Below are 57,671 nucleotides of genomic sequence, written 5' to 3' on the forward strand. Positions count from 1 at the left end.
AATTGCACGACGCTTAACGAAAAGAGGTCTTTATATTTATAAGTTGAAATGTCTTGTACTGCCATTACTAAATTATAGAGTTGTAGGCTTAGTCGTAAAAGTTTTAATATTTAACACTAAAAACACAATTAATGCTGGTAACACCCAACCTAAACTGTGTTTAGCAAAAGGAATTATATTAATGAGGTTGATTAGTCCTTCCGAAGGCATTAAAAACCCTAAAACATCTGGAATGCTAAATATAAAGGTCACCAAAACAACTAGTCTAAAAACTGTTTTTGACGCGAACTTTTGGGGTATCGCATTTAACAGAATAAGTATAATTGTTATTGGATAGATAAATAATAATATTGGCAATGCAATGACAATAATCGAGTTAAAGTTTAATTGACCCACTACTACTCCAAACACACATGCTATTATTGCAGTAATAATATAAACGGTTTGAGAATTATTAATTAAGCCTTTAAAATAATCTGCTGTTCCTGTTACAATACCTACTGCTGTTGTAAAACAGGCTAATGCTATTAACACACTTAATGCTGTGTTACCAAAAGTACCCAATGCCTTTGTACTAATACCTCTTAGTAAATTTGCGCGTTGCATATCGCTACTTAATGCGCTATTAACATCGATCTCTGAACCATAAAATGCACCAACCGCAATAAGTCCAGCATAAATAATAAATAAACCTAATCCTGCTATGAGTCCAGACTTTTTAATGAGTTCTTTTTTAGCTTCAAAGGACGCATTCCCTTTTAAATTAATAGATATAATAATGACTGCACCAACAACTACCGCTCCAATAGCATCAAAAGTTTGGTAGCCTTCTAAAATCCCTTTTACAATTGGTGTTTCAAACTGAGATGTATTTGTAATCATTTGTGTAGAAAACAAACCAATACCAATTACCAAAAGCAACATAATAACTATAAAAGGAGTTAGGTATTTTCCAATAAAATTTAATATTTTAGATCGGTTTAAAGCAAAAAGTAGTACCAAAATAAAATAAACACTACTGGTTAATAATGGTGAAGTCCCAAAGTTTGGGTGTATTGCAATTTCGTGGGTTGCTGCTGCTGTTCTTGGAGACGGGATTGCAACTGCAATTATATAAATAAGCACACAATAGACTAAGCTAAAAACTGGTGACACTTTTTTACCAAAATCGTATAAAGTTCCTTGTAATTTTGCATGTGCATAAATACCAATTATAGGTATTGCAACAGCAGTAATTATGAATCCTAAGGTTACCCAAAACCAATCTTCTCCTGAATTATAACCCAAAAGTGGTGGCAACAATAAATTTCCTGCTCCAAAAAACAGGGAGAATAAGGCGAAACTAGTAATTAATAAATCTTTGGTTTTATTCATTTTTGATAAAAGACAGAGCTTACCTTTATTTTAGTATAGCTCTTAATTATATTTGTCTAATATACTTTAAATTGATTTCATACCATTCTTCTTTTCGTTTTTGAGCAAAAGAAAAGGGCGTTTTTTTATTTTGAACTAGAAAAGGCAAAAGAACATTTTAAAGGTTAAAAATTAAGAGGAGGATGGTATTCAAATACAAAGGCATAGAAAAATTTTACACAGATCAAGGCAAAGGTTCTGCTTTGGTTTTACTTCATGGTTTTCTGGAAGACAGCTCAATGTGGCAAGAATTAATTCCAGAACTCACTAAAAAAAACAGAGTTATTACTATAGATTTGTTAGGTCATGGTAAAACGGGATGTTTAGGGTATGTCCATACCATGGAAGATATGGCAGCCGCTGTTTATGCTATTTTAAAACACTTAAAACTTAGAAAATACATTTTTATTGGCCATTCTATGGGTGGTTATGTTGCTTTGGCCTTTACAAGGCTATATCCTGAAAGCATTAAAGGTTTATGTTTATTGAATTCTACTTACGAAGAAGATGACAATGAAAGAAAACAATTAAGAGCACGAGCCAACAAAATGGTTCAAAGCAATTATGTAAATATGGTTCGCATGAGTTTTGCTAATCTTTTTAGTGCTGAAAGCAAATTGAAACATGCTAAAGCTTTCAACTTAGCTTTAGAAATTGCACTAAAAACACCTATTCAAGGTTATATGGCTGCTAATGAGGGCATGAGACAGCGCGAGGACACTTCGGTTTTCTTTGCAGAAGCTTCCTTTAAAAAAGTTGTTTTATTAGGAAAAAAAGACACAATTTTAAACGTTAACGACATGCTTAAGTTTACTAATAAACATACTATTGAAACCCATGTCTTTTCTGAAGGACATATGAGTCATATTGAAAACAAGGAAGAAGTAACACAACAAATATTGCATTTCATCGAAAAAATATAGTGTTTTGTCGGGTATTTAGAATTTTAAATTATATTTAAACTCTTAAAAATCAGCATTAAGAGTAAAATTAAGATAAAACCTGAACTAATTCATGTCTATGTTTTGTAATCTATTTGGCCATAAATACGAAGTTTCCAAAAAAATTACGTATCACTTAAAAGAATACAAATGCTGTAATTGTAAAAAACAACTGACTACAAATAGCAATGGAAAGTTAGTTGAACTTACGCCAAAACACAAAGAAATAAACTCAATTTTATCTAAAATTTATACTAATAAACAAGCAAGACTTCACAAAGGTGGATTAAAAATAACGTCTTAGTTATCGAAATTTTTCCAACCTTGCGCTTGTAATGGTATTTTTGTTTCTCCTCTAGTCACTAAATTAGCTCCAATATTTTTTTCTGTAATATATCCAATAACTGTTAAATTAGGGTTGGCTTTTATTTTTGGAAAATCTTCTTGAGAAATCGTCATTAACAACTCATAATCTTCACCTCCATTTAGTACAACTGTGGTACTATCCATCTTAAATTCTTCGCAAGTTGAAATAACTTGTGGATCTAAAGGCAGTTTATCTTCATATAAATCGCAACCTACCTCACTAGCTTTACATATATGTAAAATTTCTGAAGACAAACCATCGCTAATATCAATCATAGCTGTAGGCTTAACCTCTAAATCTTTCAGCAATTTAATTATGTCTTTTCTCGCTTCAGGTTTTAACTGGCGCTCCATAACGTATGTGTAAGCATCCAAATCTGGTTGATTATTTGGGTTTACTTTAAACACTTCCTTTTCACGCTCTAAAATTTGAAGTCCCATATAAGCTCCTCCTAAATCACCTGTTACAACTAACAAATCGTTTGGTTTTGCACCATTTCTATAGACTACATCTTCGGTTTTAACTTGTCCTATTGCGGTTACAGAAATTAATAATCCAGAAGTAGAAGATGTTGTGTCCCCTCCAACAACATCAACATTATATATTTTTGCTGCTAATGCAATACCTTCGTATAAAGCTTCCAAAGCCTCTAAAGGAAACCGGTTAGATACAGCTATAGATACTGTAACTTGGGTCGCTTCGGCATTCATAGCATAAACATCAGATAAGTTTACGACAACAGCTTTATAACCTAAATGTTTTAAAGGCACATAGCTTAAATCGAAATGTACGCCTTCTACCAACATATCTGTAGTGACTACAATTTGCTTCTTTTTAAAATCTAAAACCGCTGCATCATCTCCAATACTCTTAATGGTAGATTTCTGTTTAATCTCAAACTGCTCTGTTAAGTGTTCTATTAATCCGAATTCTCCCAATTCGCTTAAAGGTGTACTTGCTTGATTTTTATCTTCTATCATAGTGCAAAAATAAGAAGTTGAATTAATAATCAGGGTAAATTTGTATATAATGTGTTTTCATAATAAAAAGACACTATAAACGCCCTAAATCAAAAATTGAAATACAAGTATTTTAACACTAAAATCAGCGTTTTACCATTTTATTTCTTAATTTCGTGCTACTTATTTCAAAAAATTAAATTCATGTTTAAAAACTACATTTTTGTTCTAATTGTTTGTTTTTGTTTTCAAAGCGGATTAAACGCTCAAACACCTTGCGTTTCTGGCATGGCTGGTGTTTATGAATGTAACGATTACGATTTAATGTCAAGAATCCCAGTCTCTGAATTAGGGATGCCCTTAGCACCTGCTAGGGCGAACGATATATGGGGATGGACAGATCCTTTAGATGGAAAAGAGTATGCAATTGTTGGCACAAGAAATAGTACGGCCTTTGTAGATGTTTCAAACCCACTAAACCCAATTCTTTTAGGACGTATTGAATCTGCAAACAGTAATGCTTCTGCTTGGAGAGATATAAAGGTATATAATAATCATGCGTTTATTGTTGCAGATATAATTGGAGATCATGGCATGCAAGTATTCGATTTAACACTACTTAGAGATGGCGTTGATGCCGATTTAACGTATGACGGAACTCAAGTCTTAAGATATCAAGGCGATGGTGGTACGGGAGACTTAGTTATTGGTAGTTGCCATAATATTGTTATTAATGAATCTGAAGGTGTTGCGTATTTAGTAGGATGCAGTTCTGCTAATGGTGGAGGGCCAATTTTTGTAGATATTACAAATCCTACTAGCCCAACAGTTATAGGAGACTACACGGCTGGAGGTTATTCACACGATGCACAAGTAGTAACATATACTGGACCAGATACAGACTATTACGATCCTGCAAATGGAATTTCTGGGACACAATTATATATTGGAAGCAATGGTGCTGCTGATCAAGTTGTGATTTTAAATGTAACAGATAAAAATAACATTACATTAATTAGTTCATTTACATATCCTCAAATAGCTTATGCTCACCAAGGTTGGTTTACAGACGATCAACGTTATTTTATATTAGGTGATGAGATTGATGAATTAGATTTTGGAAATAATTCACGTACGTTAGTGTTCGACTTTCTAGATTTAGATTTAAATACTAATATGGCTAGCATACCTGCAAACCTGATGAATACCTATTTAGGACCAACTGCTGCTATAGATCACAATGGCTACGTAAAAGGGAACACCTTTTACCTCGCGAACTACAGAGCTGGCTTACGTGTTTTAGATGTTTCTATATTAACATCTAGCAACAACACAAATGCAGAAATTGGTTTTTTTGACACCCATCCAGGAAGTAACAGTGACGACTTTAATGGTACATGGAGTGTGTATCCTTATTTTGCAAGTGGTAACATTATTATTAGTGATATAGAACGTGGTTTATTTGTTGTTAGAAAAAGTGGAACGACACTAAGCACGCCAAGCATTGATCTATCAGTAAGCTTTTCTTTATTTCCAAATCCAACAACATCTATTTCAACTTTAAAAAGCGATAACGATATTCCAATTGAAACCGTTGAAATATATAGTATTCTTGGACAAGAAGTATTTAAAAAAGATAATATTAATGCTCTAGAATACGTTCTTCCTACAACAGGTTACTCCGCTGGGATTTACATTATTAAAATTAATAATGTTAAAACAAAAAAACTGGTTATAAAATAAAATTGAAAAAATGAAAAAAATGAAAAAAATCACTTCTGCTGTTTTAATTTTAATAACCATTGGAATTACAATGTATAGCTGTCAAGACGAACCTGTAGATTTTGTTCCTATTGTTGATACAGACGGTGATGGCATTTTGGATACAGTAGATAATTGTTTACAAATTGCAAATCCAGACCAAGCCGATTTAAATGGTAATGGCATTGGTGATGCTTGTGAACCAAATGCAGATAGTGATAATGATGGTATTCCAGATACTGAAGACAATTGTATAAACACGCCTAACCCAGATCAAGCCGATACAGACAATGATGGTATTGGAGATGCTTGTGAAACTGGCACTAATCCCATAACTCCATTATCGCCTTGCGAAAATGGTATGGCAGGAATTTACCCTTGTAATGGAATAGACTTATTAGCTGAAATTAATACCGAAACTCTTGGTGGAGATGCTAGTATTGAAGGTAGCGATATTTGGGGATGGACAGATCCAACCACCAATAATGAATACGCAATAATAGCTTTAACAAATAGCACAGCATTTATTGATATTACAGACCCTGTAAACCCAGTGTATTTAGGACGATTAAACTCTAGCGCAGGAACAAATTTTTGGAGAGATGTAAAAGTATATAATAATCATGCTTTTATAGTTGCAGATGGAGCTGGACCTCATGGTATGCAGGTTTTCGATTTAACAAGACTAAGAAACGTTGTAAATATACCAGAAGTTTTTACTGTAGATGCAATTTATACAGGTGTGGGAAGCTGTCATAACATTGTAATAAACGAAAGCGAAGGCGTTGCTTATTTAGTTGGCTGTTCTTCAACTAATGGTGGAGGACCAATTTTTGTGGATATTTCTAACCCAATGAACCCAACCTTTTTAGGCGATTATACTGCAGCTGGCTACACTCACGATGCACAAGTTGTTACATACAATGGTCCAGATTCAGATTATACTGGTAAACAAATATATGTAGGTAGTAATGGTAATACCGATAAAGTTGTAATTCTAGACGTTACAGATAAAAGCAATGTAATTCAAATTAGCGACTTTACGTATCCTCAAACAGATTACGCACATCAAGGTTGGTTTACAGACGACCATGCTTATTTTATTCTGGGCGATGAGTTAGACGAGCAAGGTTTTGGCTTTAATACTAAGACTTTAATATTCGATTTTACAGATTTAGATAATCCAACGTTATCATCTACTTACACTGGACCAACTGAAGCAATAGACCATAACGGTTATGTAAAAGGCAATGAATATTATCTTGCAAATTATAGAGCAGGATTGAGAATATTAGACATTACTAATATCTCTGCAGCTTCTAATTCAATGACAGAAACTGCTTTTTTCGACACATTCCCATCTAGTAACAGTGCTAATTTTAATGGTGTATGGAGTGTTTACCCGTATTTCGCTAGTGGCAATATAATTATTAGCGACATCGAAGGCGGCCTATTTATAGTTAGAAAAAGCAATTAATAATTTATTAAATGAACTCTAAAACATCTTTATTACTCTATTTTTTCGGTTTAATAACCATACTAAGTTGTAAAAACGATGATGATGGTGTAATAAATAGCAATACAACTTCGACAGGATCAGTTTCCTCTGTTAAAACAGTTGGAGGCTCTAAAAACGACAGTGCACAAGAAATTGTTAGCACTAGCGATGGAGGTTACGCTATACTAGGTTTTACACAAAGTATAGATGGAGATATTATAGACAAACAAAACGAAAATTTCGATTTCTGGGTATTAAAATTCAATGAAGAAAACGACATACAATGGAATAAAACCTATGGTGGAACAGGAGATGATAAAGGGCAAGATATTATTCAAACTTCCGATGGTGGATATGCCATTATAGGTTCAAGTTTTAGTAACGATGAAGATGTTTCGGGAAATCATGGTCAAAATGATTATTGGTTAGCAAAACTAGATGCTTCAGGTAATATTTCATGGCAAAAATCTTATGGCTACCAAGGAGCAGATTATGGTATTTCTGTCATTCAAACTAACGATTCTGGATACCTTATAACTGGTGTTTTAGACGTTACAGCTTCAGGAGGCGCAGGTAACACCTCTAAACAAAGAAGTAATCATGCAGGTGGAGATTATTGGGCTCTAAAACTAGATGCATCTGGCACTATAGAATGGAGTAAATATTATGGTGGATTATTTACAGATTCTCCAGAAAGTATTGTGCAAACAGAAGATAATGGATTCATAATTGTTGGAGGATCCGATAGTATGGACACTGATATTTCTAACAATATTGGATCTTACGACTTTTGGGTACTTAAAATTTCGGCAACAGGTGCAATAGTATGGGAGAAATCTTATGGTGGAGAAGAGATTGATGAAGCTTGGTCGATTGTAAAATCTGGCGATGGTAATTATATAATTGCTGGAGACACTAGAAGTAACACTGTAAACGTCTCTAATAATATTGGCGCTGCAGATGTATGGTTAATTAAAATTTCGCCTACAGGCGAATTACTTTGGGAAAAAACCATTGGAGGAACTGGTTTTGATGTTGCTAGAGACATTTCAGCAACTCAAGATGGTGGGTTTTTACTAGCAGGAAGCTCACGAAGTAACGATGTAGATGTTTCAGAAAATAAAGGACAAAACGATGCTTGGGCTGTAAAGGTTGACAGCAACGGAAACATAGAATGGGAAACCAGTATTGGCGGAACAAACATAGATTTCGCTTATGGAATTACAGAATTAAATAATAAAAAAGTAGTTGTAATTGGCGACACAACAAGTGACGACGAGGATATTATTGAAAACAAAGGGTTTACAGATTTACTCATAGTCCATATCGACTAAAAACAGAATACAATGAAAAGAATTTTTGCCTTATTATTATGTGCAACTGTAGCGTTTACTTCATGTGGAGAAGATAACGATGACAATATAAAAGCAAATGCAAACGTTAATTTTAAATTTTCACATACTTGGGATAATACCACAATAAACAGTAACAACTTAACAACCGAAACGGTAACGAATGCTAATGGTGAAGTTATAAATATGACACGCATTAGATACCTGATTTCAAAATTACAATTAGTAAATAGTGCTGGAATTATTTACAGTTTTGACGGTTACAAGTTTACAGATTTAGAAGATATTAACACCTACGATTTTACACCAGAAAACAATGCCATTCCAGCAGGAACTTATACACTTAAATTTGTTTGGGGATTTAACGAAGAAGACAATATTGATGGCAATTATACAGATTTAAACAGTGCCTCATGGAATTGGCCAAGCATGCTAGGTGGTGGTTATCATTTTCTTCAATTTGATGGTATGTACAATGTAGATACAACGCCAAGCCCTTTTAACTTTCACAATGGAACAGCTCGTGTAAGCATGGGTGTTTTTGAACAAAATTTTGCAACTATTGAATTAGAAACACCACTAATTATAAATAATAACGCAACAATTAATATATCTATGGATATTTCAGAATTATTTAAAAACCCTAATACTTGGGATTTAAATGTTCTTGACACTCCACTAATGCCCAATTACGATGCACAAAAATTGATGCAGCAAAATGTTATGAGTTTATTTAGTATTGAAGGTATTACACAATAAAAAATAATGACAAAAGGGTCCATATATCTATTACTAATTATTACGTTTCTAGCATGCTCAAAAAATGACACTCCAGAAACGGAAACTTATGAACCCACTCCTCTACCTTTAAGTATTCCTCAACTATTTTCAGATAAAATAATTCCGCCTGTAATACCAAACAACAATCCGCAAACGGTTGAAGGTGTTGCTTTAGGTAAAAAACTGTTTTTCGATACTAAACTTTCTGGAGACCAAACAATGGCTTGCGCATCTTGCCATTCTCCACAACATGCATTCACAGCCAATACTCCAACAAGCGTTGGTATAGATGGTGTTTCTGGTAATAGAAATTCTATGCCTTTATTCAATTTAGCATGGAATTATGGAGAACGTTTTACTTGGGACGGTAAAGAACTAAGTTTAGAACGTCAGGCTATGGAACCGGTTCAAAATCCAATAGAAATGCATAGCGATTGGCAAGATGTAGTCGATAGGTTACAGTCTGATGCTGAGTATCCAGAACTGTTTCGTTTAGCGTTTAAAACTTCCACAATTACAAAAGAATTAACAACAAAAGCAATTGCTCAATTTGAACGCACACTAATTTCGGCAAACTCAAAATTTGATAAATTTTCGTTAGGCGAAACATCCCTTACTCCGCAGGAACAAAATGGTTTAAATGTGTTTATGGACGAAGAAAGAGGCGATTGTTTTCATTGTCATGGCAACCCAAATAATCCATTGTGGACAGATAATATTTTTCATAACAATGGTTTAGATACCACATTTTCAGACCTAGGCTTGGGAGGCGTAACTGGAGATCCAAACGATAATGGCAAATTTAAAACGCCGTCACTAAGAAACTTAGCTTATACTGCCCCATACATGCATGATGGCAGATTTAGTTCTTTAGACGAGGTTATAGCGTTTTATAGTGCGGGACTTCAACCATCTCCAACAATAGACCCACTAATGAAAAACTTAGATAATGGCGGTGTACAAATATCTGACGCCGATAAAGCAGACTTAAAAACCTTCTTACTATCACTATCAGATCCAACATTTCTTACCAATCCAAACTTTCAAGAATAATTTTACCCAAAGACAACTTACATCAATAAACTCTATTAAACCATATGCTAATATAATGTTAGGGTATAAGGTAAGAAGAGACTTATATTGTATATTTGCTTACTATTTAGATAAATTCTACATAAGGACATGATAAAAGTTTCTAATATCGCTAAAAAGAAAGTCGTTGAACTAATGACAGACGACGGTTATAATCCAATTGAAGACTACGTTCGTGTTGGTGTTAAAAGTGGAGGTTGCTCCGGTTTATCCTACGATTTAAAGTTTGACAAAAACCACGAAGAGGAAGATAAAATTTTTGAAGATAATGGTGTGAAAATCATAATTGATAAAAAAAGCTTCTTATATTTAATTGGCACAACTTTAGAATATTCTGGAGGATTAAACGGAACAGGTTTCGTTTTTAATAATCCGAATGCAAACCGAACTTGCGGTTGCGGAGAATCATTTTCATTATAATTAAACTTAAAGACAAACTATGTCAAAGTATACAGAGGACGACCTTAGAGAAGAATTAAAAACCAAAGAATATGAGTATGGTTTTTTTACAGATATAGAATCTGAAACATTTCCTATTGGTTTAAATGAAGATATTGTACGTGCTATTTCCAAGAAAAAGAATGAACCAGAATGGATGACAGAATGGAGACTGGAAGCTTTTAAAGTTTGGAAGGCAATGGAAGAACCAGATTGGGCAAATGTAAATTATACAAAGCCCGATTTTCAGGCTATAGCGTATTATTCTGCGCCAGTAGCTGTAGATCCTAATAAAACATTAGACGATGTAGATCCAGATTTACTAGCGATGTACAAAAAATTAGGAATCTCTGTAGATGAACAGAAAAAAATGAACAATGTCGCAATGGACATTGTTGTAGATTCTGTTTCTGTAGCGACTACCTTCAAAAAAACATTAGCAGAAAAAGGCATTATTTTTATGCCAATTTCTGAAGCTATTCAAGAACATCCAGAATTAGTAAAAAAATATATTGGTACAATAGTACCAACAAAAGACAACTTTTATGCTGCTTTAAATTCAGCAGTATTTAGTGATGGTTCTTTTTGTTACATTCCAAAAGGCGTAAAATGCCCAATGGAATTGTCTACATATTTCAGAATTAATCAAGGCGGAACAGGACAGTTTGAACGTACATTATTAATAGCAGACGAAGGTAGTTATGTTTCGTACCTAGAAGGTTGTACAGCACCAAGTCGCGACGAAAACCAATTACACGCAGCAGTTGTAGAACTTATTGCTTTAGACGACGCAGAAATAAAATACTCCACAGTACAAAACTGGTACCCTGGAAATGCTGAAGGACTAGGTGGTGTTTACAATTTTGTAACCAAAAGAGGCTTATGTGAGAAAAACGCTAAAATCTCATGGACGCAAGTTGAAACTGGAAGTGCAGTAACCTGGAAATATCCAAGTTGTATTTTAAAAGGTGATAACTCTGTAGGAGAATTTTACTCTATTGCAGTAACAAATAATTACCAACAAGCAGATACTGGTACAAAAATGATTCATTTGGGAAAAAACACCAAATCAACAATCATTTCTAAAGGTATTTCGGCAGGGAAATCTCAAAACTCATATCGTGGATTAGTACAAGTAAGTGCTCGTGCAGATAATGCTCGTAATTTTTCGCAATGTGATAGCTTATTAATGGGTAACGAATGTGGCGCACACACCTTCCCATATATTGAAGCAAAAAATAAAACAGCGATGATTGAGCACGAAGCTACAACAAGTAAAATTGGTGAAGACCAAATTTTCTATTGTAACCAACGTGGTATAGATACAGAAAAAGCAATAGCTCTAATTGTTAATGGTTTTAGTAAAGATGTACTAAATAAGTTACCAATGGAATTTGCTGTAGAAGCACAAAAATTATTAGAAATTAGCCTTGAAGGTTCAGTAGGATAACTGTTACTCTTGCGAAAGCAAGCATCTCATTATATATACACAAAATTTAATATTTAATTATAGTTTAAAAAAACGTTTTACGGCATTTAGAAAATGAAAAAAATCCTAATCTTATTATTAACGCTTACAGTATTTACAAACTGTAAAAACGACACAAAACCAGAAACTCCAGCAGTTACATCGGAAGGTTCAGAAAAGACAATTAAACAAAACGACGGATTAACGTTACTAAGTGGTGAGTTTTCATATTATGCAGATGCAGCAGTTCTACAAGTTGGAAATAGCTCAATCTATGGCGTTGTTTTAAACGATAAAATGCACGAGTTACACAACTTAGGAAAAGAATATAGAACAGAATCTACCGATGGAATTTTAGTTCAAGTTCGTGGAAAAATAACACCTAAAAAAGAAGGCGAAGAAGGTTGGCCTTACACTATTGATATTCAAGAAATCATTAGCGTAAAAGAACAAGCTACAAAAAACGAGGTGATTAAAATTGGAAAATAAAACTATGTTACAAATAAAAGATTTGCACGCAAGTGTTGAAGACAAAACGATTTTAAGAGGTATTAACCTTGAAGTAAAAGCTGGAGAAGTACATGCAATCATGGGACCAAATGGTTCAGGTAAAAGTACTTTAGCATCAGTTATTGCTGGAAAAGAAGAATATGAAGTAGATAAGGGAGAAATTCTTTTAAATGAAGAAGATTTAGAAGAGTTAGCTGCCGAAGAACGTGCTCATAAAGGGATTTTCTTATCGTTTCAATATCCTGTAGAAATTCCTGGAGTTTCAGTAACCAACTTCATAAAAACAGCAATTAACGCAACGCGTAAAGCAAAAGGTCTTGCAGATATGCCTGCAAAAGATATGCTTAAAATGATTCGTGAGAAGTCTGAAATGCTAGAAATAGACCGTAAATTCTTATCACGTTCCTTAAACGTAGGTTTCTCTGGAGGAGAGAAAAAACGTAATGAGATTTTTCAAATGGCAATGCTAGAACCAAAATTAGCCATCTTAGATGAAACAGATTCTGGTCTAGATATCGATGCCCTGCGTATAGTTGCAAATGGCGTAAATAAATTAAAATCTAAAGACAATGCTGTTGTTGTAATTACGCACTACCAACGTTTATTAGATTATATAGTGCCAGACTTTGTACATGTTTTATTAGATGGTCGTATTGTAAAATCTGGTGGTCCAGAACTAGCACACGAATTAGAAGAAAAAGGTTACGACTGGATTAAAGAAGAAGTAGACGCGTAATAGTTAACAGTTTTCAGTAGCAGTTTGCACTTGCTTACTCAATTCTGATTACACTTAACTCAATCGTTTATAAAAAGAATAAATTGTATCCAGGTTTTACTCGCTATTTCAATTTACTGAAAACTGCAACTGAAAACTGAAAACTGAATTAAATGAGTTTAAAAGAAAAATTAGTATCATCCTTTTTAGCATTCGAAAATAATATCGATATAGATTCGCCCGTACACGATATTCGTAGTGAAGCGATTAAAACATTCGAAACTAATGGCTTTCCTTCTAAAAAGGAAGAAGCCTGGAAATACACTTCATTAAATAGTGTTTTAAAACACGATTATAGCGTATTCCCAAAACAAGAGAACGCGTTAGAATATAAAGATATCAAGAAGTATTTTATTCACGATATAGATACTTATAAAATTATTTTTATAGACGGAAAATACTCGTCTCATTTATCTCAAACCACTCACGATGGTATTGATGTATGTTTAATGTCTTCGGCCTTAAACAAACCAAAATACAGGTTAATAATTGAGAATTATTTCAATAAAATAGCTGCTAAAGATAGTTTAGCATCCTTAAATACAGCCTTTTCAAGTGAAGGCGCTTATATTCATATTCCAAAAAACAAATTGGTAGAAAAGCCAATTCAAATTATACATTTTTCTACAGGTAATGAAGCTGCTTTAATGCTTCAGCCTAGAAATTTAATTGTTGTAGACGAAAATTCTCATGTTCAAATTATTGAACGTCACCAAAGTTTAACAGACAATCCTGTGTTAACGAATAGTGTAACAGAGATTTTTGCAAACAAACGCGCTATTGTTGATTATTATAAAGTTCAAAATGATAACAAAAATGCTTCTTTAATAGATAGTACTTACGTTAATCAGAAAGATCAGAGCCATTGTTTAGTGCATACTTTTTCTTTTGGAGGAAAGCTTACACGTAACAATCTTAATTTTTACCAAAATGGTGAACGTATGGATTCTACAATGAAAGGTATTACCATTATTGGAGATAAACAACACGTAGATCATAACACATTAGTACACCACATCGAACCAAATTGCGAAAGTCACCAAGATTACAAAGGTATTTTTGCAGACAGCTCTACAGGTGTTTTTAATGGTAAAGTAGTGGTAGATAAACTAGCACAAAAAACAAATGCTTTTCAATCGAACAATAATATTTTATTAAGCGATAAAGCCTCTATAAATACTAAACCACAACTTGAAATTTTTGCAGATGATGTAAAATGTTCTCATGGTTGTACTATTGGACAATTAGATGAAAGCGCATTGTTTTACATGAAACAACGTGGTATTCCTGAAAAAGAAGCCAGAGCATTATTAATGTATGCTTTTAGTAATAACGTTTTAGGTTCGGTAAAAATTCCAGAATTAAAACAACGTATTACTAAGATAATTGCAGATAAATTGGGTGTAAATATTGGGTTTGATTTGTAAATTTTATCCAGACAAATAGAATAAAAAGGATTGCTAATTAGCAATCCTTTTCTTTTTAAAAATAATCTCTTTCACTGTTCCGTCACAAGACAATAACATTCCTGTAGTTCTATTTTTTTCATTTTTAATAAATTGATAAAGTGTTCTATCGTTATTTCCAAATTCATTTAACTGAACTGGGTTTAAGTTTATACTTTCCCTTCCTTTATAAGATAATTTTAGTGTGTTGTTTTCAACAAAAAAACGATAAGTAACATCCAATTCATCAGAATAAAAATCACCTACAAATTGTGAGGTATACACAGCATCCGATTCAATAAATTTTGCATGTTTAAAATAGAATGGTGTTCCACCAAATGAAATAACCATATCGTGAGTTTCCGAAGGCGTAAAATCGTGTTTAACATTTTGACTGTTAAACCTATGAAACTTGTTTTTGTCGTATTGCATTAGGGTAGCAGATGTTTTCCCTATAGAACCCATAGATTTTAAAGAATCATTCTCTACAAATATTTTCATAGTCATATCACTATTGATTTCTTTATACTGGCCAATAAATTCTTCAATACCCTGTTTTTTAAATAATACTTCATCTTTATCTTCGTCTTGAATCTTTTCTTCATTTAATAATAGAATATCTAAAATCTGATAGGCAATTCTTGGCGCATCAATAGCTTGCGAGTTTGTTAAAACTAGTATTCCTATTTGCTTTTCTAGAACTGTAATTAATTGTGAACGTCCACCAAAACCAAATCCGCTATGATTTAAAGTTTCATAACCTTTATAATCGTCTATCATTAATCCGCGAGCATATTTTGCTCTTTCGCCAGAAGTTAATATTTCTGTGGTTTTTAAGAATTGAGCCAATGGCCTAAATGTTAATATTTGTTCGTTTAGCATTTTCATCCATATTGCCATATCATTAACGGAGGAACCCATGCTTCCTGCACCATAACTTAATTGATTACTCGAAGAAAACTTATAACTATCCTTTTGTTTCTGATAACCAACTGCCTTATTTTTAATTGATTTTCCATGTTCTACTCTAACAAACGTAGAATGCATTTTTAATGGATTTAGAATTTTATCCTTTAAATAATCATTTAAATTTTGCCCAGAAACATGTTCAATAATAATTGCTAATAAGTTATAGTTGGTATTGGAATAACTTACTTTTTCGCCGGGTAAATTATTCAATCCTTTTTGCTTGCAAGCTAATTCTAGTACTATATTATTATCGTAATAAGAATTAGCATAATCAAAACCAGACAAATACATCAATGTGTGATAATTTCGAATTCCGCTAGTGTGATTTAATAAGTGTTTCACCTTAATGACTTTGTCATAGATTGGAAACTCTCGCAAATAGATTCTTATATCATCTTCTAAACTAATTTTGCCATCATTTACCAATGCCCAAACTGCGGATGCTGTAAATTGTTTTGCAATAGACGCCAAACTAAAAACCGTTGAATCTGAATTCTTTATATTATAATCTAAATTTGAAAGTCCAAATCCTTTAGAATAAACACTTTCGTTTTGATTAATAACTTTCACACTCAATCCTGGCGAATCATTAGAAACGTAAGAGGCTAACAATTCATCAATTTTTTGATTTACATTAGTTTGAGCAGCAGTACTTATAAATACAAACGCAAAAACCATGATGCAACTATTCTTAAAGTTTAACATTGCTGATATTTTTGGTAGAAATAAGTTGGAATTAGTCCAAAATTAAGAAACAGAAGACCTATAAAAACTATAATTCCTCTGTATGGCCAAGTTAAAAACTCGAACATAGCGCCAATTCCAAGTATAAAAAAAGTTATAAATCCGAAAATGTAAAATGATTTTTTCATTATTAATGATTTAAGAAAATTGGTGAATAGATTTTTTATACCTAGAATAAATAAGAGTTGGAACTAATAACAATGCAAATACTAAAATTGCTCCTATTAACAAAGAGCTAGCATAAGGCCAGTGCATGATTTTAAATAGCATACCAAGAACTAATAGTAAAATCATAGAAAAACCTAGAGTTACTTTTAGCTTATTTATTACTACTCGTTCTTTATTAAATTTTTGTAAATTAGTTTCTAGTTGTAGGTTTTGAAAACTAGCATAACCGCCAAATTTCTGCAAAGCTTCTTGATATAAAGCATTAAAATCTCTAGAATCATTTGTTGCATCTTGATTTTCAATATAGGTGCAAATATGATCTACTAAATCTTCTCTTAACTCATTAGATTTTACTCCATAAAGCTTTAAACTGTTTTCAATAAAATCGATGTGTTTTTCTTCTAAATGCATTTTATAACAGGTTTTGGGTTAAAAATTAAATCTAATGTGTCAATAAAATTATTGATTTCTTGGGTTACTTCTTCTACAGCTTTTTTGCCTTGTTTTGTAACTTTATAATATTTTCGCACGCGTTTGCCTATATACACTTTTTCTGTTTCTAATATTCCTTTAGCCTCTAACTTATGTAGAATAGGATATAATGCGCCTTCAGAAATATCAATTTTCCCTAAAGTTAACTTCCTAACGTCTTGTGTTATTTCATAACCATACATTTTATCACTTTGGCTTATCAATTTTAAAATGATTGGTTGTAAGGTTCCTTTTGTTAATTGTTTATCATACATAGCACAAATATACATTTTATATAAATGCATTGGTATAAAATTAAAGAAAATATATTTTTTATATTTTCTTTATACTTGTTTTATGAAACAACGTGGTATTCATGAAAAAGAAGACAAAGCCTTATTAATGTATGCCTTTAGTAATAGCGTTTTAAGTTCCGTAAAAATTACAGAATTAAAACAACGTATTACTAAGATAATTGCTAATAAATAAGGCGTAGATATTGGATTTGCACTGTAATTAATTTGAAAAAATAAATCTTATTATGATTACTAAATAAAAACAAAAAACCTCAAACTTAATGCGTTTGAGGTTCTTTAGTAACTAAACTTTTTATTGGTTACAATTACCGTTGTGCATATCCTCTAAAGTTGGATTGTATTCACAACCATTCGTACTAAAATTATTAAATTCAATAGTACCATTGAGCACTAAGTTATTCAAACCACAATAATCGTTTAAGCTTATATTGTTTTCTATTACTAATAAATCTGAATAAACCAAATTATCTAATCCAGAGAAAGAAATTAAATTGGGATTAAATTTCACATCTAACCCTATTTGATTTACTCCTGTGATGTTAGTAAGATTCTCTAACCCTTCAAAATTAATTAAAGAAGTGTTTTCATAAACAAATAAAGCAGAACAATTTGTTAAACTATCTAGCCCTACAAAATTGATTAAACCACTATTAAATTGCAAAACAAGATTACCTATATGCTCTACATTATTAAACCCACTAAAGTTAATAAGTGTATTATTTTGAAAAATACTTAACTCCCCTACGTTTGTTGGTATATTAATATTTCCTACAGTAATTAAGTTTTCATTTTCACTTATAAAAAGCCTATTTAAAAAGGTTTGGTTTGTTAGATTTATTCCTTCTAGACATGAAAGGCTTGTATCTTCTATTGATAAGTTATTAACTTTTTTAATACAAGACGATGGTAACAGGCTATTTATATCATTATTTAAAGAATTGCCAATTATCAAATCTCCATTAATTCCTTCATAACATAATGCTCCAAAAAAATCTACATCTGCCTGAGTCTCTAAAATAACGTCACCTTGGTATAGGGAATCACTATTTTCAATACATGGATTGGTATTTATTTCAGGTGTAGAATCATTATTATCTGAAGAACAAGAAAAAACAAGAGCAAAAGTTATAATCAGTAGAAATTTATTTTTCATAAATTTTGTTTATTTGTGATTATACCACAATATATATGTATCAATTTTACACAAAAAATTATAAGATTTTTTTAACCCAATCCATATTCATTTTTAAAACTACAAACACTAAATTTGTATTATGTTAGATTCGAATAAAATAAGAGCTGATTTCCCCATACTTTCTCGCAAAGTAAACGGTAAACCATTAGTCTATTTTGACAATGCAGCAACCTCACAAACACCTCAACAAGTAATAGATGTTATTGTAGATTATTACAGTAATTACAATGCAAACATTCACAGAGGTGTCCACACATTAAGTCAAGAGGCTACAGATAAATACGAAAATGCTCGTAATACAATACAAACCCATTTTAATGCAAAACACGCTTACGAGATTATATTAACTTCTGGAACAACAGAAAGTATTAATCTTGTTGCTCACGGTTTTGCTTCAATTTTAGATAAAGGTGACGAAATTATAGTTTCAGCTTTAGAGCACCATAGTAATATTGTGCCTTGGCAAATACTTTGCGAAAAAACTGGTGCTATTTTAAAAGTCATCCCAATGAACCTAGAGGGCGAATTGGAAATGGATAGCTATTCTGAATTACTATCGGATAAAACAAAATTGGTTTTTGTAAATCATATCTCTAATGCTTTAGGCACTATAAACCCTATTGAAAGTATTATAGAACAAGCACATAAAGTTGGTGCTGCTGTTTTAATAGATGGCGCCCAAGCTTGTCCACATGTAAAACCAGATGTTCAAGCATTAGATGTCGATTTTTACGTGACCTCAGCACATAAAGTATGTGGTCCTACAGGCATTGGAATGTTATATGGAAAAGAAGAATGGCTTACTAAATTACCGCCTTACCAAGGAGGTGGAGAAATGATAGACGAAGTAAGTTTCGAAAAAACTACTTATGCCGGATTACCTCATAAATTTGAAGCAGGAACGCCAAATATTTGCGGTGGTATAGCCTTTGGTGCAGCCTTAGATTATATGAACGCTATTGGTTTTGATACTATTGCAGAATACGAAAATGAACTTTTAGCCTACGGAACTAAGAGATTACTCGAGATTGAAGGTTTAAAAATTTACGGTACATCAAAGAATAAAACATCTGTAATTAGCTTTAACTTAAAAGGCATTCATCCATATGATGTTGGTACGTTACTTGACAAAATGGGAATTGCTGTGCGAACAGGACACCATTGTGCACAACCAATAATGACTTTTTACAATATTCCGGGAACCGTAAGGGCTTCCTTTGCTTTTTACAACACCAAAGAAGAAATTGATGCCTTAGTTGAAGGTGTTAAAAAGTCAAAAATGATGCTCTCTTAAGACTTTGGCCTCTTTTTTGTAATATTATATTCTGTAAACAAACAACTATTACAAAATGAAAACAACTACTATATTACTATTTGCTATTATTTTAAATGCCTGTGGAGCTTCTAATAAAGCATCAAATTCATCAGTTGATAATAAAAATAGCGTTCAAAATACATTAAATGGCACTTTTATAGTGTCAGCAATGGAAACAGAAAACCAATCTAAAAATCTTACACTTAACTTTGATAACAAGACAAATAAAGTCTCTGGTTTTTCTGGATGCAATCGTTTCTTTGGAACCTATACCGTTAAAAGAAATACTATTGACTTTAAAGCCTTAGCTTCGACTAGAAAAATGTGTGAAGAAAACTCTAATGTAGTTGAAACACAAATGTTAGCTGCTTTAGAAAAGACAACACACTTTGAAATAAAAGACAACACGCTAACATTGCTTAATGCTAAAAAGGAATTACTATCTGCTACTAAAACTACAGAAGCTAAAACAGCTCAAAACAATTTAAAAATAGAATACAGAGCACACACAAGAGGTAGTTATAAAAACATTATTTTAGAAAATAACACAGTAAGTGTTCAAGAGTCTTTTGACGTTAAACCGGTAGCAAAAGCATGTGCTAGTGAAGATTGGAGTACATTAATGGAAATGGTTTCAGAGCTTAATTTAAAAAGCATGAGCGCACTAGAAGCGCCTTCAAAAGCACACCAATACGATGGTGCAGCAATAGCAAATTTTACTGTTATTAAAGACGGTGAAACTTATACTGTTCCGTCTTATGATGCTGGAAACCCAAACACAGAAATTAAGGCATTGGTTGAAATGGTTTTAAAAATTGGCGAAAAAAGCAAAGAATAGGTTTAAGATTTTCGTAATTTTGTAAAAGAAAATTTTTTATATAAATGCAAAGCATTCAAGAGATACAAGCAGAAATTATTGAAGAATTCGCAATGTTTGAAGATTGGGAAGAACGTTATCAATACATGATAGATTTAGGTAAAGATTTACCTCTAATTGAAACCCAATTTAAAACCGATGATAATATTATTAAAGGTTGCCAAAGTAAAGTTTGGGTTCATGCAGAATTAAATGATGATAAAATTGCTTTTACAGCAGATAGCGATGCTATTATTACAAAAGGCATTATAGCCATCTTAATTAGAACATTCTCAAACCAACATCCAAAAGCAATTTTAGAAGCCAATACCGTTTTTATTGATGACATTGGTTTAAAAGAACATTTATCTCCAACACGAGCTAACGGTTTGGTAAGTATGATAAAACAACTTAAAATGTATGCGATTGCATACCAAACACAACTTAAATAGTTTATTCATTTGTTGTAGAGTTATTTATAAACTCACGACTAAACAACAAACAACTTAACGCATAAACAAAAACAAATGAGCGAAACAACAATAGATACAACAGAATTAGGAGAGAAAATAGTAGCGGTAATAAAAACAATATACGATCCAGAAATACCAGTTGATATTTACGAATTAGGACTAATTTACGATGTTTTTGTAAATGAAGATTACGATGTGAAAATATTAATGACTTTAACAACACCCAACTGTCCAGTAGCAGAAACGCTTCCTCTAGAAGTAGAAGAAAAAGTAAAATCGCTTAAAGACGTAAAAGGTGCAGAGGTTGAAATTACTTTTGATCCACCATGGACGCAAGAATTAATGAGTGAAGAAGCGAAACTGGAACTTGGAATGCTTTAAATTCTATTGGTGGTACACAGGCTTCGTACGAAGCGCTTACTCCAATTCTTTAAATCAGTATTCAATGCTATCAATTTAAAAACAAACAAGTAAACAACTCACATTGGAAGACGAAATAATAAATCGAGTAGCAAGTAGCAAGCTTGTTGTTTTTGACCTTGAGGACTTTTATCCAAAAGGCAAACGTATATTGTTTGATATTAAAGATTGGCTTTACGAAGGTTTTGTATTGCGCGAAAAAGATTTTAGAATTCTAGTTAAAGAACACAATTGGTCTCAATACCAAGACGCGTTTATTGCACTTACTTGTACAACAGATGCTATTGTGCCAGATTGGGCTTATATGCTTTTAACACTTCAATTAGAGCCATATACAAAAAAGACTGTTTTAGGAAACTTGGAAAGCTTAGAAGCATCACTTTACCAAAATATTATTGCCAACTTAGATGTTACTGCATATATAGACAATCCAATAATTATAAAAGGTTGCTCTAAAAAACCTGTACCTTCGAGTGCATATATAATGATTACCAATAAATTAAAGCCTGTTGCAAAATCTATTATGTTTGGGGAAGCATGCTCTGCAGTTCCATTATATAAACGCCGATAATCGTTAAAAACAAGCACTTAATCGCAAGTGTTAGCAAATAGCGATTTAGCAGTCAACTTATTATATCAAAATAATATACTTTTGCAATTCTAAATTTAAAAAAATGAAAAAACTATTATTATTGTTAGCTTTTAGTATTGGTATAGTATCAATACAAGCACAAACTAAAGAAGAATTAAAAACTCAAAAAGCTGAAAAGCAAGCTATCGCAGATACTGCTCAAGGAGAAGTGGACGCATTACAAGCACAAATAGATGCACTTCCAGGTTGGAGAAAAGGTGTATTTGGCACAATAGGAGGCATGCTTTCTAACTCTAGTAACTGGTATTCTCAAGATACACCTAATAATTCTTCTGGAAATATTGGTGTTTCTCTTAACGCTTATGCTAATTTAATTCAAGATGATTTTTTCTGGAGAAACACTTTAACCACTAACCTTAACTGGGTAAAGTTAGACGATAAAGACACAGACAGTGACAGTGAAAATTTTAACCCAACGACAGATGTGTTTAACATTTCTTCTTTATATGGTAGAAACATTACTAAAAACGTTGCTATTTCGGCTTTAATGGAATACAGAACTACATTATTAGATAACTTTAATGATCCTGGATATTTAGATGTTGGTGTTGGTGCAACTTGGACTCCTATGGAAAACTTAATAGTTGTTATCCACCCAATAAACTACAACTTTGTATTTGCTGATAACGATGCTGTTTTTGAATCTTCTTTAGGTGCTAAAATTGTTGCAGATTATTCAAAAGAAATTGGAGCTATTAGTTTCAAATCTAACCTATCGACTTTCCAAAGTTTTAAAAGTGGTGATTTATCTAATGTAACTTGGACCAACTCTTTTAGTTATACGTTATGGAAAATGATTGGTGTTGGTTTCGATTTTGGATTAAGAAGTAATAAACAAGAAGCTCTTAATTATGCTTTGGGTCAGTTTGATCCTATTGCAGTACCTGTTCAAGCAGTACCAAATTTTGATAACGTAGATAACAAATTACAATCTTATTGGTTATTAGGATTAAGCTATAACTTATAATACAAAATATAATATTTATTTTAAAAGTGCTTCAAATATTTGAAGCACTTTTTTGTTTCTTTTTCTTTCGGAATGTATTCCAATCTAAAAAGTAAGTCATCTTCAATGACAAAGTATTACTACTATTCTCCTTTAAAGTGTTTCCTAAATTATCAAAATAAGAAGAACGCACATCGTTATTAAAAAAGGTGCTACCTAGTTTATAACCTAAACTAATTTCGCTAGCTGGAGCAAATTGCCATTTAGCTAAAAAATCAATATTAAATTGATTAAAATTATCATCAAAACTATCTGGATTAATATCATAATTATTTGCTGCTAATTCTCCATTGTCTTCTAGCGTAAATTGCTCGTTATAATCTACTTGAATCCAGTAATGACGCAATCTTGCATTTACATTGAGTTTAGAATTTATAGAATAGTTTAGTGTTAGTGAATTGTTTAATTGCTTTACACTACGTTGCCCAAAAATAATGGCATCATTTTCAAACGTAATAAATCCTGCTTTACTAGGTGAACTTTCATAAGATTGTCTAAAGTAGGCGAACAAGTGCTGCCCAATTCTAGTACGAAAACCATAACCAGCAATAAATTCGTTAGTATAAATATCAGAATTTAAATACTTTACTAAAACCATATAACCAGAAAGCGATACGTTTTTATTCCGGTTAGTTTGGTATTCTAAAAAGGTTTCGGTTTGTGCTGGGATATTAAAATATCTGTCTATTACACGAGTTTCGTAAAAATTTTGTCCTTTTGGTAAATAAGTAAATTCTGCATAAAAATTATGTTGGCTCTTTTTAAAAGTTCCATTAGTTCCAAACTTAATATAAGTTTGCTCGTGTTCCATTAAGCTATAATAATAACGTTGCTGGTGATCTACAAAAAATTGATAACGAGAAAATAATTTTTTTGGGTTGTTTTCAGTATATCTTACATCTGCTCTAAAACGCAATTCGTTGTTTCTTGAAAGGAAACCAAAATCGTTATTATCAAAAGTATCATCTACTAATTTAAACGAAACTCCTGAGGTCCACTTCCCACTAACTTTTCCCACATACCCAAAATAATCATGCCCAAATTCATCAGCTGCATTCGAAAAATATTTTTGCGATAATCCAGTTTTAAATCTTGCCGAATAGGTTCTTTTTTTATTATACCAATTATACTGCAATCCAGTTAAGTTGGCATCATAATCACTTCCACTGCGCAAAACGGAATTGTTTACAAAGGTTAATGACGAATTATTTTTAAGCGCCTTGTCCAAAACCAAAGCGTTATAATTAGTCAACGGATTTGTAGTAACTTGTCTTGTATCTACAGTAGCACTATTTGCTATTATTGCTTCACTTTTATCTGTAATTCCATTTAAAATACCGATAGATAAACCACTAGATGATTTCCCTGTAAACTTAATAAGGTTTAAAATGTTAGAAGAAATTGCGTTCTCTTCAATGGTCTCATCTGCCGATAAAGTAATATTATTTTTATTAATTGGAGATCCACCAATTCGTCTTGTATATAAGTAACCTGATTTATCGAATATCTCTGTGCCTTCTACAAAGAATTGACGGTTTTCATTAAACTGTACTTCAAAAGGAGAAAGGTTAAAAATCTGATCATCACTTGGTGCTTGGCTAAAATCTGGAATTAGCGACACATCTAAAGTATACGCATTATTATGAACATACTTTAAATCTAGTCCGCCATTAAAATTGGTTTTACTTTCTCCAGTTGGACTTTTCTCATTGATTAAAGAAACAAAAGGATAAAACGATAAATTTAGTGGCGGATTTATCATTTTTAATCCTTCTAATCTCCCTAACTGATTCAAAAAACCATCTACTTCTGGATTAATAGGGCTCCAAAAAGAGGTTTCATTTAATGTAGAAGAAAAGCGCTGAAAATTAATTCTAAAATTACTTAAATCTTCTTTAGGAAAACGAATACTATTAAATGGTATTTTCATTTCTACAACCCATTTGTTATCATAAATTTTTACGTCGCTTTCCCAAACCACATTAAAATTACTGTCTTCTCCAAATGCAGAAAGTTTTCCATCATATTGAACATTTGCCGCAGTAACAGTAAAGTCAAAACCTTCTCTTGCTTCTCCAAAAGGATCCATTTGGAGTCCAAAAAAATCGGAAGCTCCAATAGCATCTCTTGCTGTTAATTGCTGATTAATCTCTGTTTTATTCTCAATATAAAAAACAGCTAAAACATATAAATAACTTTGGTCATGTAAAATGGCGATTTCAGATTTTCTATTAGAAGCTTTGCCATTATCCGGCTGTTGCTGTATAAAATCGCCTTCTTGCAAATGTTGTTTCCAAATAGCCTCGGTTACTTCACCATCTACATTTATTGTTTCAGTAGCAGGATGAATAGTAATAGTCTTCTATGCTCTTACAGAAACGATTCCGAAGAAAATAAACAGTATAACTAAAACTCTATTACATTTATTTGATTGTTTCATTATTGGTTTGGTTTAATTGACAATCACAAATATGAAACAGTGCAACAGATAAACAGGTTAAGCCAAAGTTAAAGACCGGTTAATGTGTTTTTACTATGTTTTAGCTTCCTATTAACATAAATAAAGAACACCACCAATAGTAGGGAGTTTAAACACTATTAACGTTAACGCAAAGTTAAGCGATTGATTTTGTATTATTTAAATAGAATTCCCTTATACATTTGTAACATCAAATCGAACCAATAAGAGGTATTTAACAAAAACATATTTTTAATAACATACATAACAAAACAGCATGAGAACTTTAAATAGAAATTTAATTACAAGACCGGCAACAAGTAAAGCAGCAAACTGGAATGCTAAAAGACGTTACAGATAAGCTTTTAATAGCAATCAATTAAAATCGAACAATTATGAACACTTTAATTAAAAATCACAGAAAAACATTAGCTAACGACCAAATGCTAATTTCTAAATTAATTAATCCAAAAAGTAATGCAAATACCCTAAACATTAAGATTCGCAATAATTATTTTGCGTATTAAAATGAAAGTAAATAATAAGTTAACGTTGGGTTAACGGTCTTAACCTATAATGCTCGAAGACACTTATTTACTACTTTTGAAGTAACCAACAACCAGAATAACCGATATATCGGATAATAAATATGAAGAACAAAATAACCATACTAATAATTGCTTCTGTTTTAGGCTTAATAGCCCTATCCTCCATACAAGCCTATTTAATTAGTAATACTTACGAATTAAAAAAGAAGGCCTTTATTAAGGAAACCGATGATGCTTTAGAAGGTATTCATAACCAAAATGAATTAGACTCTTTAAGTAATGTTTGGAAAGAAGATTTGCGAAATCATTTAAACGATTATAAAAGTAACCGTATTACAAAAGCTGAAGTTTTAAATCGGTTTTTTATAAAAACAGACAGTCTTAATACAATGCATGCAACTTATTACAAAAAAGAATTAGAGCATATTAATTTAGGTTATGATGTAAAATTTAAACAAGATTTAATAAGTATAATCATTATTGAAGGTTCAAAATCCGACACTATATACCCTGTTAGAACTGAATTTAGAAATAAAATTTTTGGACAGGAATTTAACACCAAAGAAGGCCATCAAATTAATAAATCAAGTTGGTATACTGAGAGCGAATATATACATCAAGAAGATGGTGAAATTGTAAAGGACACGTATGATTTAGAAGTTAAAAACATAAGTTACATTCAAATAAAAGACTGGAAACGCATAGTATATAGAAGAATGGCCGCTCTGTTTTTTGGTTCTTTATTACTATTTCTATTTGTTATAGGATTGCTTTATTATTCAATAAAAAATTTAGTTACACAAAAAAAAATAGCAGATATAAAAACAGATTTCATAAACAATATCACACACGAACTTAAAACACCTTTAGCAACATTAAGCATTGCAACAAAAAGCTTGAAAAATGAAACAATAAAAGCAAATCCGGATGCCTTTAATAACACATTAAATATTGTAGACAGGCAAAACGAACGACTACAAAAACTAATAGATCAAGTAATGACTAATAGCTTAAGCAATGAAGATATTGTATTACATAAAGAACAAGTTTTAGATAACGTCTATTTTAATAATATTATTGAAGATTTTAAACTCGCTAAACAACACAGTGGATTAACAATTAAAAACGAAATCCTTACATCAGAAATAGTAATAAGATTAGACAAGTTTCATTTTGCTACTGCCATTTTAAATATACTAGAAAATGCAGTAAAATATAGCGCAGAACCAACTATAATTACTTTTAAAACTGAAATAAAGAATAGTAATTACTGTCTAAAAATAAGTGATAATGGAATTGGTATTTCACAAAAAAATCAAAAACATTTATTCGATAAATTCTATCGTGTAGGCGATGGTAATGTTCATGACGTAAAAGGATTAGGATTAGGATTGTATTATACTAGCCAAATTATTAAAGCACATCAAGGTGTAATAACTCTAGAGAGCGAATTAAATAAGGGCACAACATTCACAATTAAAATACCAGTAAACTAATGGAAAGAATTCGTGTATTACTAGCAGAAGACGATTTTGACTTTGGAAGTATTTTAAAACAATACTTAGAGATTCACAATTTTGAAGTCACTTGGGCAAATGATGGTAAAGAAGCTTTAGACCTTTTTAAAGCCGAAGCTAAAAACCCTTTTAATATTTGCGTGTTTGATGTGATGATGCCAAAAATGGATGGTTTTGCTTTAGCCGAAAAAGTAATAGAAATTAACCCAGAAATACCTTTTGTATTCTTAACCGCAAGAAAAATGAAAGAAGACCGCATAAAAGGTTTAAAACTTGGGGCAGACGATTACATCGTAAAACCATTTGAGGCAGATATTCTTGTCTTGAGATTACAAAACATATTAAAACGAACCCTGAAAAATATTAACCAATCAAATAGTCAATCAAAAAACGACAGCAGTTATAACATAGGACGCTATGTTTTTAATCCGCAAAACCACCAATTAAAAATTGAAGACAACATCCAACGCTTAACAGAAAAGGAAGCACAGCTAATCACTTATTTCTTTGAAAACAAAAACCAAATGATTAAAAGAGATGATCTTTTAACTGCAATTTGGGGAAGTGACGATTTTTTCTCTGGAAGAAGTATGGATGTATTTATTAGTAGACTACGTAAATATTTTAAAAAAGACAACAACATTTCTATAGAGAGTGCACGTGGAGTTGGCTTAACTTTTAAAGTTGAAGCGTAAAAAACAAAAAAACGAACAGTTTCCTATAAAACGGAACTAAAAAAACATTTAATCATGAAATCAATAACAAAAATACTAGCAAAATTAATGATGTTATTAATCACAATATCATTACAAGCACAAACTACAAGCTCATCATCAAGTAAATCTTCTTCAACTACATCTATTCATAGCGATAGTGATGATGATAACTCATCATATTCATATAGTCGTTCTTCTAAAGATAAAAGCAAAAACAACAATGTGTCTGTGTCCATAAGTAGTTCTGATGATTCTTATACACTTCACGCAAAATTTCCAGAAGAAAAACATAGGGAAATTAAAGATCTTTTAACTAAAGAAATGAGTAGTAAAAACTACACGCTTTCTAAAGGAAAAGACAACTGGAATTCCGATTCTAATGGTGAAGAAGTTTACAAAGTAAATTTAAGCAAAGTGAAGCTAACCATGTCTTTAGATAAAAATATTGCCTCTAGTAGTTTAGCTAAAAAAATTGAAGCTTTGGGTTTAACAATCCGTACTATAATTGTTGGTGAACAAAATGAAGCAAGACGAGATGCAGAACGTATGCAACGTCAAGCAGATAGACTACGTAGGGATGCAGAACAGATGCAGCGAGAAGCAAATAGAATGCAACGTGAAGCACAAAGACAAGTGGCTAGAAACTCCAGTCAATATAGGGATGAAGCAAAAAAAATTGCAAATGAGGCTAGGCGTTTGGCTGTTAAAGCTTCATATCTAAATGTGGAAGCTGCACATAAAGGAGCTATTAGCTCTTTAGTTAGGCAACTTTTAAGAGACTCAAAAACGACTTATAATGACAACACAAAAAACAGTTTTAATTGGACTTGGCCTGAAGCACAAAATGAATTACTTGGTGCTTTTAAAAAGGATAATTTAATAGATACTAAAAATGACGTCGTGTTTATAAAAGATGCAACAGGAATTTATGTTAATGGTAAGCATTTACCTAGAGGTAAAATAGCCAAATACAATTCAATTTTAACCAAATATAGTATATCTAAAACACACTATCTTACCTTTTATAAAACCAATAATCACATTGTTTTAGTTAACGATAATGCAAATCTAGAAGGGTTTATTGATACTGCTATTTCAAAAGACATATTAGACTCAGCAAGCAGAGAAGTAAAATTAAGCCTTAATGGAGCAACTGCTTACAAAAACGGAAGTGAAGTTTCTGTAGCCGTTTTAAAGACACTAAATGATGCCTTATTGCAAAACAACATAATTCCTGCTCCTGGAAAGGTTTTTGAAATTATAAAATCTAAAAACTATAAATTAGGTTACTCAGTTGGAGATAAAACACATTTAGGAACTTGGCAAATGTGATATTAAAAAAAGCATTTCTTTATAAAATGCTTTTTTGCTTTTAGAACGAAAATGTCATTCGTTTTAGGTTTTCCTATTTAGGTATTAAAAAATTAAATATCACATCAAATTTACTTACCATAGGTTGGAATTTCAGACTTATAAACAGTAATTAGACCATCGAATCGTTTTTTTGGAATAAAGCTAATGTTACCACCATTTTCTAACTCGTAACCGTGTGTTTGATTAAAAATCCATTCTGAATTCTTGCTTTCATTTACCGTTTCAAGATTTAAAAACGCTACTTTTTTTCCTGTATCCATCATTTTTTTCTCTAGAAAATAATTGTCATTATTCTCAAAAGGAATGGTTTTTTTTGTCCAATGCTGATAGGTGTTTCCTTTATAAGTAAATAAACCAAGCGCATAATAGTTGTCTTTATACGCATCCTTTAAATAATGTCCCATCCATTTAACGGTATGGTTTTGTGCATTAGCATTTTCAATATGGGCATTATGTGCCCAAATAATTATTTTCTTATCAGGAAATAACACAGTCATGATCCATTGCAAATTCTCATACATTAATTCATCTCGTAATGCATTATCTTCGTATCTATCCTCGTAGGTGAGTTGTGTCGATTTTTGAAACATTTCTAGGGTTCGTTGTGAAATCTGAAATTGAAAGTCGGAGACATCGAAATTCTTCTTTATTTCATCTGAATTATTTACCAATATTCTCTTTGCATGCGCAGAAGTATTAATAAATAGATTTCTATGTTTTTCATAAGCGATAGAATCACCTTCTTTGCCAGCTTGATACGCTCTTCCGTAAGACCATAATCGCGTTTGTAAACTATCAGATAATTCTTTGTCGTACGGTTTTATGATTTTAGTTAATAGTTCTTGAACGTAACCTGAAGAAGCTTGTGTATCATAACCAGTATAATGTAATGGTTTTTTAGAAGCGCTTGCCGATTTAATAAGTGTAAACATTGGAGTGACTTCTGCGGCTCTAAAATTACCAAAAACAGTATGATCTCTTAATTGCGCTACAGAAAGCGTATCGATATTAGAATACGCCATATTAATATCTCCTAATCCACCTTCCATCGCAAGGACTTCAAATCCCTTTTCTTTATAAAGATATTCAACCAAAGCCGCTTTAAGCTCATAATACTTACCCAAACCATGCGAACTTTCACCCAAGGCTACAATACGTTTATTACCTATAGCTTTTCCAATTTCTGTGAAATCGTAGTTCCCATTAGGTTCTAATTCAATCGTTTTATTTTTTAACCAGGCCTCAGGGCTTTTAGACTCTTGTGCACAAGAGGAAAAAGTAATTATGCCAAATAATACTATTAGTTTGAATGTTTTCATTGCTATAGATTTAGTGTTGCAACAAATATGCAATTCAATTATCAAAGAAAGCTAATGAAAATTATAGCTTTCGTCCAAAAAGAAGAATGTTGGACGTTTTATTTTGTGTTCTAGGATTGGTTTTTATATGCTGATGGCGTTATTCCAACCATTTTTTTAAAAGTAGCATTAAAAGAAGATTTTGAACTAAAACCTGCGTCCTCAGCTAAAGTTATTAAAGTATATTTTTTAGCTTCTGAAGATTTTAGTCATTCCTTGACTTTTTCAATACGATGAAAATTCAAGAATTCCGAAAAATTCATGTGATGGACTTCATTAATATATTTAGAAAGTGTTTTGGGATGGAATTCCAATTGTGTTGCTAATTCTGTTAGTGTAAGGTTAGCATTTTTGTACACCTCTTCTATGGTCATTGCGTTATGCAGTTTATGTTTTAAATCACCTGCAAAAGTTTCTGTAGTATTCTCTATAAGTTTAAACACATTAAATAGAAGTTTTGGTTTTGAAAACCCGACAAAGCCTATCCAATAGATAAAACCAACATTAATTATAAGTGTTGGATAAATAAATAGAAAGCTTTCACGACCATTGTGGATTATTAAATCTATGGAGTAGGTCACTAAATTAAAAACAGCAATTAAGATAAAAACAATGGTGAATTTTTTTAACCAATTCATTTTTTCTAAATACCTGGGACTGTTTGACAATTCACTTACTTTTTTACTTAAGAACCTAAAACAGGCAAATCCTATAGTTACATTAAAGATTAAAATAAAAACCTCTTGAATTCTAAAAAAATTAGATTCCACAATGACTTGCGTGATTCTATAACTGTTTTCTGAAACCGATATAGAAAACCAATACAATCTTAAAAAAAATAGACAATGGCTGGAAGAAATAACCACCATTCTTTTTTATGATACACAACTTCGTTCTTTTGAACAAACTGATTCTTTAAATAAAAGAAAAATGCTGGTGCAATCAACCATTTATAAGGAAACGGAAACATGTGTAAAGGTCTATAGTACTTAAATAGGTTTAAGTCTAGAAAAGCATACATCATATTCAAGAATGCCAAGCTAAATAAAAAAAGAATAAACAGTTTTACAGAACTTGGGTTTACTTCCTTCTTTTGATACAAATACAAACAAAGTACAAACCCTTGAAAGGCGCCAAAGAGAATAAAAATATTTAAAAAAGTAAACTCTAAATCCATTGTTTGTTTAGCGACTCAATGTTTTTAATTATAATGGTATTGAATAATCTATAAAGTATTCTAGATCTCTACTACTTTTCTATTGTACACTAAATTTAACGCTTTAAGCCAAAGCTGCTTTTTACTCTTCTTCTCCCATAGTTGCGTAATCGTAATCTGGATACAGAAAATGATTGTATGGAAAACGAGTGACGTGTATTTCTCGAACTTCATTATAAACGCGTTTTTTAAAGTCTTCTAGGTTTTCTTTATTTAACGCAGATATAAATAGCGCGTTGTCCGTACCTACTCTATTCATCCATGTTTTTTTCCACTCAGACAAACTATAATGTTCTTCGGTACGCTCTGCAATTAAATCGGTATCATCAAATGGTTTAGCTTCATAAGCATCAATTTTATTGAACACCATAATAACGGGCTTATCACCACTATTTATTTCGCCTAAAACCTTATCTACAGAAGCAATATGGTCTTCAAAATTAGGATGCGAAATATCTACAACATGGAGTAATAGATCGGCTTCACGAACCTCATCAAGAGTACTTTTAAAACTATCTACCAATTGTGTTGGCAGTTTTCTAATAAAACCTACAGTATCACTTAACAGAAAGGGTAAATTTTGGATTACAACTTTTCTAACCGTTGTATCCAAGGTTGCAAAGAGTTTGTTTTCGGCAAACACTTTACTTTTACTAACAGTATTCATTAATGTCGATTTACCAACATTTGTATAACCTACTAACGCAACACGTACCATTTTACCACGATTACCACGTTGCACAGACATTTGCTTGTCTATAACTTTAATTTTGTCTTTTAATAACGAAATACGATCACGTACAATACGTCTATCTGTTTCAATTTCGGTTTCTCCAGGTCCACGCATTCCAATTCCACCTTTTTGGCGTTCGAGGTGAGTCCACATTCCTTTTAGGCGTGGTAATAAATATTCGCATTGTGCCAATTCTACTTGTGTTCTTGCATAGCTTGTTTGCGCACGCTGAGCAAAAATATCGAGAATAAGATTGGTTCTATCGAGTACTTTACATTCTAGAATTTTACTAATATTACGTTCTTGAGAGGCAGACAATTCATCATCAAAAATAGCAGTACCAATTTTATTCTCAAAAATGTATTTACGCACTTCTTCAATTTTACCCGTACCTATATACGTTTTAGGATTTGGCATTTCCATTTTTTGAGTGAATCGCTTTTTTACTTCTCCACCAGCTGTAAAGGTTAAAAACTCTAATTCGTCCAAATACTCTTTAGATTTAACTTCGTTTTGAGCCTTAGTAACTACTCCAATGAGTACAGCGTTTTCTAGGTCTATGTCTTTTTTTTCTAGCATAAATAATTTTAAAGTACAAAGTTATACCATTTCTACTTTTAAAGCATCATAAAATAAAATGGTGATTTTTTCTTTTTACAAAATATAAAAATTAAGTATAGCTTTAGTTACTGTTTCTTTTTATGTTGAAGTAAAAAGGAAAAAAGGCGTTTTATTTGGATATTTTAAGGCAGATATGATATCTGCCAATTGAAAGCAGATAAAATTTGCTATTTTTATGCCAATCAAAATCTAAAATTTGAAACTAAACTTCTTTAAGTCCAAAGGAAAACGCCAAACCATTGCCTTTTATAATATTGAAAACCTCTTTGATGTTTATGATGATGAAATTACTCGTGACAGCGATATGCTTCCAAATGCCGAAAAACGCTGGAGTATAAAGCGCTACAAAAACAAACTACGAAAAATAGGATATGTAATTTCTAATATTGGTAAAAAAGAAGTAGAAAGGCATCCAGCAATAGTAGGTTTGGCAGAAGTAGAAAATGAAGCTGTTTTAAACGATTTGGTGACTTCTAAACATTTAGAGGAGTATAACTATAAATTTGTGCATTACAATTCTCCAGACGAACGCGGTATTGACGTTGCATTGCTATATGACGAAACTGTCTTTAAAGTTGCTTTTTCTAAAACTTACACTGTCGATTTACTAGATGAAGATGGTGATATAGACCACACTAGAGATATATTATTAGTAAGTGGTTTATTTGAAGGCATAGAACTTCATGTATTAGTAAACCATTGGCCATCAAGACGAACCGGAGACATTGAAACCAAACACAAACGTCTAAAAGCCTCCCAAAAAGTAACAGAAATTATAAATTTTTTAAAAGAAAAAAATCCTGTTGCAAAGGTTATTGTAATGGGCGATTTTAATGATGATCCAGAAAGCGAGAGTCTAAAAGCATTAGAATTAGGTCATGGCCTTTTTAATCCCATGCGCACATTACTATCTCACGATCGAGGCACCACGAGCTACAATCAAAGTTGGAATTTATTCGACCAGTTTTTAATTACGCATAATTTTTTTGAACGTAAAAAAAACACACTGCGTTTCATTAAGGCTAACATTTTCGATGAAGACTTTTTAAAAGAGGAAGAAGGTAAATACAAAGGTAGCCCTTACAGAACTTATATTGGAAAACGTTATAAAGGAGGTTATAGCGACCACTTTCCGGTGTATATGATATTGGATAAGAAATAATAATTCTCAAAACCGATAATAATTAATAGCCTAATTAATGATTATTACCATTAGGAGCGCGTTTATAACATAAATTGACACCTGTATTACTTAGGTTTATAATAGTGAATATTAAGTTCTATATTTACAAAGTGGAAATGAGCTGGTTACTTGTTTCTTTCATTATTAGTATAAAATTTTTTTTTATTAATAGTATTGATTAATAATGAACTACCTCGGCCCAAGGGCACGAGGTATCAAGCAGAAAAAACTTTATTTTTAGTTTGATGAAAACCTTAGGTTTTCAAACTTTCCTCTTGACCACCGACGCAAGCGTCGGGGAATTCTATTGATTAAAAAATCAATAACTCTACCTATTAAACAACCTCTTTTGTGTAACGTTTTAGACCATCTTTATCTTCCTATGAGCGCGTTACTAATTTTTAGCAAATTCGCAACCTCTTAACCTTTTACTACACACTTATCAATAAAATCAGCTGTTTTTTTCCAAGAAACAACTTCATGCAATTATAGAACTGTTTTTGCAGGTCACTTTAATGCGCAGGCAACCTACAGCAGTCGAAGATGGCTCATTCGAATTAATGATCATGTTCTTATTAACGATACAACTACTTGAAAAAAAACGCTATTAGTACGTATGCGATAAATAGTTAGGATCAAATTTAAAAACACATATTAAATGTAATATTATTTTTATCTTGCTTAAGTTTACAAATCTATTCTAACTAAAAACCGACTTTAAATCTAAAAATATTTTATAATGAATACTAATTCATATTATAAACTACTTATTCTTTTATTGCTTAGCTCTTGTGCTACTTTTAAAGCACAATATAAAGACACCAGTAGTATATCAAGTATTCCTAATACTGAAATTGAACACTCTTTTTATTTAATTGGGGATGCTGGGAATACGCCAATAGGAGAGACTTCTAAAACATTAGAGGCGTTTAAAACTGAATTAAGCAAGGCATCAAAAAATAGTACAGCTATTTTTTTAGGAGATAATATTTATCCTAAAGGTTTTCCTAATAAAAAAGATAAAAATCGTGCTTTTGCGGAATATCAAATGAAAACGCAAACTGATGTCGTTTCGAAATTTAAAGGAGAAACGATTTTTATTCCGGGAAACCATGATTGGTATAGTGATGGAATTGAAGGACTAAACAGGCAAGAAAAATACATTGAAAAAGCGTTAGGCAAAAATACTTTTTTACCAGAAAACGGGTGCTCTATTGAGAATATTCATATTTCTGATGATATTGAGTTAATTTTAATAGATAGTCAATGGTATATGGAAAATTGGGATAACCATCCTACAATAAATGATGATTGCGATATTAAAACAAGAAACGATTTTTTAGATAAATATGAGAGTCTTATAAAAAAATCCAGAAGAAAGACTACGATAGTTGCCCTGCATCATCCTATGTATACCAACGGTTCTCATGGCGGGCAATATTCTTTTGCAAATCATATGAAACCACTTCCGGTATTAGGAACACTAAAAAATATCATCAGAAAAACAAGCGGTATCGTTAATGTAGATTTACAGAACAAGAGATACAACGAATTTAAAAGACGTTTAGTAACCATTTCACAAGAGAATAAAAAAGTTGTATTCGTTTCTGGTCATGAACATAGCTTACAATATTTAATAGCAGATAATTTACATCAAATCGTAAGTGGTTCTGGGTCTAAAGTTTCAGCTACGCGCAATGTAGGTGCAGGGCAATTTTCATATGGAACACCTGGGTATGCAAGACTTGATGTCTTCACAGATGGTTCTTCACATGTTCGTTTTTATGGCACCGATGAAAACAAAATTGTATATGAGACAGAAGTACTTAAATCTGATGAAAAGAAATCAAACAAAACCTACCCAACTAGTTTTCCAAAGGAAAAAGCAGGTGTTATATATTCAAAAGCAGAAACCGATAAATCTGGCACATTTAAATATCTTTGGGGAGACCGTTACCGCAAGCTATATAGCACACCAGTAATGGCGCCAACTGTAGATTTGGATACCATGTATGGAGGACTAAAAGTAGTTAGAAAAGGTGGTGGAAATCAATCTATATCCTTGCGACTAGAAGACAAAAATGGTGCACAATACGTAATGCGCGCACTTCGGAAAAGCGCCGTACAATATATACAAGCGCTATTATTTAAAGAGCAATATATCGAAGGTCAGTTTGATAATACTGGATCAGAGACTTTTATTCTAGACGTTTTTGCAGGATCGCACCCTTATGCACCTTTTGCTACAGGAACCTTATCGGACGCTATTGGTTTATACCACACAAACCCAACACTTTATTATATTCCAAAACAAAAAGCATTAGGAGATTTTAATGGTGAATTTGGTGACGCATTGTACATGATTGAAGAGCATACTTCCGAAGGGCACAGCGATCTCGCGAGTTTTGGCTTTAAGGATAAAATTATTAGCACAGAAGATGTAATGAAAAAGTTGCACAAAGATGAAGACATTATCATCGATGAAGCTTCTTATATTAGAGCGCGTTTGTTTGATATGCTTATTGGTGATTGGGACAGGCATCAAGACCAGTGGCGTTGGATTGAGTTTGAAGAAAATGGCAAAAAAGTATATCGTCCATTACCACGAGATAGAGATCAAGCCTTCTCAATTATGTCTGATGGACCGTTATTCGGTCTTGGTATGGCATTAATACCTGCAGCACGAATACTTAGAAAGTATGATGATGATCTGGTAGATGTCAAAGGTGTTAATGTAGAGCCCTTTCCATTAGATATGGAATTTATCCAAAGATCTAATAAAGCGGTTTGGGATACAGAAGTAAAGACTATTCAAAACGGTATCACTGATGCCGTAATTGATGAAGCTTTTTTAAACTTTCCAAAGGAAGTACGCGATGAATCCCTTGATAACATCAAAAGGAAATTAAAGGCAAGACGCAGTAATCTACAAGCTATATCCGATAGGTATTATGCTTTAGTCAATAATGTTTCCGTAATAAAAGGAACAAACAAAGATGACTATTTTACTATTGAATGCTTATCAAATGGTGATGTTAAAATTATAGCACAGCGTATTCAAAAAGGTGAAAAAAGAGATGTGTTTCTTGAAAGAGTTTACAATAAAGCAGAAACAAAGGAAATATGGATCTATGGCTTAGATGATGATGATGTTTTCGAAGCAAAAGGGAAAAATGCCAAGATTAAAATTAGATTAATTGGAGGTCAGAATAATGACACTTATATCATTCCTGATGGTGGAAAAATAGTTGTTTACGATTATAAAAGCAAAAAGAATGATGTCTCTCAAGTTAAAAAGACGAGGATACGTCTAAATGATGACTATGATGTGAATGTTTATGATTATAAAAAACTAAAAAATAACACCAATGCAATAATACCAATACTAGGCTCTAATCCTGACGATGGGTTTAAAATAGGAGTAACAAACATCAATACAGATTATGGTTTCGAGCGAAATCCATTCACCAATAAACAAATTATCTCTGCATCCTACTATTTCGCAACAGAAGGATATGATATATCATATAGTGGAGAGTTTGCAAATGTATTCGGAAAATTAAACTTTGGTTTGGACGCACAATTTAATAGTCCTAATTACGCCATTAATTTCTTTGGTTTTGGAAATAGCACACCAAACCCAGAGGCAGATGATGATGATGGCTTTGATACAGATTTAGACTATAATCGAGTTAAAATTAGAACCATCAAAATAATGCCTTCGTTAGTTTGGAGAGGAGAATTAGGCGCTCATTTTAAAGCAGGTATTTTTTATGAATCGAATGAGGTAGACCGCACAAATGGACGCTTTTTAGATGATGTCTTAAACAATAATAGCGCCACAGCTATTTCAGCTATCAATGAAACAGTTTTTGATAATCAAGATTTCTTTGGTGTAGATGCAGCCTATCATTTTGAAAATAAAGACGATAAATCCTTTCCAACGCTGGGTATGCAATTAAGCTTGCAAGTTGGTTATAAAAATAATGTTGCCACAAGTAAAGGCTTTGGATATGTTGTACCAACCTTAGGTTTCAATTATAAATTAATTCCAAGTGGTCAATTAGTCTTAGCAACTCATTTGGGAGGATATATAAACCTAGGCGATGACTTTGAGTTTTATCAAGCTGCAACTTTAGGCGCTAGTACAGGCTTAAGAGGTTATAGAAACGAACGTTTTACTGGAAAATCTGCCTTTGTACAATCTACAGATATTCGATGGAATATAATGGGTTTAAAAACAGAAATACTACCCATAAAACTGGGAGTCTTTGGCGGTATCGATTATGGTCGCGTTTGGATTGACAACAACCAGGTGTTCGATGCTACTTTTAATAATGACATGTGGAATACTTCAATTGGAGGTGGTGTATTCGTGAATTTAGCAGAAATGATGACTGCAAATATTTCCGCTTTTAATAGTGATGATGGAATGCGATTGGCTTTTAGATTGGGGTTTGGGTTTTAATACTGGATAACCACAACTAACAAAAACACGTCTAGTTGATAAATTAAAATAGGAAAATTCTATACTTTTATTTGAAATAGTATTATATATCAGTAGGTAACATATCATTTAATCCATTTTTTAAGAAATAAAACTAAGTTTTAGCCTTTGACAACTTCAACTAAAGATCATTTTGGATAAGCATCTTATGTCATGAATTCGATAGAAGGGCTGAAACAAGAAGATACAAATGCCAACAAAAGTTAATTTACTACAACTAAAGTGTTTCTATTCAAAGACGGAGTTCAAGTTTTGGAAATAAGATATTACACGGTAATTGATTCTACTAATACTGCTATAAATACAGGTAACTATATGAATCTATTTTAAAAAAGAGATGGTCAATATGTATGTCTTAGGGATATGAGTGCCTCTGATATGTCTATTCAATAGAGACTTAAAACAATAAAAAAAAGCACCATTTCAAACGAAATGAGGCTTTTTTATATGACACATTGTTAATGTCTCACTTTACCCTTACTTAAACGACTTGTAATAGAAGAAGAACGTGATTTTATAGTTTTAGATGACGAAGGTTTTGATATTGGTTTTTTATATATCGAAGTACTTTTCGACGCCTTATTAGTTGTAGAGGTCCTATTTCTATTTAAATTATTTCCAGTCTACGCAGTTGAAGGACGAAGTCCTTTTTGACCCGACGTTTTGAAATTTCCGTTTTTAATATTATTATTTACGGTAACAGAGTTGGTTCTGCTGTTGTTTCTGTAATTGTTGTAACTGTTATGATTATTAATAACGACAGTTGTATTTCCATGTCCATGATAACCAACATGGTAACTTTGATGATGATGATAATGATGGTGTCTATAAATACTGATGCCTATTACAGCATAAGGATTCCAATAAGGAGGATAATATCCAAAATAATAAGTAGGATAATAAGGCATATAGAAAGGCGAGTATACGTATTGAACTATTGGTACTGTTTCAACTACGATAACCTGTGTAGTTGCTTCTATATTTATGGTAACTGGGTCATTACCCACATATGCAGGATTAGAAGTCACTGAATTTGAAGCTTCTTTACGAGGTTCTATTACATAATTTTTTACATATAACTTTTCGTCGCCAATGACCAGCATAATCACTTTATCTCCAGCATCTTTTGAAACTGTCATGACTGCTACATCCTGAGTTTCTTTTTCACTTATTGCGCCTTGTAGAATAAATAGAAAATCATTCCCATCTTTTTTAGTTACAACTTTAAGGAAATCAACTTTACCATCATTATTCAGATCTAAATTAACAATTCCCCCTTTTTCGTCATTTAACGACTTTTCAAAATCCTCAATGATCTATGACTGTTGAAAAAGATTTAATACCGCATAAAGATCTAAGTCATCATCCGACAGGGCCAATAGTGGCTGTTCATTCTCTGTTTGAGAAAAAGCAGATAAGCTAATTAAGCGCATCGTTAGTATTAAAATTGATAAATATCTATTTTTTATAATATTTTATTCTGAGTTCTTAATGATTTGTTTTGACTTATTCTGTTGTAAATGTACGAACAGGTGCGAGGTCAAAAGTGATAGAATTAACTGAAGTGGCTAAAAATAAATGCCAAGTAACCAAAAGGTCAAGTGAACTATTTTGCTTTTAAGTGATGGTTTTATATTTTAGTACGTACACCAAATAAAAAAGTCAACATAAAAAAATTTAAATTTTACTTCCCTCCCAACATCAATAATTCATTACATACTACTTCTGTTGTGTAACGTTTTAAACCATCTTTGTCTTCCCAAGAGCGTGTTGTTAATTTTCCATCTATGGCAACTTCTTTACCTTTTACAACATACTTCTCAATAACATCTGCTGTTTTTCCCCAAGCAACGATTTGATGCGTTGCCGCTTGGGAGAAAAACTTGTTTTTCTTTAAATTAGTCTCTCTTCTAAAGCATTTTTCCATTTATAAAATCCTTTTTGATTTTCGCTGTAATCATGAATAATTTTACTAAAATTTTCGTTTTTAGTTTCCAAAAAAGATTGCCGCCCATTGTAGCGAATCCAACTTAGCTTCATGTTTATTCTTTCTAACTCCGCTTTAAATTGCATATTATTTTTAGGAATATGCCAAACATAAGTAGCCTCTTTGGTATCTAATGTTTCTAAAATGACATGATGTTTTTGTTGCCCTACAATTAAGAAAACGAACGAAAAAGGATGCAAAACAAATCTAATTTTTAATGTTTTATTGTTATGTCGTTTTGCCAAGTATAGAAGCTGTTTATGATGAACATAACTGTTATTCTTTAAAAGAGCACCTATTAAATTCTCTTCAGAACCAAAGAAAGCATTAATATTCTTAGAGGTTTCTTCCAATACTTTTTCTTTTTTAGATTTTCCGCCTTTTATGAAGTGATGTTCAACGAATTCAAACTTCACACTTTCCACAATCTCTTTATTAATAAGATCAATATCTTTTGATACTGCTAACTGGGAAGCAATAATAGTATCTTCAAAACCAACTTGAATACGAACACTAATAAATTTAGAATTTAAAACTTTTGAAAAATAAGGTTTTAAAACTTCAAATTCTGGTTGTATTTCTTCATTTTCGATTTCAAATTGAAGTGAAGTTTGGGTTGATGCTTTATATGAAAAGCTGACCATTCCATAATGAAAATCCAAATCATTAATCGGTACTTTTATAACCTTATCAATATCATGATGTTTTTTTGTGCTTACTTCAATAGTTTCTTTTAAATCATCAAATAAAGTAGCTTGTCTATCTAAATTTCGATAATATGTATTCCGTTTTAAAAATAGTTTATTGAGATATGGGATTTGTTTATCGCGATAATCATAAATAATTGGAGTCAATTCAGAGCGTTGTACACGTCCAATATATTGAATCAATTTTCCTTTAAAAGCAAAAGGATAAACTAAAAAGAGTCCTGAGACATCTTGAATATCAATACCTTCTCCAAAAAATTGTCCAGTGGTTATAATAGCTTGATAATTGCCTTGCTGTATGCTTTTCCACTTTAAATTTCGAGAAACGATATTATCTTCTCCAGAAATAGGAATAACCTCGTACTTATTTTTTAAATACTGATATAGAACTTTAATGTGATTCTTTCGTTCTGTAATAATTACAATTTTTCGACCCTTATTTAATTCATAATATACATCTTTTAGGATTAGTTTATTTCTTTCTGAATCGTGAATGAGTATTTTTGAAAGTATTTCGAAATGATCGATTTTTGAATCAAAAGGAATATTGAGACTTGTATCTCGAACAGTTAGTCGAGGTTTTTTATAAGTTTCTATTTGATGAGGTTTTATTTCAGAAATGATATCGCCTAAGTATATGAATAATAGTTTTTCGTCGTTGTTTTTACGAAATGGTGTTGCCGTCAACCCATATTGATAATATGGAGACAAGTGATGTATTGCTTCTCGAAATGACTTTGCAGGAATATGATGGCATTCATCAATAATTACTATTCCAAAAGCTGATTTTAATTCTTTGGAATCATTTTCTATTTTCTTTGCTAGTGTTTGAATCAAAGCAACTGTTATTTGCTTTCCGATTTTCATTTTACCTTGCCCAATCTTTCCTATTTCTTTTTTAGGAATACCAAAGAATGTTTCTATTCGATCTATCCATTGTTCAGCAATTTGTTTACGATGTGTAATGATAAGAGCAGGTTGCTTCTTTTCTTCAATAAGTTTGAGTCCTATTATGGTTTTTCCTGACCCTGGAGGTGCTACAATAATTCCAAAATCTTTTTTCAAAGCAACTTCAAGAGGGGCATTTTGATGTTTTAATAATTGTATTTTAGATACTATTTCAATATTTTTAAGTTTTTTCCTTTGATCTAAAAACTCATAATCAATACCATTTTGAATACAAAATCGAATTAATTTTCCTGTAAAACCTTTAGGTATAGCAATAGTGTTTTCAGCTTCATCAATAAGTTTAAAAAAACGATTTGTTTTCCAAGTACTTCTTCCTGCTTTATTTTTTACAAAAAAATCAGAATTATAAAAATTAAGATTCTCTTTTATAAAATCAATAATAGGAGTTGTTAACCCATTACGATTTATAACAATACTATTATTTAATTTTATAACTAGCTTTCCAATAGTTGAAACTATGTTACTAGAATTCTCAATCACTACAGTTTCATTAAATTCTTCGCCAAAAGATTTTAAAATAATATCTAAATGGTTTATTGAAACTCTTTTAATCTCTCTTAGAAATTCCCACTGGTCTTTATAAGGAATAAATGTTTCACTATCAATAAAACATGAATTACCTTGTTGCAATGTAACACCGTTAAGAGGGAGAGCGATGAGGTTTCCCAAACCTTTGCCAGATAAATAATCTTGATTAGGAAATAATCTATCAAAACTAGTGTTCTTATCAAAAATTGAAAAGACATCAGTCTTCTCAAATATCGACAGTATTATTCTTCTACTTTTAATTGCTGGATAGGGTTTGTCAAAAAATATCCAAACATGCGCGCCATTCCCTGAACGAGAGCGTTCCAAATAAGCAGGAATATCGTACTCTTTACACGCATCTAATGCTTTTACAGATTGTTCTTGCCAATTCTTTTTATCAAAATCTGCAACGATAAACCATGACGTGTTATCTTTTAAAAGCGGATATATTCCTATAAATTTCTCTCCAGATAAATGTTTTGATGATTGATAATCATCCAATTTTAAATAGGTTTTATCTTTGTAATCCTTAAACGTTCCACCTTTTTGTTTATGTAGGCGATACATATATGGGTCATAAGAATAAGCAGGCATATACCCACTTTTGTTTGTCTTTTCCCATCGCAAAGCAAAAACATCCTCACGTCCTTTGAATAAGGAATTAAAAAGTTGTATTTGCTCGTCTGTAATCATAATAAGGTTTTATATATAACTAAGGTTTTGCATATTTCACTAAACTCAAGCCCATATTCGTTTCCGAATTCTATTAATATTTTAATAGCAATTCTATACTCTTCAATTAAGTTTTCATCCTTTATTTTTAAACATGCACTTTCAAAAACTTCATCCATAATGATATAATAGTCTTCATCAAAATAATCATAAATTAATATAAATTCCTTGCAGTATTCTACAAATTGTAACTCGCAATTTATAATAAATTGAGGGCTAATATCCTTTTTTCTAATACGTTCTAATAACATAAAAGCCTCTTCCTCTTGAGTATCATTTTTAGGTATATCAGGTAATAGATATCCATTAAACTGTTTTTTATAGCGTTTAAATAGTTGTTCAGTATTTTGTTTTACAACTTCTTTTTCAAAAGGAACAAAAACATCAATAAAGCCTTTCGCTTCTGCGAACTTTATTATAAACACTATAAATAATTGCTTTTAAATCTATAACGCTTTTATTTTTCAGTAATATTTTAAGTTGTTCAAAGTTCATACTTCTTGAAGTATTTTATACCAATAATGAAATGCTTCTAAATTGTGTTTCTTTAACTTATTAAGAAAGGAATAATTAGGGTCTTTTATTATCCATGACTTCATATCAACAGACTTATCAAATCGTTCAATATCAGTTTTATTTCGTTCAATTTGTTTTGCTATATAAGATGCTTTTGCTACAGCAATTTGTGCTTGAGGTTCTCTAAATTTTTCACCATATATAAAACCAGTTAAATTGCTAACTCCAGATTGCATTATTTTAAATGTATCCTTATCTACTCTTCCGTTACTACAGAAATTATAAGAATTATCAATAATGTCATCTATTATCACTTGAAAATTATTAGGATCTAACCCTTTATAAATTAACTCTCCATGTGCTACTTTTATAAAATTTTCTCGAACACCGTTGAGTGATGGTATTCTGTCAAAGATACTTGCGACATCATAAATTTGCTTTAAAACCTCTTTTGGTTTGCTTAATGGAACTCCAGTTGTATTAGGTCCATAAGCAGTTAATTTATCTCCAAGAATTGCTTCAAGTGTTGGTGTTATAACTTTTATTGATTCTCCTTTTTCTAATAAAAGGAAATGAGAAATTTCTGTTTCTTGCGTTTCGACATAAGGATTCTCTTCAAAAACAATATCAAGCAAAATATTATTTATATCTCCATCTTGTTTTGTTTGAGGCCTATAAAACAATTTGAAGTGTCTTTTCTCAATGCCTGATTTAGGTTTTCTTATTTTTTATTCCCACTTTATAAAATCGGTAGATACCACTACCTTTTCTAATACCGCTTCGATATCTTGTTCTTTATTTTCAATGATAATATCTATATCAATTGAAAACCATCTTGGCTCTTGAATCATTAACATTAATGATGTGCCTCCTTTAAAAATGAAACTTAGATTTACAGATTGCAGTGCTTCTAATAAAACTAATGCTCTAATTACTTTTTCTATAATTATTGGATCAGCATGAAACTTTTCTTTATTTGAATTAATCCAATCGGTATGTAGGCTTTCATTTAAAATCATTCGTTTTCTTTTTTATAAATTCTTTCTTTTACAAATGGTTTCTTTCTTCTTCTATTTGCATAGCGAAGTAAAGTGTCTTTTTTAATTGTATTGTATTGAAATGCATTCTCAATAATATTATCAAGATCACGACCTTGATATGCTTTATATAATTCAGTATCAATAATGAGGTCTACCAATATTTTTTCTATAGTTGGAATCTTAACTTGTTCTACTTCTTGAAGAGGTGCGTCGGTTATTAAGTTCTTTATAATAACTATTGGTTCATTTCTATTTGCATATTTATCTAAAATATCTTTTGAAGGATTTAAGAAAACATTTTCTTTAATATCGGATACGTAATAAAAAATATTATCTTCAGCCCCTTTTTCTACTTCTATAATAGTTTCATAATTATTAGGAATATGTAGCATCCATTGTGCAATCCATTTAGTAGACCAAATAGAAATATCTAAAAAGGGAAACTCTTCCTTAAGTTTCAAATATAAAATTTGGTTATCTTTTGATACTACTGGTTTAAACTCCTTTTGTTTTCCAAGCTTATATTTTCCTCTTCCTATTCTTTGTATAATTCCGTCATCAACCAGTGTGTAAATACGCCAATTAATAGTTGTCTGCTTAACCTTGCTATCATACTTCTGGTAAAAGGAAAATATATCGCTAACTGATATAGATTCCAGATTATTAAACTTACTTTTAAAAGTGTCTATATGTAGTTTTGTTGTGCTGATTGTGTTCATATTTATTGCAAATATACGAAAACTATAATTCGTCAGCAAATATACTTTAGTGACGAATTATAGTTTAATGATTTAAAAAAAGAATACCAATCAGGTACTCTTTTTTCAACATCTCAATCTACTTATTCCCTAACATCAATAACTCATTAACTACTACTTCAGTAACATATCGCTTTTCACCTTCTTTAGTTTCATAGGAACGATTTGTTAATTTACCTTCAATAGCAATCTCTTTTCCTTTGGTTACATATTTTTCAACTATCTCAGCAGTCTTGTTCCAAGCGATAAGATTATGCCAATCCGTTTGAGTCACTTTTTCCCCTTCTGCATTTTTATATGTTTCATTTGTAGCTAAAGAGAATTTAGCTAATTTCTTTCCAGATTCTAAATTAATGATTTCTGGATCTTGGCCTAGGTTACCAATTAATTGTACTTTGTTTCTTAACGTATTCATAAGATAAGGTATTAATATATTGAATCTCATTAGTTCAATTCAACACTGCAAAGATGCAACAGCTTCCAAATGTTAAACGGTATTTACGCATTTAATGTCGGTTGTAAATACTTGTAGTCGTTTGTACGCGAATAATTAGTATCTTTAAACAAATCCCTTAATAATTGAAAAACCTAGTATTCATAATAACTTTCGCACTTTTCCTCAGCGGTAATGCACAACAAAACACACTTAAGTTTCCGGAAAATGGAAAATCTCCAAAAGCCGAATTAAATCAAGTATCATGGATTCAAGGCCATTGGACAGGTCAAGCTTTTGGTGGTATTACCGAAGAAATATGGAGTCCTCCACTTGGAGATTCCATGATGTTTTCATTTAAATTGGTAAGCGAAGATAAAGTGGTTTTTTACGAACTTGGAGGTATTAGACAAGTAGATGATACTTTGATATTCCAGTTAAAACATTTTGGAAACGACTTTAAAGGTTGGGAAGAAAAAGATGAAACTATAGATGCTAGGTTGGTTAAAATTGAAGATAATCGTGTGTATTTCGATAAGTTTACTTTCGAAAAAATAAGCAATACCGAAATTAATATCTAAGTAGTTATTGAAGAAAAAGGTGAAACTGAAGAAGTGAAATTTAATTACAGAAAAAACAGTGATATTTAATATAGAAACCGAAAGGCTCTTACTTCGAGAAATAAGAATTGAAGATTTAGATGGTATTTTTGAGTTGGACTCTAACCCAAATGTGCACAAATACTTAGGTAATAAACCAATTAAAACGAAAGCCGAAGCTCAAAAATATATTGAAAGTATTTTACGTCAATATAAAGTTCATGGTATTGGTAGATTTGCTGTTATAGAAAAAGTAACAAACCAATTTATTGGTTGGTCTAGGTTAAAATTTAATACAGGAGAAAAAGAATCTTTAGGTCCGAAAAAAGATTTTTACGATGTTGGCTTCAGGTTTATAGAACGCTTTTGGAATAAAGGTTACGGCCGCGAAACTGCTATGGCGTCTTTAGATTTTGGGGTTAATGAATTGAAATTAGACGTTATTTTTGGCGCTGCGGAAACGAAAATATAGCGTCTAACAAAATCCTTCTAAAAATTGGATTACGGCATGTAGAGCAGTTTCCTTATGATAATGAAATGATTAATTGGTACGAATTAAAAAAAGATGAATATGCAAAAACAATGTCCTGAATGTGGCGATAAAATTGTTGGTAGAATAGACAAAAAATTCTGTAGCGATGGTTGTAGAAATGCACATAATAACAAAGTAAATAAGGATGGTAAAAATCTAATCCGAAATATAAATAATCGCTTACGTAAAAATTGGCGCATTTTAGAGAGCCTAAATCCAGAGCAAAAAACAAGAACAAGCAAAACAAAATTAGAGGCCAAAGGTTTCGATTTTAATTATTTTACTAGTATTTACACTACCAAAGTTGGCACCGTATATTACTTTGTTTACGATCAAGGCTATTTACCCTTAGAAGGTGATTTTTACGCGTTAGTAAAACGACAATAATAAAAGCGTAACATTTTATATAAACCCTCTACTTATAATTGTAACCAATAAAACTTTTATTTTAAAATGAATACACCAATAATTATAACCATTGCTTTTTGTGCAGTAGCATTAATCGTATTCCTAATCTATTATTTTAATCCAAAAACAATTATTCTTAGACGTTTAAAAAAACTCACTTATAGTAAAATAGGGAGTTTACAAAGTCATACATATGCTAAAATTGAAGGTAAAGCACTCAATGTAGAACAACCTCTAATTGCACCTTTAAGTAAAAGAAAGTGTATTTATTATAAAATAAAAATTGAAAAAAAGGTGAGCTCCGGTAAAAGTTCACATTGGAAAACAATTGTAGACGAAGAAATAATTCAAGATTTTTTTGTTGAACAAACCGGTGAAAGGTTGTTGATTTTTCCTAAAAAACAACCAAAAAATTATTACGATTACCTCGTTACAGACAAAACAGCTAATTCGGGTTCGTTTAATGATCCTACACCAGAATTTAAAGCATTATTAAACAATTATAATATAGAGACTGAAGGGTTTTTTGGTTTTAACAAACAACTACGTTATAAAGAAGCTATTATAGAAGTTGGCGAACGCATTACTGTAGCAGGATTTGTAAAGTGGGTGGAGTTAGAAAATCCAATTTCAGATTATAATTACGCTCGAGTGGCTTCACTAATAGCAAAAGATAAAATTAAAATATTAATTACTGATAGTCCAGACGCATTAAAACCGAAAAGACAACGCTAATATTTAAAAAAGCTATTTAACATTACTCTTCTTAGATCTAGATATTATTGCATCTTTTCCAAATTGGAAATTAATACCTAATCCTACTATCGAGAATTGTGCACGATCGAAACGTGATTGTAAGTTTGAGGACGTTCGGATATTTGTTTTATCGTTTCTATACGTGTAAGACAAATTAATTGAAAATACGGGTGATATAAAATAATCGAGGTAAGCTTCAAAAGCTCGTAATTTTGCTTTGTCAATTTGAAAAGCATCTTCTCCACCTTTGTATCCATTTTTGTATCTAGCTTCACCAAAGACACTGGTACTAATGCCAATCGCCAATTTTTTAATAGGTTGATACTCATATCCAAGAAAGAAATAATGACTTCCTAGACGTATTTTATTATAATTACCTGTGATTGACGTATCAATGTTTTCAAAATAACTAGAACCTGTAGAGCCTCCAAGAAAAATTCCATCGAAAACAAATAACTTAAATTTTAAATTATAACCACCTTTTCCTTCATAAGCTAAACCTATATATTTATCTCCAGTTGGAATAATAAAGTTGTAGGCTACACCAAAGGATCCTTTAACACCAGAACTTACAATAGAATTGGATTGGTTTTCTGCTTCTTGTTCTAATCTCCTATCCTCCGATTGAGACCAAACTGAACAAATAAACAGTGTAAAAATTAAAGTAAACAGATTTTTAATAGCTGAAGTTGATGTCATAATTATCTTGATTAATTACAAAAGTTTCTGTTGTTTCTGTACCTCCATTAATAGTATATGTAAACTCAATAGTTCCTGTTACAAAAGAACTTAAAGTCTTTATAAAATCAGGGTTATCATCATCTAAAGTTATAAAAATAGATTCAGTTCTAAAACAATTGCTTAAGTCTTCATTTAAAACTCCATTTGTAAAAACAGATTCACAAAAAGGACTTTCATAATTGATAATAATGTCTAATGTCGTTCCAGGTAGACTTGACCTTGTAATACTAATATTAGCACGAGCATTTCTCTTAAGTTGAACTTGTCCAAGATTAAAAACAAAATTTACAGGTTCAAATTCATAAGTATTTGATGAATAAATATAATCTGTATATAATTCTTTTCCATCTACAAAAATGAAAAAATATTGATTGCTATCAAATAAAGAAATTATCGAAAAATCACCAATCTCGTCACTGGTTCCACTTCCTAAAAGAAACCTATCGTCTCCACCAGATGTTAGGTAAAACCCAGAAAACCGAGCTGCTTCGGTATAAACTCCAATAAAAGTATTGGGTATTGGTTCGTTATTTTCATCAACAACTTTGCCTATAGTTTCAATTCTAACATTTCTATCAAACTGAACGGTACAACTATTAAAAAAACAAATTAGTAAAAGAAAAAGTAGAGCTTTAGTTTTCATAATAGTTTGGTTTAATTATTGCAACTATTAAGTAGATACATAAAGCACAAAAAGGTTGCGTAAGAAATGTATAAAAAAAGCCACATCGAAAGATGTGGCTTTACACTATATTTTAGTCCTTAATTACAGGTCAAACTTAATCCCTTGTGCTAAAGGTAATTCATCTGAATAATTTACTGTATTTGTTTGTCTTCTCATGTATACTTTCCAAGCATCTGATCCAGACTCACGTCCACCACCAGTTTCTTTTTCACCTCCAAAAGCACCACCAATTTCTGCTCCAGAAGTTCCAATATTTACATTTGCTATTCCACAATCTGAACCTGCAAAAGATAAGAACTTTTCTGCTTCTTTCAATTCGTTAGTCATTATTGCAGAAGATAAACCTTGAGCAACACCGTTTTGAGCAACAATAGCGTTTTCAACATCTCCAGAATATTTTATTAAATATAAAACGGGTGCAAAAGTTTCAGACTGTACAATCTCGAAACTGTTTTTTGCTTCAATAATTGCTGGTTTTACGTAGCATCCAGATTCGTATCCTTCGCCTTCTAAAACACCACCTTCTACTAGTACGTTTCCGCCTTCAGCTTTTGCTTTTTCAATAGCAGCTAAATACGTGTTTACAGAATCTTTATCTATTAATGGTCCAATGTGATTTTTTTCGTCTAAAGGATTACCAATTGTTAACTGCCCATAAGCACCAACAATAGCATCTCTTACTTTATCGTAAACCGATTCGTGAATAATTAACCTTCTTGTTGAAGTACAACGTTGTCCACAAGTTCCTACAGCACCAAAAACAGCACCAGGAACAACGACTTTTAAATCTGCAGTTGGTGTAATAATGATTGCATTGTTTCCACCTAATTCTAATAAAGATTTTCCAAAACGTTCTGCAACTGTTGCACCAACAATACGTCCCATTCTTGTAGAACCTGTCGCAGATATTAATGGAATTCTATGATCTGTAGTCATCATTTCTCCTACTTTGTAGTCTCCATTAATGATACAAGAAATTCCTTCTGGCAAATCGTTATCTTTTAATACTTCAGCAATTATATTTTGGCAAGCAATTGAACAAAGCGGTGCTTTTTCAGATCCTTTCCAAACACATACATCTCCACAAACCCAAGCTAAAGCTGTGTTCCAAGCCCAAACTGCAACTGGAAAATTAAAAGCAGAAATAATACCAACAACACCAAGTGAGTGCCATTGTTCTCTCATTACATGTTGTGGTCTTTCCGATGGGATCGTTTGCCCATTTAAAGAACGAGATAAACCAACTGCGAAATCACAGATGTCAATCATTTCTTGAACTTCTCCATAACCTTCTTGCAAAGATTTTCCCATTTCATAAGACACCAATTTTCCTAAAGGTGCTTTTAATTCTCTTAATTTATTTCCAAACTGACGTACAATTTCACCTCTTTGTGGGGCGGGCATTGTTCTAAAAGTTAAAAATGCAGCAGTTGCTGAATCCATAACTTTTTCATAGTCTGCCTTAGTCGTCGTCGTTACTTTTCCAATTAAAGAACCGTCCGTTGGTGAAAATGAAGAAATTGTTTCTCCACTTCCAAAGCTATTAGAACCTGTAGAAGTTCCATTGTTTATGTCTTTTACACCTAATTGCTGTAAGGCTTCTTTTATTCCGAAATCAGTTGAAACTGCCATATTATATCTTGAATTTTTACGAATTATTAAATTTTGATGCGAATATACTAATAAATATGTGTTTTTAAAGGTATAACTTTCTTAAAAATAGTAACTTGAAGGCTATAAGAACGTTATTAAAACTAGATTGTCTTCATAGCCAACAATCTCATAAAATCTATCCTTAGAAACATTAATTATATTTATAAATTGAGTATTAAATTTTACTAAAAATAAAATTTTAACAAAATCATAACAACCAGTAAAAGACTAAAAGTAATCGTTCATGCGTAATTACATTAACAAGAACTCTCCTAGGTTTTCTGATCTCTGTAATTCATTTTAAACCAATTCTCCTATGCAATCTAAATCAATTTTTGCCTTAACGCTCTCTATCTTTTTGGCGCTTTCGTGTACAAAAAAAGAAACCAAAACCGATAACATCTTTAAGTTTAGAGATTATATTAGTTATACAACCTCAGGTGTAGTATCTACTTCAAGCAGCATTCAAATGAGTTTAACTAAAGAAGTTGAGGGCTGGGAAATTGGAAATGAAATTGATGCGAGTCTAGTATCTATTAAACCAAAGGTCTCAGGAAATTTGGAAGTAGTCAACAAACATGCGCTAACCTTTACGCCAAATGAGGCTTTAGATCCAAATACAGAATATTCGGTTACTATAAAACTAGGAACCGTTTATCCAGATATACCAGCAGAGTTTTCAAATTACACTTTTCAATTTAAAACCATTACACCAAACTTTAATGTTGTTACAAACGATTTACAATCGTATAGTAAAGAATGGCAATATATATTAGGCGTAGTAAAATCGGCGGATAAAATTACTACTGATCAAGCAAAGCAATTAGTTGAAGCGTCTCAAGGTGGAAAAAAATTAAATATTGAATGGAACGAAGAAAACGTACCAACCCGAATTTTCGAATTTAAAATTGATAGTATTAGTCGTAAGATTGAAGACAGTGCTATTTTAATAAAATGGAACGGTAAAGCGATTGACGCTAATAATTCTGGTAAAAATACTGTTGTAATTCCAGGAAAAAACAACTTCACGATTACAAAAATTGACGTGGTTCAAAACCCTGAACAGTATCTATCAATTAATTTTTCAGACCCTATAAAAAAGCAACAAAATTTCGATGGATTGGTAACCATTCACAATACTAAAAATCCTAAATATATTGTCGATGGTAATGTATTAAAAGCATATCCAGATTCAAAAATTACAGGAAATGTTACTGTTGATGTTTTTCAAGGCATTAAAAATACAGAAGGCTATAAATTAAAGAAGCCCTTTTCGGAAACGATCTCTTTCGAAGAAATTAAGCCACAAGTGCGATTAATAAACAGTGGTGTAATATTGCCAAACTCTCAAGAATTAAAATTTAATTTTGGAGCTGTAAATCTTAAAAAGGTAGATTTAAAAGTTATTAAAATATACGAAGACAATGTGCTTCAGTTTTTACAAGATAATGAGTTACAAGGCGGAAACGATAATAGTATAAGACAAGTTGGCCGACGTATTGCAAAACAAACTATTACACTTGTAAATGATGGTGTCGAAAACACAGGGAAATGGAAAACATATAGTGCAGATTTATCTAAAATATTCACAGCAGATCCTGGTGCACTTTACAGAGTAGAATTGAGCTTTAAAAAAAGCTACTCGTTCTTCGATTGCTCTGTAAATACAAACATTACAAACTCTGAAGACAACGACGCGTATTATGAAGATGAATATTATGAGGACGATTATTACGAGAATGATTATCAAGAAAGTGCATCAGACGACGAAAACGAACGTGAGGAAGAATATTGGGATAATGTAACTTATAGTTATCGCAGTAACAACTACAATTGGAGAGAACGCGACAACCCTTGTCATGATGCTTATTATAATCAAGATCGAGAAGTATCACAGAATTTATTAGCTTCAAACTTAGGTGTTATTGTTAAAAAAGGAGCGAAAAACAACTACTATTTTGCAGTTACAAATATTTTAAATACTAATGTTGAAGCAGCAGCAACCATAACATTATACAACTATCAACAACAAGAAATTTTAACCACCAAAACAGACCAAGAAGGCTTGGCTAAAATAGAAACAAATAGTCGCGCAGCATTCGCTATTGTTAGTAAAGGCAATAATAAAACATACATAAAATTACGCGATGGACGCTCTTTATCATTTAGTAAATTCGACATCTCTGGAAACCATTTACAACGTGGTTTAAAAGGTTATATTTATGGAGAACGCGGTGTTTGGAGACCAGGAGATTCATTACATCTTACTTTTATTTTGGACGATAATGGTAACAAATTACCAAAAGGACATCCTGTAAAAATGGAAGTTACAGATCCTAATGGAAAACTGGCTTACAAGAAAATTACAAGCAAAAGTATTAACGATTTTTACACCTTTACGGTACCAACTTCTATAGAAAACAAAACCGGAAATTGGAATGCCAAAGTAAGTGTTGGTGGTGCCACTTTTTATAAAGGTTTAAAAGTTGAAACTGTAAAACCAAACCGCTTAAAAATTAAAGTAGATTTTAAAGATGAAGTACTCTCTGGAAGTGAGGCATTAAACGGAACGCTTAATGTTAATTGGCTACATGGAGCGCCTGCGAAAAACGTAAAAACTGAAATTAAAGCAAAATTTAGTAATTCTTATACACCTTTTAAAAACTACAAAAAATATGTATTTAAAGATCCTTCTCGTACTTTTTCTCAAGAAGAATTAACCGTTTTTGAAGGGAATGTAGATGAAGAAGGGTTTACCGAAATCAAGAACAAACTAAGTGTAGGACAAAATGCGCCTGGCATGTTAAATGTTCAGTTTTTAGTACGTGCTTTCGAAAATGGTGGCGATTTCTCAATGGATGCTTTTACTAAACAATACGCGCCTTATAAGTCGTTTGTTGGTTTGCGCTCGCCCAAAGGTCGTGCTTATAGGTCTTTCTATACAGACGAAAACCAAACTTTTGACATTGTTGTGGTGGACGACCAAGGAAAACCAATAAAACGTAACGGACTAGAAGTAAAAGTTTATAAAATTGAATGGCGTTGGTGGTGGAACTCTTCTTACGATAATTTATCAAAATACACCTCAAGTTCTTTTCATAAACCATTTATGAATAGCAAAATTAACACAGATGCTAAAGGAAAAGCAAGTGTAACTATTAATGTACCAGAAGAAGAAGGTGGTCGCTATTTAATACGTGTTTACGACCCTAAAAGTGGACACGCAACTGGTTGTACTGCTTATTTCTACAAAAATTGGTGGAAAAAGCAACCAACAGGTGACAAAGAAGCGGCCAAAATGTTAGTCTTTTCGGCAGACAAAGAGAACTATAATGTTGGTGAAACAGCAAAAATCACATTTCCATCAGGAACAGAAGGTCGTGCTTTAATTTCTATCGAGAATGGCACAGAAGTTATTGATTACAAATGGCTAAAAACTAAAGCTGGCGAAACGGTTGTAGATATTCCTATTACTAAAGCAATGGCGCCTAATGTATTTGTAAATATTTCATTATTACAACCTCATGCGACAACTGCCAACGATTTACCATTGCGTTTGTATGGGATTATTCCAATTTTAGTAGAAGATCCAAGTACCAAACTAGAACCTGAAATTAGAATGCCTGGCGCTTTACGTCCAGAGGAAGAATTTACTGTGACCGTTTCAGAAAAAAACAATAAGTCAATGACCTATACTATTGCAATGGTAGAAGAAGGCTTACTAGATTTAACACGTTTTAAAACTCCAAACGCATGGTCGGCATTCTACGCTCGCGAAGCTTTAGGTGTAAGAACTTGGGATATTTATGATGATGTTGTTGGTGCTTATAGTGGTAGTATAGATCAAATATTCGCTATTGGTGGTGATGGTAGTGCGGCGGGTGGAAAAAACAAAAAAGCGAACCGTTTTAAGCCTGTTATTAAAGTGTTAGGTCCTTTTAAATTAGAGGCTGGCGGAAGCACAAGTCATAACATAAAAATGCCAAACTATATTGGTGCGGTTCGCACAATGGTTGTTGCCGGAAATACTAAAAATGAAGCTTATGGAAGTGCGGACAAATCTGTAGAAGTTAAAAAGCCTTTAATGGTATTAGCAACGTTGCCTAGAAAATTAAGTCCTGGTGAAAAAGTAACACTTCCCGTTACCGTTTTCGCTATGGAACCTAATATTAAAAATGTTACTATTAAACTAAAATTAAGTGGCGGAATTAAGATTACTGGTGCGCAATCTAAAAAATTATCTTTTCCGAAACCAGATGAGCAAATGGCTTATTTTGAGCTAGATGTAAGTCAAGCAAATGGTATAAATACTGTTGAAGTTATTGCTACTGGAAATGGCGAAAAATCGACTTATAAAGTGGAGTTAGATGTTGAAAATGTAAACCCGATAACGTCTCAATCGCTAGATCAAACCTTAGAGAAATCTGCTTCAGCGAATCTTGATTTTGATACTTTTGGAGTTACTGGTTCAAATAGTGCAATGGTAGAATTTTCAACCATGCCACCAATGGATTTCACGCGTAGATTACAATACTTAATACGCTATCCTCATGGTTGTGTCGAGCAAACGACTTCAGGAGTGTTTCCGCAGTTATATTTAAATGAAATTTTTGATATTCCGTTAAAGAAAAAACAAGAAATTCAATCTAATATCGAAAATGGAATTAAACGTTTAGGGAATTTTCAAAGACCAAATGGCGGCATGTCTTACTGGATGGGAGAAAATAATGCCAATGATTGGGGAACAAGCTATTCTGGACATTTTATGATAGAGGCTGAAAAACTAGGGTTCGTTCTTCCGCTTACATTTAAAAGCAACTGGATAAAATACCAAAAAGAAGCTGCTAGAAGTTGGAGACCTAGCTATAAAACGTACAATAGCGATTTAGCTCAAGCCTATAGATTATACACTTTAGCCTTATCAGGAAGTCCAGATTTAGGAGCCATGAATAGACTAAAAGAGTTTAGTGAAATTTCTAACGAAGCGAAATGGAGATTGGCTGCAGCTTAT

At 31.9% G+C, this 57,671-nt stretch carries 48 protein-coding genes and 3 pseudogenes (2 of these 51 cut by a window edge); 28 read left to right on the top strand and 23 right to left on the bottom strand.

Translation table 11 applies throughout. The features are described from left to right. Positions 1-65, bottom strand: the start of a protein-coding gene (locus tag RH82_RS10955; protein WP_034060721.1) for a helix-turn-helix domain-containing protein. It extends 775 nt beyond the left edge of the window; 65 of the gene's 840 nt are visible here — the first part of the coding sequence; its start codon is at positions 63-65; the stop codon falls past the left edge of the window. 7 nt (positions 66-72) lie between these two features. Next, positions 73-1,374 (bottom strand): branched-chain amino acid transport system II carrier protein, encoded by a 1,302-nt coding sequence (gene brnQ / locus RH82_RS10960; protein WP_034060722.1) that lies wholly within the window; start codon positions 1,372-1,374, stop codon positions 73-75. A 182-nt stretch (positions 1,375-1,556) separates the two neighbouring features. Here brnQ and RH82_RS10965 point away from each other — a divergent pair, with 182 nt between their 5' ends. Next, a complete protein-coding gene (locus tag RH82_RS10965) occupies positions 1,557-2,336 on the top strand; it encodes an alpha/beta fold hydrolase (protein ID WP_206420425.1) in 780 nt (259 codons plus the stop codon). A 318-nt stretch (positions 2,337-2,654) separates the two neighbouring features. On the opposite strand, the gene thiL is transcribed toward RH82_RS10965, so the two are convergent. Then, a complete protein-coding gene (gene thiL, locus RH82_RS10975) occupies positions 2,655-3,701 on the bottom strand; it encodes a thiamine-phosphate kinase (RefSeq protein ID WP_034060727.1) in 1,047 nt (348 codons plus the stop codon). Positions 3,702-3,884: 183 nt separating this feature from the next. Between thiL and RH82_RS10980 the strand changes: the two genes are divergently transcribed. From RH82_RS10980 to sufD, 10 genes are all read left to right on the top strand, one after another. Next, positions 3,885-5,423, top strand: coding sequence for a choice-of-anchor B family protein (locus RH82_RS10980; RefSeq protein ID WP_034060729.1), 1,539 nt, complete (start codon positions 3,885-3,887; stop codon positions 5,421-5,423). Positions 5,424-5,442: 19 nt separating this feature from the next. Further along, positions 5,443-6,918 (top strand): choice-of-anchor B family protein, encoded by a 1,476-nt coding sequence (locus RH82_RS10985; protein WP_241148048.1) that lies wholly within the window; start codon positions 5,443-5,445, stop codon positions 6,916-6,918. A gap of 11 nt (positions 6,919-6,929) precedes the next feature. Continuing rightward, complete coding sequence (locus tag RH82_RS10990; protein ID WP_052158309.1) at positions 6,930-8,273, top strand: hypothetical protein; 1,344 nt, start codon at positions 6,930-6,932, stop codon at positions 8,271-8,273. A 12-nt stretch (positions 8,274-8,285) separates the two neighbouring features. Further along, complete coding sequence (locus RH82_RS10995; RefSeq protein ID WP_034060734.1) at positions 8,286-9,050, top strand: MbnP family protein; 765 nt, start codon at positions 8,286-8,288, stop codon at positions 9,048-9,050. Between the two features lie 6 nt (positions 9,051-9,056). Then, positions 9,057-10,124, top strand: a complete 1,068-nt coding sequence (locus tag RH82_RS11000) for a cytochrome-c peroxidase (protein WP_052158310.1) — start codon at positions 9,057-9,059, stop codon at positions 10,122-10,124. Between the two features lie 129 nt (positions 10,125-10,253). Beyond that, entirely contained in the window at positions 10,254-10,583 is a 330-nt protein-coding gene (locus RH82_RS11005) for a HesB/IscA family protein (RefSeq protein ID WP_034060736.1), read from the top strand. Positions 10,584-10,602: 19 nt separating this feature from the next. After that, a complete protein-coding gene (gene sufB / locus RH82_RS11010; protein ID WP_034060739.1) occupies positions 10,603-12,051 on the top strand; it encodes a Fe-S cluster assembly protein SufB in 1,449 nt (482 codons plus the stop codon). Between the two features lie 93 nt (positions 12,052-12,144). Continuing rightward, a complete protein-coding gene (locus RH82_RS11015; protein WP_034060740.1) occupies positions 12,145-12,558 on the top strand; it encodes a hypothetical protein in 414 nt (137 codons plus the stop codon). Positions 12,559-12,562: 4 nt separating this feature from the next. After that, positions 12,563-13,315 (top strand): Fe-S cluster assembly ATPase SufC, encoded by a 753-nt coding sequence (sufC, locus tag RH82_RS11020; RefSeq protein WP_034060805.1) that lies wholly within the window; start codon positions 12,563-12,565, stop codon positions 13,313-13,315. Positions 13,316-13,467: 152 nt separating this feature from the next. Then, a complete protein-coding gene (gene sufD, locus RH82_RS11025) occupies positions 13,468-14,781 on the top strand; it encodes a Fe-S cluster assembly protein SufD (RefSeq protein ID WP_034060741.1) in 1,314 nt (437 codons plus the stop codon). A gap of 33 nt (positions 14,782-14,814) precedes the next feature. Here sufD and RH82_RS11030 read toward each other — a convergent pair whose 3' ends face one another. The 3 genes from RH82_RS11030 to RH82_RS11040 all read right to left on the bottom strand — a co-directional run bounded on the left by RH82_RS11030 (position 14,815) and on the right by RH82_RS11040 (position 17,426). Next, entirely contained in the window at positions 14,815-16,473 is a 1,659-nt protein-coding gene (locus tag RH82_RS11030) for a serine hydrolase domain-containing protein (RefSeq protein ID WP_081979241.1), read from the bottom strand. 177 nt (positions 16,474-16,650) lie between these two features. Further along, positions 16,651-17,091 (bottom strand): hypothetical protein, encoded by a 441-nt coding sequence (locus RH82_RS17860; protein WP_052158311.1) that lies wholly within the window; start codon positions 17,089-17,091, stop codon positions 16,651-16,653. After that, complete coding sequence (locus tag RH82_RS11040) at positions 17,082-17,426, bottom strand: PadR family transcriptional regulator (RefSeq protein ID WP_034060747.1); 345 nt, start codon at positions 17,424-17,426, stop codon at positions 17,082-17,084. Before RH82_RS11040 ends, RH82_RS17860 begins: the two co-directional genes overlap by 10 nt. Positions 17,427-17,505: 79 nt before the next feature. On the opposite strand from RH82_RS11040, the pseudogene RH82_RS19005 reads away from it, so the two are divergent. Further along, positions 17,506-17,640: pseudogene (locus RH82_RS19005) on the top strand (Fe-S cluster assembly protein SufD); the annotation flags it as partial. Between the two features lie 120 nt (positions 17,641-17,760). Here the strand turns inward: RH82_RS19005 and RH82_RS11045 are convergent. After that, positions 17,761-18,621 (bottom strand): hypothetical protein, encoded by an 861-nt coding sequence (locus RH82_RS11045; RefSeq protein WP_034060749.1) that lies wholly within the window; start codon positions 18,619-18,621, stop codon positions 17,761-17,763. A gap of 121 nt (positions 18,622-18,742) precedes the next feature. On the opposite strand from RH82_RS11045, the gene RH82_RS11050 reads away from it, so the two are divergent. The 6 genes from RH82_RS11050 (at position 18,743) to RH82_RS11075 (ending at position 23,346) form a co-directional block, all read left to right on the top strand. Further along, positions 18,743-19,957, top strand: coding sequence for an aminotransferase class V-fold PLP-dependent enzyme (locus RH82_RS11050; protein ID WP_034060750.1), 1,215 nt, complete (start codon positions 18,743-18,745; stop codon positions 19,955-19,957). A 55-nt stretch (positions 19,958-20,012) separates the two neighbouring features. Beyond that, positions 20,013-20,816, top strand: coding sequence for an META domain-containing protein (locus RH82_RS11055; protein WP_034060751.1), 804 nt, complete (start codon positions 20,013-20,015; stop codon positions 20,814-20,816). A 44-nt stretch (positions 20,817-20,860) separates the two neighbouring features. After that, positions 20,861-21,286: a SufE family protein gene (locus RH82_RS11060; protein WP_034060752.1), complete on the top strand. Its 426-nt coding sequence runs from the start codon at positions 20,861-20,863 to the stop codon at positions 21,284-21,286. A gap of 75 nt (positions 21,287-21,361) precedes the next feature. Then, on the top strand, positions 21,362-21,688 hold the full coding sequence (locus tag RH82_RS11065) for a DUF59 domain-containing protein (RefSeq protein ID WP_034060754.1): 327 nt from the start codon (positions 21,362-21,364) through the stop codon (positions 21,686-21,688). Positions 21,689-21,791: 103 nt separating this feature from the next. Continuing rightward, positions 21,792-22,298, top strand: coding sequence for a DUF2480 family protein (locus RH82_RS11070; RefSeq protein ID WP_034060756.1), 507 nt, complete (start codon positions 21,792-21,794; stop codon positions 22,296-22,298). Between the two features lie 103 nt (positions 22,299-22,401). Continuing rightward, on the top strand, positions 22,402-23,346 hold the full coding sequence (locus RH82_RS11075; protein WP_034060757.1) for a DUF3078 domain-containing protein: 945 nt from the start codon (positions 22,402-22,404) through the stop codon (positions 23,344-23,346). A 31-nt stretch (positions 23,347-23,377) separates the two neighbouring features. Here RH82_RS11075 and RH82_RS11080 read toward each other — a convergent pair whose 3' ends face one another. After that, positions 23,378-25,669 (bottom strand): DUF5916 domain-containing protein, encoded by a 2,292-nt coding sequence (locus RH82_RS11080; RefSeq protein ID WP_034060758.1) that lies wholly within the window; start codon positions 25,667-25,669, stop codon positions 23,378-23,380. Between the two features lie 823 nt (positions 25,670-26,492). Here RH82_RS11080 and RH82_RS11085 point away from each other — a divergent pair. Genes RH82_RS11085 through RH82_RS11095 form a run of 3 tightly spaced genes read left to right on the top strand, consistent with a single transcriptional unit; the run spans position 26,493 to position 29,956 of the window. Then, positions 26,493-27,887 carry a sensor histidine kinase gene (locus RH82_RS11085; RefSeq protein ID WP_034060759.1) on the top strand — a complete coding sequence of 465 codons (1,395 nt, stop codon included), beginning with the start codon at positions 26,493-26,495 and terminating at the stop codon, positions 27,885-27,887. Beyond that, entirely contained in the window at positions 27,887-28,603 is a 717-nt protein-coding gene (locus tag RH82_RS11090; protein ID WP_034060760.1) for a response regulator transcription factor, read from the top strand. The genes RH82_RS11085 and RH82_RS11090 overlap by 1 nt, the downstream gene beginning before the upstream one ends. Before the next feature lie 54 nt (positions 28,604-28,657). Then, entirely contained in the window at positions 28,658-29,956 is a 1,299-nt protein-coding gene (locus tag RH82_RS11095) for a hypothetical protein (RefSeq protein WP_034060761.1), read from the top strand. 110 nt (positions 29,957-30,066) lie between these two features. On the opposite strand, the gene RH82_RS11100 is transcribed toward RH82_RS11095, so the two are convergent. The 5 genes and pseudogenes from RH82_RS11100 to hflX all read right to left on the bottom strand — a co-directional run bounded on the left by RH82_RS11100 (position 30,067) and on the right by hflX (position 33,884). Beyond that, positions 30,067-31,317 carry an erythromycin esterase family protein gene (locus tag RH82_RS11100; RefSeq protein ID WP_034060762.1) on the bottom strand — a complete coding sequence of 417 codons (1,251 nt, stop codon included), beginning with the start codon at positions 31,315-31,317 and terminating at the stop codon, positions 30,067-30,069. 110 nt (positions 31,318-31,427) lie between these two features. Continuing rightward, positions 31,428-31,553, bottom strand: a pseudogene (locus RH82_RS19255) (helix-turn-helix domain-containing protein); the annotation flags it as partial. Between the two features lie 12 nt (positions 31,554-31,565). Next, positions 31,566-31,994, bottom strand: coding sequence for an AraC family transcriptional regulator (locus tag RH82_RS11105; protein WP_156112457.1), 429 nt, complete (start codon positions 31,992-31,994; stop codon positions 31,566-31,568). A 191-nt stretch (positions 31,995-32,185) separates the two neighbouring features. Further along, entirely contained in the window at positions 32,186-32,533 is a 348-nt protein-coding gene (locus RH82_RS11110; RefSeq protein WP_034060764.1) for a hypothetical protein, read from the bottom strand. A gap of 121 nt (positions 32,534-32,654) precedes the next feature. After that, positions 32,655-33,884: a GTPase HflX gene (hflX, locus tag RH82_RS11115; RefSeq protein ID WP_034060765.1), complete on the bottom strand. Its 1,230-nt coding sequence runs from the start codon at positions 33,882-33,884 to the stop codon at positions 32,655-32,657. A gap of 238 nt (positions 33,885-34,122) precedes the next feature. Here hflX and RH82_RS11120 point away from each other — a divergent pair, with 238 nt between their 5' ends. Beyond that, positions 34,123-35,088: an endonuclease/exonuclease/phosphatase family protein gene (locus tag RH82_RS11120; protein ID WP_034060766.1), complete on the top strand. Its 966-nt coding sequence runs from the start codon at positions 34,123-34,125 to the stop codon at positions 35,086-35,088. Positions 35,089-35,848: 760 nt separating this feature from the next. Next, on the top strand, positions 35,849-39,577 hold the full coding sequence (locus tag RH82_RS11125; RefSeq protein WP_034060767.1) for a metallophosphoesterase: 3,729 nt from the start codon (positions 35,849-35,851) through the stop codon (positions 39,575-39,577). A gap of 662 nt (positions 39,578-40,239) precedes the next feature. On the opposite strand, the gene RH82_RS17865 is transcribed toward RH82_RS11125, so the two are convergent. The 7 genes and pseudogenes from RH82_RS17865 to RH82_RS11165 all read right to left on the bottom strand — a co-directional run bounded on the left by RH82_RS17865 (position 40,240) and on the right by RH82_RS11165 (position 47,268). Continuing rightward, a complete protein-coding gene (locus RH82_RS17865; protein WP_052158312.1) occupies positions 40,240-40,755 on the bottom strand; it encodes a hypothetical protein in 516 nt (171 codons plus the stop codon). 545 nt (positions 40,756-41,300) lie between these two features. Further along, positions 41,301-41,543 (bottom strand): single-stranded DNA-binding protein, encoded by a 243-nt coding sequence (locus RH82_RS11135; protein WP_081979242.1) that lies wholly within the window; start codon positions 41,541-41,543, stop codon positions 41,301-41,303. After that, the gene (locus tag RH82_RS11140) at positions 41,510-44,500 is read right to left on the bottom strand and encodes a DEAD/DEAH box helicase (protein ID WP_081979243.1); all 2,991 of its coding nucleotides are present in this window, start codon (positions 44,498-44,500) and stop codon (positions 41,510-41,512) included. Before RH82_RS11140 ends, RH82_RS11135 begins: the two co-directional genes overlap by 34 nt. After that, on the bottom strand, positions 44,497-44,964 hold the full coding sequence (locus tag RH82_RS11145) for a hypothetical protein (protein WP_034060769.1): 468 nt from the start codon (positions 44,962-44,964) through the stop codon (positions 44,497-44,499). The genes RH82_RS11140 and RH82_RS11145 overlap by 4 nt, the downstream gene beginning before the upstream one ends. Before the next feature lie 66 nt (positions 44,965-45,030). After that, positions 45,031-46,074: pseudogene (locus RH82_RS11150) on the bottom strand (nucleotidyl transferase AbiEii/AbiGii toxin family protein). Then, positions 46,071-46,814: a DUF6577 family protein gene (locus tag RH82_RS11160; protein ID WP_052158313.1), complete on the bottom strand. Its 744-nt coding sequence runs from the start codon at positions 46,812-46,814 to the stop codon at positions 46,071-46,073. The pseudogene RH82_RS11150 and the gene RH82_RS11160 overlap by 4 nt, the downstream one beginning before the upstream one ends. A gap of 118 nt (positions 46,815-46,932) precedes the next feature. Beyond that, positions 46,933-47,268: a single-stranded DNA-binding protein gene (locus tag RH82_RS11165; RefSeq protein ID WP_034060815.1), complete on the bottom strand. Its 336-nt coding sequence runs from the start codon at positions 47,266-47,268 to the stop codon at positions 46,933-46,935. Positions 47,269-47,432: 164 nt separating this feature from the next. Between RH82_RS11165 and RH82_RS11170 the strand changes: the two genes are divergently transcribed. From RH82_RS11170 to RH82_RS11185, 4 genes are all read left to right on the top strand, one after another. Continuing rightward, positions 47,433-47,867 carry a DUF6265 family protein gene (locus RH82_RS11170; RefSeq protein ID WP_052158314.1) on the top strand — a complete coding sequence of 145 codons (435 nt, stop codon included), beginning with the start codon at positions 47,433-47,435 and terminating at the stop codon, positions 47,865-47,867. Between the two features lie 58 nt (positions 47,868-47,925). Next, positions 47,926-48,357: a GNAT family N-acetyltransferase gene (locus tag RH82_RS11175; protein WP_241148049.1), complete on the top strand. Its 432-nt coding sequence runs from the start codon at positions 47,926-47,928 to the stop codon at positions 48,355-48,357. A gap of 99 nt (positions 48,358-48,456) precedes the next feature. After that, positions 48,457-48,804: a hypothetical protein gene (locus RH82_RS11180; protein ID WP_034060817.1), complete on the top strand. Its 348-nt coding sequence runs from the start codon at positions 48,457-48,459 to the stop codon at positions 48,802-48,804. Positions 48,805-48,870: 66 nt separating this feature from the next. Beyond that, positions 48,871-49,560: a hypothetical protein gene (locus tag RH82_RS11185; protein WP_034060774.1), complete on the top strand. Its 690-nt coding sequence runs from the start codon at positions 48,871-48,873 to the stop codon at positions 49,558-49,560. A 12-nt stretch (positions 49,561-49,572) separates the two neighbouring features. Here the strand turns inward: RH82_RS11185 and RH82_RS11190 are convergent, their stop codons facing one another. The 3 genes from RH82_RS11190 to amaB all read right to left on the bottom strand — a co-directional run bounded on the left by RH82_RS11190 (position 49,573) and on the right by amaB (position 52,639). Continuing rightward, positions 49,573-50,280 carry a hypothetical protein gene (locus RH82_RS11190; protein ID WP_034060776.1) on the bottom strand — a complete coding sequence of 236 codons (708 nt, stop codon included), beginning with the start codon at positions 50,278-50,280 and terminating at the stop codon, positions 49,573-49,575. After that, complete coding sequence (locus RH82_RS11195) at positions 50,258-50,965, bottom strand: hypothetical protein (protein ID WP_034060778.1); 708 nt, start codon at positions 50,963-50,965, stop codon at positions 50,258-50,260. The genes RH82_RS11190 and RH82_RS11195 overlap by 23 nt, the downstream gene beginning before the upstream one ends. A gap of 123 nt (positions 50,966-51,088) precedes the next feature. Then, positions 51,089-52,639, bottom strand: a complete 1,551-nt coding sequence (amaB, locus tag RH82_RS11200; RefSeq protein ID WP_034060779.1) for an L-piperidine-6-carboxylate dehydrogenase — start codon at positions 52,637-52,639, stop codon at positions 51,089-51,091. A 337-nt stretch (positions 52,640-52,976) separates the two neighbouring features. Between amaB and RH82_RS11205 the strand changes: the two genes are divergently transcribed. Continuing rightward, a protein-coding gene (locus tag RH82_RS11205) for an alpha-2-macroglobulin family protein (RefSeq protein ID WP_034060781.1) crosses the window boundary here: on the top strand, positions 52,977-57,671 show its 5' portion. Its footprint extends 891 nt past the window's final position; only the first 4,695 of its 5,586 coding nucleotides appear in the window; its start codon is at positions 52,977-52,979; the stop codon falls past the right edge of the window.

Origin of the sequence: Lacinutrix jangbogonensis, from assembly GCF_000797445.1 — a bacterium.
Taxonomy (GTDB): domain Bacteria; phylum Bacteroidota; class Bacteroidia; order Flavobacteriales; family Flavobacteriaceae; genus Lacinutrix; species Lacinutrix jangbogonensis.

What these genes read in the sequence shown, in the direction of transcription:
- brnQ (WP_034060722.1), bottom strand. Translation starts at nt 1,374, where the DNA reads ATGAATAAAACCAAAGATTTATTAATTACTAGTTTCGCCTTATTCTCC.
- RH82_RS10965 (WP_206420425.1), top strand. Translation starts at nt 1,557, where the DNA reads ATGGTATTCAAATACAAAGGCATAGAAAAATTTTACACAGATCAAGGC.
- thiL (WP_034060727.1), bottom strand. Translation starts at nt 3,701, where the DNA reads ATGATAGAAGATAAAAATCAAGCAAGTACACCTTTAAGCGAATTGGGA.
- RH82_RS10980 (WP_034060729.1), top strand. Translation starts at nt 3,885, where the DNA reads ATGTTTAAAAACTACATTTTTGTTCTAATTGTTTGTTTTTGTTTTCAA.
- RH82_RS10985 (WP_241148048.1), top strand. Translation starts at nt 5,443, where the DNA reads ATGAAAAAAATCACTTCTGCTGTTTTAATTTTAATAACCATTGGAATT.
- RH82_RS10990 (WP_052158309.1), top strand. Translation starts at nt 6,930, where the DNA reads ATGAACTCTAAAACATCTTTATTACTCTATTTTTTCGGTTTAATAACC.
- RH82_RS10995 (WP_034060734.1), top strand. Translation starts at nt 8,286, where the DNA reads ATGAAAAGAATTTTTGCCTTATTATTATGTGCAACTGTAGCGTTTACT.
- RH82_RS11000 (WP_052158310.1), top strand. Translation starts at nt 9,057, where the DNA reads ATGACAAAAGGGTCCATATATCTATTACTAATTATTACGTTTCTAGCA.
- RH82_RS11005 (WP_034060736.1), top strand. Translation starts at nt 10,254, where the DNA reads ATGATAAAAGTTTCTAATATCGCTAAAAAGAAAGTCGTTGAACTAATG.
- sufB (WP_034060739.1), top strand. Translation starts at nt 10,603, where the DNA reads ATGTCAAAGTATACAGAGGACGACCTTAGAGAAGAATTAAAAACCAAA.
- RH82_RS11015 (WP_034060740.1), top strand. Translation starts at nt 12,145, where the DNA reads ATGAAAAAAATCCTAATCTTATTATTAACGCTTACAGTATTTACAAAC.
- sufC (WP_034060805.1), top strand. Translation starts at nt 12,563, where the DNA reads ATGTTACAAATAAAAGATTTGCACGCAAGTGTTGAAGACAAAACGATT.
- sufD (WP_034060741.1), top strand. Translation starts at nt 13,468, where the DNA reads ATGAGTTTAAAAGAAAAATTAGTATCATCCTTTTTAGCATTCGAAAAT.
- RH82_RS11030 (WP_081979241.1), bottom strand. Translation starts at nt 16,473, where the DNA reads ATGTTAAACTTTAAGAATAGTTGCATCATGGTTTTTGCGTTTGTATTT.
- RH82_RS17860 (WP_052158311.1), bottom strand. Translation starts at nt 17,091, where the DNA reads ATGCATTTAGAAGAAAAACACATCGATTTTATTGAAAACAGTTTAAAG.
- RH82_RS11040 (WP_034060747.1), bottom strand. Translation starts at nt 17,426, where the DNA reads ATGTATGATAAACAATTAACAAAAGGAACCTTACAACCAATCATTTTA.
- RH82_RS11045 (WP_034060749.1), bottom strand. Translation starts at nt 18,621, where the DNA reads ATGAAAAATAAATTTCTACTGATTATAACTTTTGCTCTTGTTTTTTCT.
- RH82_RS11050 (WP_034060750.1), top strand. Translation starts at nt 18,743, where the DNA reads ATGTTAGATTCGAATAAAATAAGAGCTGATTTCCCCATACTTTCTCGC.
- RH82_RS11055 (WP_034060751.1), top strand. Translation starts at nt 20,013, where the DNA reads ATGAAAACAACTACTATATTACTATTTGCTATTATTTTAAATGCCTGT.
- RH82_RS11060 (WP_034060752.1), top strand. Translation starts at nt 20,861, where the DNA reads ATGCAAAGCATTCAAGAGATACAAGCAGAAATTATTGAAGAATTCGCA.
- RH82_RS11065 (WP_034060754.1), top strand. Translation starts at nt 21,362, where the DNA reads ATGAGCGAAACAACAATAGATACAACAGAATTAGGAGAGAAAATAGTA.
- RH82_RS11075 (WP_034060757.1), top strand. Translation starts at nt 22,402, where the DNA reads ATGAAAAAACTATTATTATTGTTAGCTTTTAGTATTGGTATAGTATCA.
- RH82_RS11085 (WP_034060759.1), top strand. Translation starts at nt 26,493, where the DNA reads ATGAAGAACAAAATAACCATACTAATAATTGCTTCTGTTTTAGGCTTA.
- RH82_RS11090 (WP_034060760.1), top strand. Translation starts at nt 27,887, where the DNA reads ATGGAAAGAATTCGTGTATTACTAGCAGAAGACGATTTTGACTTTGGA.
- RH82_RS11095 (WP_034060761.1), top strand. Translation starts at nt 28,658, where the DNA reads ATGAAATCAATAACAAAAATACTAGCAAAATTAATGATGTTATTAATC.
- RH82_RS11100 (WP_034060762.1), bottom strand. Translation starts at nt 31,317, where the DNA reads ATGAAAACATTCAAACTAATAGTATTATTTGGCATAATTACTTTTTCC.
- RH82_RS11105 (WP_156112457.1), bottom strand. Translation starts at nt 31,994, where the DNA reads ATGAATTGGTTAAAAAAATTCACCATTGTTTTTATCTTAATTGCTGTT.
- RH82_RS11110 (WP_034060764.1), bottom strand. Translation starts at nt 32,533, where the DNA reads ATGGATTTAGAGTTTACTTTTTTAAATATTTTTATTCTCTTTGGCGCC.
- hflX (WP_034060765.1), bottom strand. Translation starts at nt 33,884, where the DNA reads ATGCTAGAAAAAAAAGACATAGACCTAGAAAACGCTGTACTCATTGGA.
- RH82_RS11125 (WP_034060767.1), top strand. Translation starts at nt 35,849, where the DNA reads ATGAATACTAATTCATATTATAAACTACTTATTCTTTTATTGCTTAGC.
- RH82_RS17865 (WP_052158312.1), bottom strand. Translation starts at nt 40,755, where the DNA reads ATGACAGTTTCAAAAGATGCTGGAGATAAAGTGATTATGCTGGTCATT.
- RH82_RS11135 (WP_081979242.1), bottom strand. Translation starts at nt 41,543, where the DNA reads ATGGAAAAATGCTTTAGAAGAGAGACTAATTTAAAGAAAAACAAGTTT.
- RH82_RS11140 (WP_081979243.1), bottom strand. Translation starts at nt 44,500, where the DNA reads ATGATTACAGACGAGCAAATACAACTTTTTAATTCCTTATTCAAAGGA.
- RH82_RS11160 (WP_052158313.1), bottom strand. Translation starts at nt 46,814, where the DNA reads ATGAACACAATCAGCACAACAAAACTACATATAGACACTTTTAAAAGT.
- RH82_RS11165 (WP_034060815.1), bottom strand. Translation starts at nt 47,268, where the DNA reads ATGAATACGTTAAGAAACAAAGTACAATTAATTGGTAACCTAGGCCAA.
- RH82_RS11180 (WP_034060817.1), top strand. Translation starts at nt 48,457, where the DNA reads ATGCAAAAACAATGTCCTGAATGTGGCGATAAAATTGTTGGTAGAATA.
- RH82_RS11185 (WP_034060774.1), top strand. Translation starts at nt 48,871, where the DNA reads ATGAATACACCAATAATTATAACCATTGCTTTTTGTGCAGTAGCATTA.
- RH82_RS11190 (WP_034060776.1), bottom strand. Translation starts at nt 50,280, where the DNA reads ATGACATCAACTTCAGCTATTAAAAATCTGTTTACTTTAATTTTTACA.
- RH82_RS11195 (WP_034060778.1), bottom strand. Translation starts at nt 50,965, where the DNA reads ATGAAAACTAAAGCTCTACTTTTTCTTTTACTAATTTGTTTTTTTAAT.
- amaB (WP_034060779.1), bottom strand. Translation starts at nt 52,639, where the DNA reads ATGGCAGTTTCAACTGATTTCGGAATAAAAGAAGCCTTACAGCAATTA.